The organism is Blautia sp. 1033sp1_1033st1_G9_1033SCRN_220408 (genome assembly GCF_040929965.1).
Lineage (GTDB): Bacteria > Bacillota > Clostridia > Lachnospirales > Lachnospiraceae > Blautia_A > Blautia_A ammoniilytica.
Genome location: NZ_JBFKZO010000002.1, coordinates 1 through 57,671, shown reverse-complemented (window position 1 = coordinate 57,671; position 57,671 = coordinate 1). Strand labels below are relative to the sequence as shown.

The following is a 57,671-nucleotide window of genomic DNA, read 5'->3' as shown; positions in this document are numbered from 1 at the left end:
CCAGGCAGCTGGAACTGATCGGCGGGAGAGTCTATATTGCCTCCAGGGATCTGCAGGGATTATCTTATAAGACCTTGTCTACAGAAATGGCAGTGGTACTTACTGAAAGGATCCGACCGGAACTGATGACCTGTCATGATATTGTTGCTACAGGGCGTTATCCTTATACAGGAAGACTTGGCGTGCTTTCAAGAGAAGATGAAGACAAAGTAGATCAGGCGATGAAAGCTGTCCATGCAGTGGAGCTAGGCGGCAGGGATTTTAATGCCATCAGTGACGGTCAGAGACAGAGAGTGCTGCTTGCAAGGGCAATTTGTCAGGAACCAGATATGATCATTCTGGATGAGCCTACCTCATTTCTGGATATCCGTCATAAGCTGGATCTTTTATCCATTCTTCGTTCTATGGCAAAGGAAAAAGGGATCACAGTGGTTATGTCCCTTCATGAGATCGATCTTGCCCAGAAGATTGCAGATAAGATCATCTGCGTAAAGGGAGAGCAGATTTCCCATTACGGGGTTCCGGAGGAGATTTTTAAAGAAGAGATCATCAGGGATTTGTATGAGATTAACAATGGTTTTTATGATCCTGTTTTTGGAAGTATTGAACTTCCAAGACCGGAAGGGGAGCCAAAGGTGTTTGTGATCTCAGGGGCAGGAAGCGGGATTCCGGTTTACCGTTCCCTTCAAAAAGAGGGGATACCATTTGCAGCAGGCATCCTTTATACCAATGATATTGATTATCGATTAGCCAAAGAATTGGCCGCACAAACAGTTACAGAGCAGCCTTTTTCTGACATATCTAAGGAAACCTATGAGCAGGCACTGGCTCTAATGAAGAAATGCCAGCGTGTGATCGTTACAGATGTGCCGGAAGGAACTTGTAACCATCGTCTGTTTGACTTGATCAAAGAAGCAAGAAGACTGGGGATGGCTTAAAGGTCAGAGGGAACAAACATTTGATCACAAAAGAAGATCCTGTATCAATTCGCAGAAATGATAAGCTGCGGAGTTGGTACAGGATCTTTTTGATCTGATACTTCATATGTGATGCTTATGCCTGCTTACGGATTTCTTGTAAATGCAGGATCCGCTGGTTGCTGCTGCCTCGGAAAGCAAGGGAAATGTCTTTCAAAGCTTCTACAAATTCACCATCTACAAGAACATCTATACAGGAAAGCATTTCTTCTGTAAATGGGGTATAGACCTTACCTCCCGGGATCAGATCCACATCGTAGAGATAACCGGTGTAGCACCAGATGGTTTTGTCCGGATAGGTCTTGCGGATATCCTTCAGAAGACCTGCAAGAACCTGCTGGTTCTCAGGCTCGAAAGGCTCACCGCCAAGAAGAGAGAAGCCTTCTATATACGAAGGCTTCATAAACTCTATGATGGATCTGTGTGTTGCTTCTGTAAAGGGCTGTCCATAATCAAAGTTCCAGGTTTCGGAATTGAAGCAGCCTTTACAATGATGACGGCAGCCAGAAACAAACAGGCTTACACGAACGCCGGTGCCATTGGCAATGTCATATGGCTTAATAGTACCATAATGCATGATAATATAATCTCCTTTGGAACAGATAATCAGTTTTACAGATGAAGCACACGATCCTTGATCTCCTGGGTACGACCCTGATTCCAGAACTGGGTGCCAATGTATCCGCAGGTCCTGCGGGCAACACTCATTTTATTCTGGTCACGGTTACCGCATTTAGGACATTCCCAGATCAGCTTGCCATTATCATCCTCTTTGATCAGGATCTCTCCGTCATAACCGCAGATGTCACAGTAATCGCTTTTTGTATTTAACTCTGCGTACATAATGTTGTCATAAATGAATTTCATAACAGATAAAACAGCAGGGATGTTATTCTGCATATTTGGAACTTCTACATAACTGATGGCACCGCCAGGAGATAACTTCTGGAATGCGGACTCGAACTTCAGCTTGGTGAAAGCGTCTATTTCCTCTGTTACATGCACATGATAACTGTTGGTAATATAATTACGGTCTGTTACGCCTGGGATGATACCAAAGCGTTTCTGCAGGCATTTAGCAAAACGGTAAGTGGTAGATTCCATAGGAGTACCATATACGGAATAACTGATATTCTCAGCTGCTTTCCACTGGGCACATTTGTCATTTAAACGCTGCATAACCTGAAGGGCAAAGGGGCGGGCTTCCGGATCCGTATGGGATTTGCCTGTCATTCGTACACACATTTCGTGGATACCTGCATATCCAAGTGAAATAGTGGAGTAGCCGCCATATAAAAGCTTGTCAATGGTTTCACCCTTCTGAAGTCTGGCAAGTGCACCATACTGCCACAGGATAGGTGCTACATCCGAAACAGTACCAAGAAGGCGTTCATGTCTGCAGCGGAGTGCACGGTGGCAAAGTTCCAGACGTTCATCCAGGATCTGCCAGAAACGGTCCATATTGCCTTCGGAAGAGCAGGCTACATCTACCAGATTGATGGTAACAACACCCTGATTAAAACGGCCATAGAACTTGTAAGAACCATCTGCATTACGCTGAGAGTCCTCTACTGTCAGGAAAGAGCGGCAGCCCATGCATGGGTAAACATTGCCTCCTTTCAGTTCCCGCATGATCTTGGCGGAAATATAATCCGGAACCATACGTTTGGCAGTACATTTGGCAGCTAATTCTGTAAGATACCAGTATCTGGAATCTTCTGTAATATTATCTTCATCCAACACATAGATCAGTTTAGGGAATGCAGGAGTGATCCAGGCACCACGCTCATTCTTAACACCCTGCATACGCTGTGCCATAACTTCCTCAATGATCATGGCAAGGTCATCTCTGGTGCGGCCTTCCGGCACTTCATCCAAATACATGAAGATGGTAACAAATGGAGCCTGTCCATTACAGGTCATCAGTGTGATCAGCTGATACTGGATCGTCTGGATACCGCTCTGGATCTCGTCTTTCAGTCTGCGCTCTGTGATCTTGTCAATGATCTCTTCATCCATGGACTCTCCACAGGCGATACGTTCCGCTACAACTTTCTTGCGAAGCTTCTGACGACTAATATCTACAAATGGAGCCAGATGAGCCAGAGTAAAGGACTGACCGCCATACTGGTTGCTGGCTACCTGTGCAACGATCTGGGTGGTAACATTACATGCTGTGAAAAAACTGTGTGGCTTCTCGATCATGGTCTGGCTGATCACAGTACCGTTTTGAAGCATATCCTGAAGATTGATCAGATCGCAGTTGTGTTCCCTCTGGGCATAATAATCTGAATCATGGAAATGGATAATCCCTTCTTCATGTGCACGTACAATATCTTCGGGAAGCAACACACGCATAGTAAGATCCTTGCTTACTTCACCTGCCATATAATCACGCTGGGTGGAGTTGATAGTAGGATTCTTATTGGAGTTCTCCTGCTTGGCGTTTTCATTGATCTGATCCAGCAGGGAGAGGATATTATCATCTGTAGTATTGGATTTGCGGGTAAGTTCTCTTTTGTAACGATAGCGTACATATTTCTGTGCTACTTCGTAACCACGCATCTCCATAATGCCAGTCTCTACCATATCCTGGATATCTTCTACATTGACTGCATGAGAGGCAGCCAGGGCTCTGGAAGCCACAGTCTCGGCAACTGCCATGATCTGGAATTCGCTGAGCTGATGGATCTTCGGAACCTCTTCATTGGCTTTCTTGATCGCATTTATGATTTTGCTCTTGTCGAAGATCACTTCTTCGCCATTTCGCTTGATAACATTTGTTCTGATCTCTGTTTCCATGCTTTCCCTTCCTTTCTTTTATATACCTATATATTGTGTATAATTGTCTGATTGGCAACTAAATATAGTGCAAATGTTGCAATATCTATATTACAGGTTTTCAGAGAAAAGTCAAGCCTAAATCGCAAAGAATCCTTTACGAAAATTCAGGTGAGAATATGGCAATACTCACAAAAAACATTGGAGCTTATACAGCGGGCATTGACAGTTCATCAAAAATAAGGTACATTTTTACTGATCCATTGATTTGCTGTAACTATTCAGAAGGTAATTGTAAGGGTAATGGACCGTTACGATTCGTCTTTGGGTGCAGTGATGCACCTGTTTTTTAGATTTACATGATGAAATCAATGGCAAAGGAAGGGAGATATGACTATGACTTACAAAGAAAAAAAGCGCTCCTTGTTGTTTTTGGGCTTACCATGGACTTTTACTTCTTATACTGTAACAGATGAGATCATAACTGTAGATTCAGGTTTATTAAAAAAAGAAGAGAATGACTGTTATTTATATAAGGTGATCGATGTTCGTCTTGAGACCCGCCTGTTTGAGCGGATGCTTGGGCTTGGCACCATTCATTGCTTTACCGGAGATGTAACAGATCCGGATCTTAAACTGCTGCATATCAGGCACGCAAAAGAAATCAAAGATTACATCCTTAAACAGTCTGAGCAGGAGAGACTGAAAAGAAAAACATTGAATACACAGCATCTTGACGGCAATCCGGGCATCAGCAAAATGGCCCAGACAGATAGCTGCAGATAGGATTGGCAGACAGCAGTTCCAGGAAGCATATGGTATCTGGGATGGCATGTGAAACACGGAGGATGAATATGGACATTTTAGTTGTGATCGATATGCAGAATGATTTTATTGACGGAGCCCTAGGCACACCAGAAGCGGAAGCAATCGTGCCTAATGTGGTGGACAAGATAAAGAATTTCAACGGCCTAGTGCTGGCTACCAGAGATACTCACAGCGGTGATTATCTTCAGACCCAGGAGGGAAGAATGCTTCCTGTGGAGCACTGCATCCGTGGGACATACGGCTGGGAGATCAGGGATGAGATCGCAAAGCTTCTGGAATCCGGTCCTATTGATAAGCCAACTTTTGGAAGCGAAACCTTAGGAAAGGTTCTAAAGGAATTTCATAAATCCCAGACTATCCACAGTATTACCCTGGTTGGTCTTTGTACAGATATCTGTGTGATCTCCAATGCTATGCTGCTGAAAGCATTTTTGCCGGAGGTGCCAATTATTGTGGATTCCCTCTGCTGCGCAGGCGTAACGCCCAAGAGCCATGAGCAGGCGCTGGAGGCTATGAAGGTTTGTCAGATAAAAGTAATATAATATGAGAGAATTGGAAGGCCGCTGTAAAAACACAGCGGCTCTTTTTATGTCAGACACAAAAAGCCGGTTGATCAGAAATATTTTTATTAGGCAAACCATATATATTTGTCTGGCTTTTTGACAAAACAGGGGGATTGTTTGTTGTTGTTAAGAGAAAGCCTAAGATATAATCAAGAAAAATATAGACAAATATAAAAGGAAGTGAAAATTTTATGATGGTAAAATTGGGGAAGAAAATAGTGAAATTCAGGGTGACCATCTTGATTCTTAGTATTGTATTGCTTCTTGTAACAGAAAGTCATTGGTGGCGATGAATAAGAACGTTCTGTATTTAACTTTTTGTTTTTCTATGGATTAAGTCATATCCAGTATTACAAAGTCTTGTCTGAAAAAGCAGTAACTGATATAGTATATAACAAGTACTTTACTTGAAGATATGAGACGAGGTGAAAAGATGTTGAATTTTTTTGGAGCAAGATTTCCAAGATAACCATGTATTTACCGGAAACGATGGCTTACGTTGTGTGAAAAGGAGAGAACGAGTATGCTTGAAAAATTAAAAGAAGAAGTTTACAGAGCAAATATGGATCTTCCCAGATATGGATTGGTCACTTTTACCTGGGGTAATGTTAGTGGTATTGATCGTGAAAAAGGACTTTTTGTAATCAAGCCCAGTGGTGTAGAGTATGATAAGCTAAGGCCAGAAGACATGGTAGTAGTTGACCTTGATGGAAATAAAGTAGAAGGTGAATATAATCCCTCTTCTGATACTCCTACACATGTGGTTTTGTATAATGAATTCCCGAATATCGGAGGAATCGTGCACACACATTCTGAGTGGGCAACCAGCTGGGCTCAGGCCGGCAGATCCATTCCATGCTATGGTACAACACATGCAGATTATATTTATGGAGAGGTTCCATGTGTGCGTAACCTGACAAAAGAGGAAATCGATGAAGCTTATGAAAAAAATACAGGTGTTCTGATCGCAGAGCATTTCAAACAACTTGATTATGAAGCTGTACCTGCTGTGCTCTGCAAGAATCACGGACCTTTTACCTGGGGTAAGGATGCTCATGAAGCCGTGCATAATGCTGTTGTGCTTGAGGAAGTTGCTAAGATGGCGTGTCGTTGTGAGCTGATCAATCCGCATGTAAAACCGGCACCCCAGGAACTGCAGGATAAGCATTATTACAGGAAGCATGGCAATAATGCCTATTATGGACAGATTAAGAGATAAGTGAAATATTTTTTCTTTTTACATAACAACCTCTAAAAAACATTTTTCCAACTAGCAGAGCTAATGCTATAATTAGAGTAGACAAAAAAGTATAGCTATGAATGAAAGAAAGAATGGTGGCTGGTTATGAAAAATGAAAAAAGAAAGAAGGGAAAGGTCCGGTGTTTGTCTGTTTTGCTCACAGGCTGCCTGTTGTTGTCTGTGATGCCTGCAACAGCATTTGCAACTGAGGATACTACGGTTGCTGCGGAAGATAAGGATACCATAGCAGAAAAGACTCAGATGTCAGAGCAGGAAAGTACACCGGGAGAAAACAGAACCGAAGAGAGTGTAACAGACGAAAGTAAAGCAGACGAAAGCAAAGCAGACGAAAGCATAAAAGACGAAAGCAAAACAGGAGAATGCAGTACAGAAGAAAGTAGTGCAGAAGAGGGTAATTCAGGAGAAAGTAAAACAGAAGAAGATATAACAGACGAAATGCAACATATGAAGCGACCTGGAAGCGTAAACCTGCGCCGACCATAACCCCCAGCGAAAACAAGCCGAATACAGAAGAAACGGAAAAACCAATAACAAGTGAAACGAAAGGTCCTAAAACAAGCGATACAGCAAGCTCCAAAGCAGAAAAAACCACAATTCCCCAAACAGGTGATACCAGTAATGTGCCTTTATGGTTTGCTATGTTGATTGCCAGTGCCGGTGTAGCCATCAGCACAGCAATTGTAAGCAAAAAGAAAAGATATAACAGATAACAGAATTATTGCTTTCCCTTGAAACACAGGAGAAAACTCACCAAATACAGGGTAGTTACACATATTTTGTATAACTGCTCTGTATTTTTCTGAATCATACTTAAGTATGTTAGAAAATGATGTCTTGGGCAAAAGCCCGAGGCTATGATACCTACGGATTGTTTTGTGCGATGCACTCCCACAATCCTGGTATCACAAAAATAAGAGCATGAATTTGTGTAGAATACACAAAATATCAGTTTCTTTTAAAATTGAATTGACATTTCTGATAAGAAGTGGTATTACTAAAGCATAGCTAATGCAAGCGCTTTCATAACGAAGGCGCATATAATTAACCAAGCTATGCAACCGCTTGCATAACAAAAAGATGAAAGGAGGTATTGCAAAATATATTTTTTTACCATGGAATGCAACCGCTTGCACAATGCTGGATATAAGGTTATAATAACGATAAAACAACAGGGTTAATTCAATAATATGATTTTGGTGTCAAAACACCAAAATCATGATTACATAAAGATCAGAAGAATAATCTTATATCAGGGAGGATGCATATGAGGGCAACATTAAATGATATCGCAAAAAAAGTGGGAGTTTCTCAATCAACTGTATCAAGAGTGATTAATGGAACAGCACCTATTTCAGATGAGATGAAAAATAAAGTTTATAAAGCAATGAAAGAGCTTAATTATCATCCCAACAGCCTTGCACGAAACCTTGCGAAAGGAAAATCTCTTACGATTGGATTAGTTGTAGATGCTGACAATGAGAATGCATTTGCCAATACCTTTTTCACACGAAGTGTTTATGCAATGGAAAAAGTAGCACAGAGAAACGGTTACAGTCTTTTGATCACAAATGATGTGGAAGAAAAAAGTTCTCCGGCATGTGAACTGATTTTTGGACACAGAGTGGATGGGTTAATTCTGACTGCTTCAGAATTGAACCAGAATATTTTATCAGCCCTGAAAAATGAAAATATTCCATGGATAGTAATGGGAGAAAAACCGGAAAAAAATGAAACTATGAACTGGGTAGATATGGACAATTTCCAGGGAAGCGTAAAAGCAGTTGAGCATTTGATTAACTGTGGCTATAAAAAGATTGCTTATGCAGCAGATGATCTGGATGCCATGTTTACTAAACGAAGAATCCAGGGTTATGAGAAAACTTTGGATAAAAAAGATACCTGTATTATTTTCAAGGAGAAGAATAAGGAAGAACTGGAAAGAAAAATTATAAAAGCAACAGAACAGGAAAATGTAGACGCGTTTTTATGTTCTAACAATATAATTGCTTTTCACGTACTGCAGGCTATGAAGAAAATTGGAAAACAGGTACCCAAGGAAATTGGAATCGTAACTTTTGATAATTATCCCTTTGCTGAATATATGGATCCGCCACTTACCGTAGTGGATATCGATACCTACAAGCTTGGGGAAATGGCAGCAGAGGTTTTGATCAATAAAATAAAAGATCAAGATTATATACAAAGAGAGAACCTGATTTCTACAGAGTTAATTGTAAGAGCTTCTACTCAAAATGTATAATAACGAAAGTATATCAAAACCAATGCAGAATTGGAGAAAAAATGAATATACCGGCAGTACAACATCACGCAGGCTATCCAGATGTGTATCTTGCCAGCAGAAAGAGATTAGTGGTGACGATACATGCCGCGGCTGGTGATATCAAAACCTGTGAATTGCTGGTTTTCCCAAGAACTGCACCGGAGAAAATCAGCAGTTATCCTATGAAGCGTGTGATCAGAGATGAAGTGAGAGACCATTTTACAGCTGAAGTGATTACAACAGATACGTTAAGATATTTGAAATATTATTTCAGGTTGATTGACAGCACAGGAAAGCTTTATTTTCAGAATGCATGGGACACCAGTGAAAATGAACCCAGAGATGGTTTTTATGAATTTCTCTATGCAAATGAAACTAATGTTTTAAAAATTCCTGAATGGGCGAAAGGTGTGATTTACTATCAGATTTTCCCGGAACGCTTTGCTGACGGAAATCCTTCTAATAATCCTCCCGGATGCCAGGAATGGGGAACTGCTCCTAATAGAGAGAATTATATGGGCGGAGATTTGGCAGGAATCTTGGAAAAATTGGAATACCTGGATTCTCTTGGAGTAGAATGCCTGTATCTGACTCCTATATTTAAAGGGGATTTTAATCACAAATATGCTACAACGGATTATCTGGAGATCGATCCTTCGTTTGGATCAAAGGAAACATTCCGGGAACTGGTTGAGACCTGTCATAAATATGGGTTAAAAATCATTCTTGACGGAGTATTCAATCACTGTAGCATTCATTTTGCTCCGTTTCAGGATGTAATTGAAAAACAGGAATTATCACGGTATTGTAACTGGTTTTATATCAAGAGATTTCCTGTAGAAGTATCTGAAACCGATGCGGATTATGAATGTGTTGGAGATTATGGATACATGCCCAAATTGAATACAGCAAATCCGGAAGTGCAATCATATATTTACAATGTGATGGCCTTTTGGCTGAACGAATATCATATTGATGGATGGCGCCTGGATGTAGCTGATGAAATTGATCCCTCTTTGTGGGCCAGAATTAGATACAGAATTAAATCAGCGCATCCGGATTGTCTCCTTTTGGGAGAAACATGGGGAGACGGGTTTTCATTGCTAGATGGAAAATCCGTAGATAGTATCATGAATTATGTATTTCGGGATAGTGTGAGAGATTTTTTTGCCAGGGGCAGTATTGACGCAAAAATGTTTAATCACAGGATTTGCCAGATGCGTTCTCATTATCCGGAAGAAATCAGACAAGCACTTTTCCAGCCATTAGACAGCCATGATACGGAACGGTTTTTATGGAACTGTAAAGGTGATATTCGCCGATTGAAGCTGGCCGCTTTGTTCCAGATGTGTTTTCCAGGAGCTCCAAGCATCTATTATGGTGATGAAATTGGCTTAAATGGTGATAATGATCCTGATTGTAGAAGATGCATGGAATGGGAAAAAGAAAAACAAAACACGGAAGTATTATCTTTTTATAAAAAAATAATTAGTATCCGAAAATCATATTCCTGTCTACGAACAGGAAACATTATACCACTTGTATGTAAAAAAATGATATATGGGTATTTATGTCAGTCAGAAAATCAGCAGATTTACGTTCTTATGAATGGGACAGAAGAGGAATATGAGGTGCGGCTTCCTGTTCTGGAAATTGCCAGGTATAAGAATCTTTTGACTGGCGAAAGTTATGAGGCAGAAAAGCTGGTAAACACAAAATATTTTAATGAAGACATGATTCCCTGCCGGGGAAGTATAAAATTATCTTTGAAAGCATTTGAAGGTATCGTATTGAAAACAGGAGGAATGAAAGATGAGAAAAAGCAGTAAATTATTCGCTATTTTATCAACAGCAATGTTTGTGACAGCATTGGGCACAGCACCCTGTTATGCAGAAGAGGTTACCATTAATTTCTGGCATCATTATAGTGAGCAGTCTGCTGAAAACGAGACATTGAATAATGTTTTGATTCCTGAGTTTGAAAAAGAAAATCCTGATATTAAGGTAAATGCAGTTTCCCATGAATGGTCAGACCTTCATGAAAAGATTCTGATTAGTGCCAAATCTGAAACACTTCCCGATGTAGCACGCCTTGACAGTGCCTGGGTGCCTGAGTTTGAAAAAATGGGAATTTTAGTACCGCTAAACCAGGAAATGGATGATTATCAGGAAGTTGCAGACGGTCTTCTGGAAAGTGCCATGAGTACTGCGCAAATTGGGCAGGATACATATGGACTTGCGTTAAATACAAATACGAAAATATTATTTTATAATGTAAAAGCTTTTGAAGATGCCGGTCTTTTGGCACCAACCACTATGGATGAATTTATAGAAGATTGCAAGAAGCTGGCAGGCGAAAATGAAAACGGTCAGCAAATTTGGGGCTATGATGAACCTGCTTTGGCTGGATGGAATTTATGCCCATTTATCTGGAGCATGGGTGGTTCCATAACCAATGAAGACCAGACTAAAGCCACAGGATATTTAAACAGCACAGAAACCGTCAACGCAATCCAGACACTGGCTGATCTGTATAAAGAGGGTGCTATCACTGGATGGAACAGTGGCGATATTCCAATGACTGACGGTTTTGGAACTGGAAGATATGCTATGATCATGGATGGTCCATGGAAAATCTCCGAAATGGAAGGCTCTTATCCGGGTTTTGAATATGCTACAGCCCCAATGCCAAAAGGAGAGGGCGGTTCTCATTCCGTTCTTGGAGGCGAGGATATTTCCATGTTTAATACTGCAAACAAAGATGCTGCATGGAAATTCATGAAATTTATGACTGGGGAGTTTGCTCAGGAAGAAATGGCAAAATGCAGCCAGATTCCGGTAAATAAAGCTACTCTCGAAAGTGATACCGTAAAGAATGCAGATTTTGCACCATTTATCGAAGCCATTAAATCTGCGGAATCCAGACCTACTGTATCCTGCTGGTCTGAAATCGACAGTGAACTTGCAACTGCTGTAAGTGCTGTTATGAACGAAGAGAAGAGCGCACAGGATGCCATGGATGAACTGGCAGAAAAAGTAGACGATTTATTAGCAGAAGAATAAAAGAACAGACTCTTAAGTTAACGGGAGGGATCGTATGAAAACAAAGAAAAGCCAGAATATCCAGATTGGATTTCTTCTCCTTCCAGGTATTTTGATTTTTGGATTCTTTACCATTTATCCAATCGTAAAGTTATTTATCACCAGCTTTTTCAAATGGGATTTTGGCTCTATGTTTGATCAGGAGTTCATCGGATTTGCCAATTATAAAGAGGTATTAACAGATTCATATTTTCACCTGGCATTTTCCAATTCTATTGTGTATACGCTGATAACAGTACCTGCACAAATGATACTGGGACTTCTGGTCGCCATGCTCATAAACAATATTAATAAATTTTCTATTAGTTATCGAGTGGCATATTACCTTCCCGTTATCACCTCCTGGGTAATTGCATCCTTAGTGTTTAAATATGTTTTTAACACCGAAGGACTGTTAAACTATTTTCTCACCAAAGTAATACATCTGACCAGCGGAAACATCCATTGGCTGGACAGTCGATGGGGGGGAATGAGTGTTGCAATGCTATTGGGAACCTGGAAAGGAATTGGCTGGAATATGGTAGTATTTTTAGCTGCTTTGCAGACGGTTCCAAGGGACTTATATGAATCTGCAGCATTAGATGGTGCAGGAAGCATTGCTAAATTTTTCTATGTAACGATTCCGTCCATAAAAGGAACGATTCTGTTTGCACTTGTAATGCTCACCATTGGTGGCTTTAATGTATTTACATCTATCAAAATGATTACAGATGGAAATCCAGGGCATAAGACAGAAAGTGTATTAACCTGGATGTACTATAAAGCTTTCAGCACAGGTGAATTTGGTTACTCCGCAGCGCTTTCCTTTATTATTGCAGTAGTATTGGGAATATTGGCAATTGTTCAATTTCGGATGATGGACCACAGTAAACTTGATTAGGGGGTGTGGGAGTTTGAAAATATCCAAGAAAGCGGCTTATAAAGGAATCATATACCTGATTCTCACTCTGGGACTTATCATTGTTGTTCTTCCAATGATTTATATGCTGAGTACTGCGTTGAAGCCAAATGGCGCATTATATGAATATCCTCCCAGATTTTTTCCAAAAATAAAAGAAATTACTTTGGAAAATTTCCAGTACATTTTACGACAGAAAAAATTTGGAAACAATTTTATTAACAGTATTTTTGTTTCCACTGTAACAGTTGCCATAGCGGCCGTCGTTGCCGCAGCAATGGCATTCTGTATTGCCAGGTTTAGATTTCCGGGACGTAAATTTTTATTCACATTCATCATGTTAACCATGATCATACCTGGAACTACTTTAATCGTTCCTCAGTATGAGTTAGCCGTTAAATTGAAGGTGATCAATAAGTTATCTGGATTGATTCCGTTTTATGTCGCATGGGTTATTCCATATTCTACATTTATGATAAAAGGATTTGTAGAGAATATTCCCAGAGAGTTAGACGAGGCAACCTATATAGACGGAGGAAGCGTATTTACTGTTTTTTTTCAGATTATTCTTCCATTAACCAAACCAGGAATTGCTTCCGTATCCATTTTTAATTTTCTTACCGCATGGGAAGAGTTTCCCTGGGCCAATACGGTCATCAATGATGACCTGAAAAGGACCTTACCCATTGCTATTTCAGGATTTTTCGGACAGCATCAGTTTACACAGTGGGGATATGTTTTTGCTCTTTCTGTGCTGAGTCTAATTCCAATACTTGTAGTTTTTATTTCCTGTCAGAGATTCTTCATTGAAGGATTGACTGCAGGAAGTGTAAAAGGTTAATATACATACTTACAGGAAAATCGGGTAGAAAGCCATTAACAGCAGACTTTCTGCTCGATTTTTATCTATTCTTTGTGCCCGTGGTGGAATTGGAAGTTTCCTATATTGTACATGACAGTTTATAAATGATAAAATATAAGAAAAACTATATTCATTCTGCAACAGCCGGGACACAAATGGTTTCCGAAGCGAAGCGATGTCCGATTATACCAGCGGTTCTTGGTATTATGACCCTTTCAGGCACCAGGTATGTAAAATAAGACCCTGGTAGTCCTGTCAGATGAAGAATTTAATTACTTATCTGACAGCATATGGTATTTGACTACAGAATATGTTATATTCAAACATAGGCTTTTCTGTAAAAACAGACAATCTTCCAGAAATATCACATATTATAAAATATATTATAAATAAGATCGTTCAAAGGAGGACGGTTTTACAGAAAAAAGCAAATATTATGAGTAAGAGGAGGAGAAGCAGTGTTTTTGGAAAAACTTATAGGAAGCATTATCGCTTTATGGGGAATCGTTGTTTTGTATGGTGCATTTAAAAAAGCAACGATATGTAAAAAGGGACAGATAGCTTCAGGGATAGTGATAACTGTGGGAGGGATAGCAGTCCTTCTTTCAGAGATCATGAATGCCCCATCCAAGCCTAATTACGGTATAGTTAAAACTGCATCTAATAGTAATTCCTTATTCAAACCTGCATTTATTATAGTTGGAATCGGAGTGGTAATTTATATTTTTAATCTGATCTGCAAAAATAAGATAATAACAGTAGAGACACAGGAAAAAAATAAAAAAGAAGAGTTTTACAAAGAGTGCCTTAAAGCTGATATCAAAGAGTGTAAAAATGAAAAAGAAGTACAGAAAGCTAACTTGATAGCCGAAAAACATGGGATTAAATATTCGGATATATCAGATCTGTATTCCGAAGCAGAAGAATTGGTTAAAAAGAAAGAGCAAAAAGAGCTGGATGATTCTTTAAAAGTAAAAAGGGAAGAAGAAAGAGAAGAGCAGAAAACTCTTGTGAAATATGAGGGCATGACTGGAAGAGAAAAGCGGATTGCCATGCTTACTGCTGAAAGGGCTGCACTTTTGCAAACAGCAGATACCCTTAAAAGTGGAGCAAAAGCTGTGATGAATGCTTCGCAACAAAAAGAAAAAGATTGGGCAATTCATGGAGGCATTGCAAATGGAATAGCCGGTCCTGCTGCCGGAGCAGCAACGGCACTTAATATCCAGGCGCAAAATGCACAGATAAGGGCTCAGAATAAGGCAAACCTGCAGGCTTTTTCCCCACTAATCACGAATTCTTATATGGGAGCCGTTTCTTATGAAAGCCAGGCGAGAGGAGTTGCAGCATCTATTGATAGTGCCAAGACAAAACTGCTGGCGAAAGACGATGTGCAGACCTGTTTGAAAAGACTTGCTTTTACAGAGACTAAAGTTGAAGTATCGGAAACTGGAACCTGTACCGTGACTACGAAAGTTGCTCTTACTGAACCCTTTACAATATTTGAGGATGTAAAAGCGGTTATCGATGGAACAATAATAGCAAAGATCTATGATGGAGAAACGCTGGTTGGAACTGCTGCTCTTGTACTACCTTCCAAAGGAATCGGTTATTACCATGATCCTTACCCGTTAAAGGGAATGTGCCTTTATTGCGGAAAAAAAGACAGAGACTACCGGGTAGAATTTGCAGCTGTTGATTTATGGGCTATGGAGATATGATTATGAAAAGAAATAAGAAGTGTAATATAGCAGGGATTTTGTTTACGCTGCTTTTAATATATGAGACATATAGTTATGTGATGTTTCTAAAAGTGCTATTTAAATATGATATAGAGACGGCATGGAGGCTGCTATACTTCCGTTCTTATGCAGACGGGGGTGAATGGGTGATGCTTATAGGGAAACCAGTTGCAATATGTTCGCTAGTAATCATGATCACTTCTTCATTCAGATTGACCAAGGCAGGAATCGGGATACGAAAGAAAACAGCAATCGTATATTTTTTTGCACAGTTCAGCATGTGGTCAGTTACTTTTAGCCTTAATACATATCATGCTATCTTAAATAGTTGGTCTATGAGAACTTTCCTGTATAACGTGTGGAACTTTGGAATGATCTATATTTGTGTGATTGTATATCTGATTGCATATTGTTTATACCGGAGTGGAAAAGCAAAACAGAAAGAAATCGTTCCGGATACGTGTAGCGAGGAACGGAAAATAAGCTATTATAAAAATCTGCTGGATCATAAAGTAATAACGCAAAAAGAATATCAGTCCATGATAGAGAAGATTAAGATTGGACAACTAATGTAACAAGGAGCCGCCGGAAGAATCCGGCGGTTTTTTGTGATCATTAGCGGAATAGTGCAGTGGTGGTCATGACAGTGCCCATCTAATTAAGGTACGCCGAAAGTCTGTATTTTCTGTGTTGATATCAGATTATAAAATCATAGCTTGAAACTCTTTTTTTGGCATGTTATTATACTGTCGTGCTGTGTTTTAGAAAAAAACATGAGAAAAGGAATATGCAAAGTTCTCAGAAAACTATACAGAAGAAAGAGGAAATTAAATTGCCAACAGAAAAACCAACCCAGAATACCAGTTCGAATACAGATATGGGTAATATATGGGTCAAAACGGCCTCAGCGAAGCCTGAAACCCGCATAAACACAGGGGATTTGGTCGATATTCCCAAGTTATCACCGATGATGCGTGAATATAATTTTGCAAATTCTGTTGATTTCCGCATAAACACTGGGGTTACAACTTATCTTTAATAGGCAGAGGAAAAACATCAAAATGCCATCTAATGCTATTGAAAAGTAATGAGTAATCTCAAACGGAAATTAAAACGTGGTACAGATATGGGTCAAAAAACAACATTTTAAAAAGATGAAAAAACACGGCTCAAATATAATAATAATTTTAAATACATAAGTACATGATTTCTATTACATATCAGCGTCAAATGGTATCAACCGATACCGAATATTCGTAAAATGTGGTCAAGACATGATCCTGAAAACAACCTTTTCATTTTGTAAAAAAATCCATTTTTCTCATATATTATGACGTCAGAAGCTTTATATAAGCTTCTTTTTTTTGTACCTTTTTTAAAATACATATTAAAGATGACACAATTATTATGATGAAAGGAGATTAGAACGATAAAAGAGAAGGAATTTTATATGATTAAAAAGGATCTATTCCAATTTTAGTTTAAGGAGAAAAATTATGGTTACAGTAAGAGGTATTTACAAAAAAAAGATCTATTTCAATTCTGAAAAAGGGCAATCAGCCTTTTTATTAAAACCTGCGGAGGGTACTATTCCTAAATATCTTACTGAAAATGGTTACATCAAAGCTACAGGACGTTTTTGCCTGCAGCAGAAAAACATGCCTTTAGCAATTGATGGAGACTGGAAAGATTCCGAATATGGGAAAGAACTACATATCCGGAATATCGTTGAAACTTCCTGCTCTAATGAAGAAACGGTTGACTTTATAGAAAGTCTTGGAACTGTAGTTTCAACAAGAGATGTCAGGAGGATAGCAAGGGCTGTTAACGGAGATATCTTTTCCGCAGCAAATAATGATACAGCTGAAACGGATATCTCTGAAAAGACTCACGCAGATTTTACATCAGTATCAGAAGTATTTAAAAAGGTACGAGCCTTGAAAACAGAATTGGACCTGTTTAAATTTTTAAGTGAATATAACGGGACGTATGAACAGTCTTTAAGACTTATCAAAAAATATCCTGATAATGCACTTGAAATGCTACTAAATCACCCTTACCAGGTTGCAAAAGAAGTAAATATACCGTTTCGTATGCTGGATCAAATTGCTCTTGACAGGGGGATCGATGTCTTTGACGAAGAAAGAATCGATGCGATTTTATACTGGTGTATGAAAAGAGAATCCAGTTCAGGAAATGTGTATATTACTTTCGATCAGCTTTTTAAGTCGGTATCCAGACAGTATAAGGATATTCCAAAAGAAGTGGTGGAAAAATCTTTACAGGATCATCAATATATAAAGAGCGATCCTGATTATCCGGATTCTTACTATGAAGCAGAAATGCTTAATGACGAGATAAAAGCTTCTCTAAATTTTGCCCGTCTTCTCCGTACCAGAAAAAAGCTTCCTTTCCATCCAGAACTTATAGATAAGATTGAAAAGGAAAGGGGTTTTGCTTTTGGTAACCAGCAGAGACAGGCTTTTCAGCTTTTACATTCGACAGGTGTAATGCTTCTCACAGGTGATCCTGGAACCGGAAAAACAACAACTGTTAACGGGCTTCTTAAGTATCTGGAAATGCTTTGGCCGGAACTTTACGGTAAGCTTCCGACTTTTGCTTTATGTGCTCCAGCTGGACGTGCCGCCCAAAGAATGAAGGAAACTACAAACAGGAATGCTCAGACTATCCACAAACTGATAGAGTATCAGCCTTATGATGGAAAGGAGTATTATAAGGATGCCTTTGACCCCATCAAAGCAGATGTTATTGTTGTAGATGAGGTTTCCATGCTCGGACTATCAACTTTCAGCAAACTGATAGCGGCTATTGAAGATGGGGCTCTGGTTATGCTTGTAGGTGATACAAACCAGCTTCAAAGCGTAGAACCAGGGAATGTCCTTCAGGATATCATAGATTCCGGGTGTGTTGACAGATGCCATCTGTCAGAAGTTTTCCGTCAGGCAGAAGAATCTCTTATTAATCGGAATGCAAAAAAAATCATCCACGGTGAAGAAGATCTTTTAACTGGCCCTGGTTTTAAAATCATTCAATGTACACCGGATGAGACTCAGGATATTTTAAGGGAAACTGTACAGGATATGATTGAGACATATGGCGACATCAATAAGATACAGGTGCTTTCTCCGGTAAGAAAAGGAACCTGTGGTGTTAAAGATGGAAATGTCCTGCTACAAAATATCTTTAATCCTGGAAAAGGAGGAATCTGGCATGGCTATCGTAACTATAAATTGAATGATAGGGTTATGATGATGTCCAACAATTATTCACTTCAGTATTATAATGGAGATGTTGGATACATTAAGAAGATCACAGATTCTTCCATGGATATTGTTATCGGTGAAGAAAAGATAACCCTTCCCAGAGAGCAATATAGCGATATGGATCTCGCTTATAACTGCACGGTCCATAAATCGCAGGGGTCTGAATATGACGACCTGGTAATCGTTCTTCAGGAAGCAGCAGCTGGTATGTTGGACCAAAACCTCCTGTATACTGCTGTAACCAGAGGCAAAAAAGAAGTTCGCATTATTTATGAGAACGATTCCCTTAAGAAGGCAATCCGTACAGCACGTAAAGGCGGACGTAACAGTCATATGGTACAGAGGATTTACAAAGAATTGAACATTATCATTTGAAAAAAGCCCTTCGGGGCTTTTTTTCTTGAGAAAGTTTTTATCTTACATATTAAAGGTGATACTAATAAATTATGAAGACCGGAGTGAATTAAATATCCGGCGAAAGGAGAAAACTTTATGAATATTGGGATTCTTTCAGGACACTTAACTGCAGATGCAACTTTTACACCAGGAACTGATCAGAGTAAAAACCGGGCGAAATTTAAGTTAGCCGTATCGGATTCATATGATAAAAATCTGGTCTCTTTCTATACCTGTATTGCATTCGGACCCAAAGCCAATTACATAGGAAATGGGCTTCAAAAGGGAAGGTTTCTCAAAGGCTGTGAGGCAAGAGTAGAAGGCCGCCTAAATGCCAAGGATTTTACGGATGAAAACGGAGTGAAACATACATACCAGGAACTTACTATAAATGAAGTTGAAGGCTCTGTGCATAAAGCTTGGTTCGAGGGTCAGAATCAGCAAAATGTTCCGAGCTCTGGTAATAACCAAAGACCGCAGTCTTATATTGGTTCTGCAGCCCATGCAGGAAGACCACAGGGAGATCAGGAATATTATGGTACTCCTCGGGGAAACAGACAGAGCCAGCCCCCATATAACGGTTCCACAGCTCCTACTGGAGGTCCACAGGGAGGCCAGGAATATTATGGTACTCCTCAGGGAAACATCCAGAGTCAGCACTCTTATAACGGTTCCGCAGTTCCTGCAGGAAGACCACAGGGAGGCCAGGAATATTATGGTACTCCTCAGGGAAACGTCCAGAGTCAGCGCTCTTATAACGGTTCCGCAGCTCCTGTAGGAAGACCACAGGGAGGTCAGGGATATTACGATACTCATCAGGGGAACGTCCAGAATCAGCGTTTTAATGATCCTCAGAGAGGTCAGGGAAGTCCTTCCAGAGACTTTTCACATACCGGAGAACCAGCACCTCTTCCAGATGCTCTTCCTCCAGCTCCTGATTTTGCTTCAGGAAATGGACAGGGATCAAATGCTGATGGTGGTGGTTTCCATCCTGCAAAATTTGGAAGTTATTAAACCGGATTTTGGAAAAGAGCTTTCGGGCTCTTTTCTTTTTTTGCTATTTTTCTGTAAAAATTACATATTAAAAAGAAAAAAGAAAGGAGTAGTTTGTTTTGTTAAGAAAAAGAATACTGGCAATGACATGTTTTAGCCTTTCCATGGCTTCTGTGTTAACAGGATGTTCCCTAACACCTCAAAAAACACCGAAGACAGAAGCCTCAACAGAAGTAAAACCTGTTGTTCCGCAAACAGAAACTCAATCAGAGACAGCTGTTCAAACCGAAACAAAGGCTCTGAAAGAAGCGTCTTTGAAAGATGTACAGGTTTCTGTTGAAAAAGGAGGACGTAAAGGAAATGTAGAACTTCAAATTGAAGATTCTACAGGATCTAAACAGATTTCTGAAAATTTTGCTTCCTCATCTTCAGCCTTTTCTTCTCAGGATTCAGAAGAAAACGGGGTGTATATGGATTCCGACTCTGTATTATATGCACGTGATGGAAAATGGAAGGAAATACAAGGCGATTATCAGGATATCTTTAACTTGATTTATTCTGATGAATGTGACAAAAAAGAGGATACCGTGATCAATGATAATGCCTGTTATCATCTGTCTTTAGACAGCGATGATAATATAGGAGCACTCCTCGGGTACTGTTATATGAATGGATACTCAGATATTGTCTGCGGAAGTACTCATTTTGACTTCTATATAAACAGAGAAACGAAACAATTTGTGAGAATTGATGTTTCAATGCCATTTTTAGCTACAGCTGGTGATAGTACAGATACTAAAGGGGAAATTTCGGGAAGTATTATAGTTACGGATACAAACGCTGATGCCATAGTAAAACCGGAAACTGAAAAAGAGGATACCAAAACTGCTGCGTCAGATTATAAAACTGGAGAGATTCTTGGAGATAAAAATGCCTACCAGAACCAGCAATTTGGAATTCAGATCCTTGGACAGGATCTATTTACTTTTGATTCTGCTAAAACAGATGAATTAAAAGGCAGTTATATAGATTCTGGAAGCAAATATCAGGAAGAAGCCTATGCATATGGAGATGGAGTAATTCTTAATATTTCATCTATTGAAAGCAACGGTTCTTCTACGGAAGATATTATAAAACAATATCTGTCTGACAGTGCAGCAGAAGAGGTGAACGCTGGGGAGCAGATTAAACTTGCAGGAAACAATTATGCAACTGCGACTTCTATAATTAATCAGACACAGACCAAGACTTATGGAACCGGTGTTGACGGGCAGGTTCTTATCTTTACATTGTATTATACGGATGTTGCAACGATTGATTCTTTCGAAAAGAAGAATATCTTCAGTACATCAGAAAACCCGTACTGGGAAGCCGAATGCTGGACCTTGGAAGGAAAATATCAGGTAACAACGCCTAAAGGCTATTCTATTGTTAAAGGAGAAAGTGGAGATCTCTATGTAGATATGAAGTCTTCGTTTGATGAATTAAATGTTTTTGCTATCGAGAACAGCAGTATTGATACTGAAATTGTGAATGAAACGGTTACAGAAGGAAATACCACAAGAGAAGTCAAGGGTCAGGAAGATGTTACATTGGCAGATGGTTCTGTCATGAAATATCTTATGGTGTTCAATACTGAACCCAATCTGACATATTACACTTATGTCGGATTAATACAAAAAGATACGGCTGTCATTAAGATTTATGCTGTAAGTAGTGCTGATAATGCAGATTTCAAAGCAACTTACACTGATGTCGCAAATAGCATTTTCATACCAGAACAAGACACCACGGCTGAACAGGAAAATTCAGATGCTCAGACGGATGCTCCGTCTGAAACAGCAGTAATGCAGTGAAAAACAGCTATTTTACTGCTAAAATGACATATTAATTATGGATGTGTTTTACATCAAAAAAATGTAAGAAATCATAATTAGGAGGATTTAATCATGAAAAAAAGAACAGTACAGTTATTGCTTGGTTTCGGGATGAGTCTTGCTGTTATTGGAACAACAGTCCCTTGCTTTGCTGCAGATGAAACAGCAACTGAAAGTGAGACCGCTGCTGAAACTGTTGTAGAAAGCGAAAGTGAGACAGAAACTGAAGCAGAGACGGAAAGTGATTTTGTAGAGGGTTCAGCGCTTCTTTCAGACTATTCTTATGTAAAAGGAGAACTCACCAAAGATGGATGGAAAAGTGATTTCCTTAAAATGGAATATGTTCCAGAAGAGAATGTAACAATTGGAATCGATGAAAATGCTAAAATGGAAGAATACTACGGACGTAATGGCGATGACAAAAAAGTTGCGGACAGTGAAATGGTTGCACTTGACAGTGATGGGGGATATGTCCAGCTGTCAGCAGAAGTAAACCCGAATCACGAAAGCGAAGAGGATATCCTTGAACGTTTCAAAGCAATTGAAAAACTTGATCTTACAGGCAAAAACAAAGAGGTTAAGATTGCTGGTAAAACATTCCTAACTTCTTCGGGCGTCATCAATAAAGAACGTTATATGATTGGAGTTTCTACCGATCAGGATAATATGGTTCTTGCTATCAAAGTTAAATTCAATGACACTGATGCAAAAAAAGTATTATTAAAAGGTTTTTCAGAGCTTAAAGAGGATACAGACACTGAAGAAACAGAGTCTGAAACTGAACTTCCGGAAGAGTTTGCAGAGTCCGAAGAAATCACAGAAGCCGCTACTGAGGATGCAACAGAAGCTGCAAAATAACCATGAGACTTAAGGCTGCAGACAATCCCTGTAGCCTTTTTGCGTGTTAAGGAGGAATCTTTATCCTGGACGCGGAGAATACCCTCGCCTCTAAGCATTAGCGTAGGCGGCGGGTAAGTTCACGAAGCTGTTACGGCAGAAACTAAGGAGGATGAATAATGGCAATGGATTACGCTTTCTACAGTGGAAAGTCCAATGTAGGATTTAATATGAAAGTAAATGAGGATTATATTTTGTTTGACGAACACAGCTTCGGTGATAATCTTTTTTGCTGTATTGCTGATGGTGCAGGCTCTAAAGAAGACAATTTCCGTCCGTCGGCAATAGCTTCCAACCAGGTTCAAAAAGTACTGGCTCGGTTATATAAAAAAAATCCGGAGCTATTTATTAATAATGTACGGATGTTTATGGAAGAAGCTTTTTTATCTTCGAATGATGTTCTTATTGGATTCAAACTTGGAGATGAAACAAACCGATTAAGCTATGCTTCATCTATGACAAGTGCATTCCTTCAAAGAAACGGAATGCTAACATTTGCTCATGCAGGAAATACTAGGCTTTATATTATTCGTGATGAAAAAGTTAAGCAACTTACTAAAGATCACACAGAAGCTCAGAAACTGGTCGATTCCGGGCAGATTAGTGAAGAAAACTACTATACTGCTATAGAAAGGCTGAGTCTCTACAACGGAATCGGAATAACACCTCTTCCTATTATACAGACTGGAGCTTTAAGATTGAAAAAAAATGATATTATTATTATGACTACAGATGGCATTCATTATGCTTATAGAAAAGAAGCGTTGTTTGATATTCTTATGAACACTCAAACCATTGATGAGGCAGCTGAAACTATGGTTGAAACAGCTTTGAAATTACGAGTTTATCCGGATAATATTAGTGCGAATGTTATATGGTATTTGGGAAGATAACCCTGACACAAATCCAGAGACAGCAGTGATATCCTGCTTAGTGAACATTCCCCCGCTTCTAGGTGCAAGCGTAGGCGGGGAAATGTTCACGAAATCTGTCAGCTTTAACCGCACAGAGGATGTGAAGTACCCACGAGTGAAAAGAGGTTATTGACGATAATGATAGGTATTCCTGTCATTTTTTTTTGCTATTTGGATGTCAAATATAACATATTAAAAAAGAAAATATTAAGGAGGTATCATGATTTGTTACGACGTATGAACAAGCTTATTATGTTAGGAGTTTTATCTTGTATGTTTTCAAATACCTTTGTTTTTGCTACAGAAGATAAGATTCAATCAGAAACGCAGGCACCAGAAACCCAGGTATTAGAAACGCAGGCACCAGAAATACAGGTACCGGAAACCCAGGCATCGGAAACCCAGGCACCAGAAACGCAAGTGCCAGAAACACAGGCACCAGAAACACAGGTACCGGAAACACAAACGCCAGAAATACAGGTACCTGAAACCCAGGCACCGGAAACGCAAGTGCCAGAAACGCAGGCACCAGAAACACAGGTACCGGAAACACAAACGTCAGAAATACAGACACCAGAAACACAAGCCCCAGAAACACAGGCATCAGAAATACAGATATTGGAGACACAGGCATCCGAAAAGAAAAGTCTGACCTCACACTCAGGAGACGCTAACATTATTGATAGCCCAGATGAGGCTCGTAAAGCAGCAGAATTGGAAGGCATTAAGCAATCCCCCTATGCCACAAATGAAGAACTTATTGCTCATCAAAATATCATCTCTGTAAAACATGTAACAAATGACTTCCGCTTTACACAGGTTGAGGCAGACAGAGCGATTGTAAAAGCTGGCAGTGTTATATATGAAGAAAAACGTGAAAATTCTAGAATTGTCGGAAAAGCTAAAGTACGTTCTCTAGTATATATTCTTGCAGATGGCGAAGCTGAATGGGTATACATTGAATCGGGTGACTGTAGAGGCTTTGTGAAAAGGCAAGATATGATCACTGGTAATGTTGCGGAGTTTATTTTATCTCGAAACGGAGCCCTTCAGGATATTGATTCAATATTACCATTAAACGATAATGCTGCCACTACTTATACAAATACTTCTGTCTATAAAGTAGTTGTACCTAAAGATTATGCTATTGTAAAGGCTGATTCAGATATTTACGATGGGTTAGATGCAACAAAAGCAGATATTATAGGATCTATTAGAAAAAACGGACTTGTTTATATACTCAAAGATATAAACGAATTCTATTTTGTGGAATCTGGTAATGTCAGGGGTTTTATTGCAAAGAAAAATGTAATCTCTGGCCATTATGCTGATGTTGAAGTATCTAAAAAATCTGAAAGCTCTTTTTCTTTAGCACAAGAAAAAATAGCACCTGAAAATAATAAAGCTTGTTTTTATACTTTGACTTCAATAGAAGAAGCAGACGATATTTCAGCAGTCAGATCATCTGTAGTGGATTTTGCTCTCCAGTTTGTTGGAAATCCTTATGTATGGGGAGGAACTAGCTTAACAAACGGTGCTGATTGTTCTGGATTTGTCCAGAGCATATATGCCAGTTTTGGTTATGACCTTCCGCGAGTTGCATGTGATCAGGCTGGATATGGAACACAGATTCCTATCAGTGATGCAGAACCCGGAGACTTGATTTTCTACGCAAAAAATGGATATGTTTATCATGTATCCATGTATATTGGAAATGGACAAGTTGTTCAGGCTTACAGTACAAAAGCCGGAATTATTACCAGTGATATAGGGCCTAATGCTGTTTGGGCAACTAAAATATTGTCATGAATCTTAGAAAGGAAGACGGTTTGTAGAAATGCAAAAAAATCCCCTGCCTCTAAGCGAAGCGTAGGTAGTGGGATGAATTGTAAAAGAAACTTAATGGCAGCGGTGGGCGGAGAAAGATCGGTATCCCCCCGCTGACATGAGGTTAACCACAGTCAGGATTATCCCGGCGTGTCAGATTCCGTAAATATCGACTGTGGATCGAAACTAGGGAGGATAAAAAATGAAAAAAAAAAATACTAGGAGGACTATGTATAACAACTGCTCTTGTTATAATCGGACTATGTCTAACATATTATGGACCAATTTTTAAAGATTATAAAGAAAGTTCAGATTTCTATAATGGACTTAAAGATGATTACACAAAAACAGGAAAAGATACCCCTGAAATTTCTGCCCTATTGTCTGGAGTCAGTTATGTAAAAGATGAGTATGCACCTCTAGACGTAGACAGTGAGAAGTTATTGGATCAAAATACAGATTATCTTGGTTGGATTTATATTCCTAAGACGGATATTTCGTACCCTGTTGTAAAAAGTGAGGATAATACCGATTATTTGCATAAAGATTTTAATAAACAGTATAGTTTTCCTGGAACTATTTTTATGGACTGCCGCTGTAAATCAGGAGTATTGAATCATCATTCGGTCTTGTACGGACATAATATGAATAACGGTTCTATGTTTGCAGGTTTAAAATCTTTCAGAGATCAGAAATATGCAGATGAACATCCCGTGTTCTGGTTCATTACTCCAAAATATAAACTATTATATAAGGTTTTTTCAGTGTGTAATTCAAATCCATATAATCGTACTCAATATGGAATAGATGGGATTGATTTCAAGAACAATAATGAATTCGGGGACGCTATAGAAACTATGAAAAAAGAATCTGTTGTTAAAATTCAAACGGATCTTTTAAAAGATACTGACTATGTTATGTCTCTTTCCACCTGCACAGGAAACAGTTCTGTTAGATGTATTGTACATGGTGTTTTAGTTGGATCTGTCGAATGCTGACTACATTTTTGAATACAAGATTTGTTTTTTGACTTCTGGAGAGAAAACAGAGGGTGCTTTTGTGCCCTCTGCTTTCGTTGCAGTGCGCCTTGCGGTGCACGTTTCTAACCAGTGCAAGTCCGGATCCAACCGGTGTAGTGGGAAGGATATAGGCTGGAAATCTTGTATGGCAGGAGTTACATACATTCCGGACAGCCAGTTGTCAAACAGTCGGTGGGTGTGATACCTTGTATGACTTGGAAACCTGCCAGAATCTTGTGTCCGGCAGAGCAGTCAGAAGTCAAAGTCAATACTATCATTCGCGCCCTCCAGATTATCTTCATAGATAGGCTGTGAAAGTGAAGGTACTACTTCAAAATCACTCATAACAAGAGCATGCTTTACAAGACGGTCGTTGGTAAGTTCAGTATTGCATGCTGCTGCACTGTGCATTTCAGTAACATATTTTGTTCCCTTTGGAGTGTTCTCTACGGCAAAAGTCATAAACATGGGGATTTTATACTCATCACAGACAAGCCTTATCTTTTTAACATAAGTTTTAATCTTATCGTTATAGACTGTTTTTTTTGAGAAATTTGTTTCCATATACATCAAGTATAATGCTCATAATTTACACAGAACATTATACTTAGCCTCCTTTCTTTTAATAGCCTAATAGTTTTGAAAACATTTCATATGCAGTATTATTGCTATTTTCTTCAGCTTCCATGGAAAGAGAAGATTTTTCGTTTGAAGAATCAGTGTTATGAGATGTATCTTTTATAATAATAACATCATCTTTATCGGAAACAATTTCTGAGTTCGCTGTATTTATTTTATTTGTTTCCGATTCAAATGAATTTTCTTCATCCGGTGTTGGAGCTTTTTTAATTAAAACATTTTTATCCGGCTCTGAAAATTTGATGTCATTTACAATCTCATCTTTTTTTTCTGTTTCTTTCACAGTAACAACATTTTTTTTCTTTACAGCTATTCTTTCAGGAACTGTACCTTTTATGGCCTTAACTTTTTCTATTTCTTTTAAACTTGTTGTTCTAACTGAAGATCTTGCAAGACAAGACTTATCGTTATCAAGAAATAATCCTATAGGAAATAAATCATCTCGATAATTATCAAGACACATCCTAAATAATGCTTTAACAGTATCGCTTCTCACAGATGGTTTCACATTCTGCAAATAAACAATAATTACATCATCTCGTCCTTCTGTTAAGTTTAAATTGACTTTTATCGGTTCTGTTGGAATACGGACATATTTCCGGATATTTTCTGGTATATGATAAATATCTTTTTCAGATAACTCTTTCTCGCTAGAATCCAGCAGTCTGATTAGTTTATCCCTGATCAAACTGGTAAACCGTCTTTTTTCGCGGAGGCGTATGGCAATAAGGTCAGCATCTATGGGATAATATAATCTTAGAGCTAACTGCATCTGTTACACCTCCCTTTATTTTTTAAAACGATGAAGGAGCATGCTGACGAGCGAGAAGTAGTATCCTCTAACATTAGAATAAGTATTGGAAAGCATCTTATCATTTCTGTTTGCACTCAGAATAGTAAGGTTCTCCATGTTGCGGAAATGATCTCTAATCATAGGATACCATGCATTACCGGTTCCGCCTGTTACAATCAGGTAATCATGGTTCTGCATGTAATCATAAAGAGAAACCAGTTTTTGTACCGCTTCCATGCATACTTCTTTTGTATTCTTTTCTAAAAGATCGTCAAAGTGTAACTTTTTGTTAATCATCCTCTTTTTGTCAAGGACAGTAACGTATCCTCTTTTAAGAGCATTCTGCATGCCCAGGACAGTAATATTGGCACCTTTCAGGCCATTTACGGTACGTTCGAAAACTTCATGCATTCCAAGATTGTCGAATGTTGCAGGCTTATTAAATACACTTCCACCAGAAATATCGTAAATGTCCAGGGTTTTAAATCCTGGATCAAGCACAAGAGTTCTTGATTTAAGAACCTGGATTCCGAACTGTCCCTGTACCCCATCATTATCTGTAATAGCGGAGAAGAGTGAACCCATTGGCTGATCCATAATAAAAACGTAGTTTTCACTAATAAAGAATTTATAATGACGGAAAGGATTTTTTCCAATTTTCATGTCGAATTCGTAATTTCCAGCAATTACTTCTTTCAAATCAGCAGAATCCATTTCTTTATATTCCGGTGGAAGTCCTGTCTGGACAAAAATTGGTTCGCCATTATAAGTCTGATAAGCATTAGATTGAATCGCAATCCCAAGTCCAGCTTTCATCAAAGCTCCGAAAGCAGGAGAGAAATAACGGTTGCGTTCATACATCTCAGATTCATAGTTCATAGCGTTTGCAGGAGTGATCATTTCATTCGCTTTCTCTCCAATTATCCAGTATCCTTCTTTATCCTTTAAAAGGATATCATTTACACCAGACTCTAGTAGTGATGAAAAATCATCTACCTTAATTGCACAGTTCGGGTAGCAAAATACTTTGTTTGGAGCAAATCCTTTTACTCCAGAAAAACCGTAATCAATTCCAACTGGCCAAAAACCGTTTACGGTTTTATTCTTTCTTTCCTGGATTTCAGTTTTAGTTGCATAGTCTTTTAAAATAACCATGTTTTCCTCCTTCTTACATGTCATATACGGCATTTTTCAAAAAATAATATGCCGATTTTTTAGTTTCACCATTAATATGTGATTTTTCAAAGAGTCTGGCTGATTCTTATAAGAAAATTTTAAAAATGATATTTTTTTACAAAAATGACATATTAGATAATATAAATGAAAAGGAGGCTTTTTTGTGAAGATTATTTACAGGACGGGGTTTATTATAGGTACTATCCTTATTGCTTATTCTGTTACCGGATGTGAAAAAATTACATCTTCCTCACCAGAAGATGGTTACAACACAGATGTGGCTATGTCAGCTGTTGAATATAGCATATTTTTGACAAAACAAATATCTGTGATTGAAAATGTTCTTACAACAAGAATGGCAATGGCAGAAAGTATTGCCGCAGGAACTGATGAATGCTCTAAAGAAATTCAAAGAACCGAAGATGCTATCTCAAAGGTTTCAGCTGCAAAAGATGAGATTGCTGTTACTATGCCAGCTCAAAGCATGGATACTGACAGACAGAATATTCTTGACATCACAGAAGATGCCTTAAATGTCCTTAACACATATTTGGATAATCTAAAAAATAGTGATGCAACAGCAGCCAAGGAATCTTCCATAGAAATGAAAAACTGCATAATCGCGCTTACTGGTGAGGCAAACGCTTATTATCAATAATATAGAAAGGATACAAGTTATTTGGAAAAGGTATAATCTATGGCTATACAGAATCAAATTATATTAAACGGTCAGATTACAACACTTAGAAAAGTTATTGGAGAAGAAAAAAATGTTGTACAGATAACATTATCTCTGCTTGTAGTCAGCAGGCCTCAGATTGCTGATGGAAATAAGCGTGGGGATATAAAAACTAATGATGTGCTTGTAATCGCAAGGGATAAAAAGATCATCGATTATCTGTTAGATAAAAAAGCAGCTATTGGTGATATGTTAGAAGTTTCAGGGGTGTTCTGTACTTTAAGGGCAAAAAAACATTTTATCTGTCCAAATTGTAATGAACGGAACACTTATGAAGGAACAATTTCTTTTGTTCATCCTCTTTGTGTACGATTGTCGGAATTAACACCTAAACATATGGAGATTATCAACATAACAGAAGAAGAAAGACATAAATCTGTTCAAGATATTCTCGCAATTCTGAATGAAAGGAAAACTTTTGAAGGCAAGATTCTTAATATAAAAGATCTTGGTTTTAAAAATGGACTTTATCACATTCAGACTTTAATACAGGAAGAACCCCAGAAAGCAATTGTGAAAAAATGGCTTCTTTGGATGGCAGAGATAAGTAATAGGATATTTCTCATTGGAAATCTCTGTAATGATCCTGCATATAATCCTATAGATAACGGGGGACGGGTATGTACTTATCAGCTCGGTATTAATCGAAAAGTTTTTATTAGAGATGACGATCCAAGTGTAAGAGCTGATTTTCCATGGATTAAGTCACTTGGAGTACAAGCTGACAAAGACTATGAGGCATTGAAAAAAGGATCGCTTGTTTACATAGACGGAGCTGTTCAGGCAAGAAAAGATTTTATTGTGATGAAAACATGTGAATATTGTGGAAGTCTATGTGAGAAGAAAGATTCTTCTATGGAAATTGTTCCGTATTCAGTTGAGTACCTCAAAAACTGTATTACAATCGAAACTGAAGATGACAGGGATGAAATCCCGGAGTTCCTTGATATGGAAAATGAGGATTGCGAAAAATCCGATATTACAGATGAAGAGAAAGAAGAGCAAGATCCAAATTCGGAAGATATTTCCGAAAACTGGGTGGAACCAGATGATAATTTTGTACCAGATGATAGATCCGACTCATGGTATCCGGAAGACGATGAATATGGAGATGAATTCAATTATAAGGATTACCTTGGAAATGGCGGATTTGATGGCTTTTCAGGTGCTTTTGGAGAGGATGGTGATGTCTGATGCCAGGAATTCTCCAGGAAAGAATCGCTCAAAAAGAAGAAACACATAGTAATGATATATTAAATGAAGCTAAAAAACCGTCAGTTGAAAGCCAAAGGCATTATGAAACAGAAGAGAATAAAACGGAAACATTAGATCACCTTACAGAAGAAGATATTTTGCAGCTAGACCAGCTAGATAAAATGATGTCGGAAGAAAATTTTGTTTGTGAAAAAAGACGTAAAAAAATGTTCCGCAGAATTTCCATGATCTTTTTAACAGTGGCATGCAGTTATTTAATTGTACTCATTTATGGTTCTTTTATTACGGAATTCTATTACAATGATAAAGGAGAGGTTGCTCCCGTCATTATGTCCGTTTCGAATATTTCAGATAAAAATGAATACAATTCCATTGTAGGAATGTATCTGCAGACTAGAAATTTATATGAAACGCTTCTTACTCTTGATTATCGCATGGCCGCCGGTACAGAAGATACAATGTCTATTGCTCCTGAATATGAAACAACACTTGATACTGTTTCCTCACTTACAACACAGATTGATGCTGCTGTTATCAATTCAAAATATACACAGATAAAAAATATGCTCCTAACGTGGGTGCAGACTCATGCGGCTGCATATTGTCAATATATGAGTGCTGCTATTACTCAAAATGATGGTAATGCTGCAAATGAGGCTATTGCTGCCCGGCAGGTATTAAATGATAATTTTCAGCTTATTACTCAGAACATTGTTACTCTCGGTGGTGAAATAAAAGGGTATGATCTGACTGATATTGAAAACTGGTCTCCGGATGGTTTTGTTCAGCAAACTATAGAAGGGATCTCTTCTGATACTTCTTCTAAGGAAACAGAACAACAGGAAGTATCTTCACTTGAAGAGTCTGAAACAATGCAAGCGGAAGAAGGCGCTAACGACACAAAAAGTCAGACAGAAACTGAAGAAACAGAATCTGAAAATATACAATCCGGAATTACATTACAAACAGATGCGGGAGGTGGTCAAAATGGCTGAATCTTATCAGGTGCTTAAAGGGAAATATGCCATGGCCCTTTCATCTATCAGAGAACTGGAACAAGAACGTGATGAGGCAAATGCAAAAATTGAAACTATGATGGAGGAAAGAGTTCAGCTTGAAAAAAGTACAAAGTATTTATGCGAAACAATCCTAAAAAAAGAAAGAGAAAAAGAAGGGGAAATTCCTTGGTTCAAGCTTCCTCTTCCTCAAATGATCAGTCAGGCACAGGCAAGTCTTGAGGATTATTTTCCATCAATAAAAAAAATATATAAAAGATTGATGGATATTAATGGTGAAAGAACAAAAACAATTGCACAGCTTAACCTCCAGATTGATAAAATGAAAGAATCTCATAAAAAGGAAATGTCTGAGCAGGCTGCTTACAAAGATGAAATAATTAAAAGCCTGAAGGAAAAATTGAAAACAGGTAAATTAGATGATGAGGATATTGAAAAGGTCATTTCTTCCGTATCTTCATCTGTATCTGATAGTGATTTAGCAAACATTGATATGGATACTTCAGATATGTCTTTTGAAGAAGAAGATTCAGACAGTCTTGCCTCTGTTGTTATTGAATCTGCCAATCCTTTCCATGAGAATCATGAATTTAGAACAAATATAAATGCATCTATACCGGTTAAGAATACTCTTAATACAAAGAAAGAAACAACTAAAATTGTAAAAAAAGTATTAGAAAATCAGATAGATGCAACGTCTAGGGTGGTAAAAAAATTAACTGATTCACAGAAAATCACCATAAGATTTTTAGGTGAAACAGGAGCTTCCTCTTTGCCAGATTTAATTAATTTTGCAGAACAAAAGTATCCAATGGATCCTGTTAAAAGCCGTTTGGGAACTGGAATGCAGGCACTTACTAAAAAAGATAAATTTGGAGAAGGGCAATGGCCTGGGGAGCTAGTTGAATCAGTCAAATGTCCTGTACCTGGAAGTCCAAACTTTTCTTTGTATCGGCTTACAGCTCTAGGTAGAGATGTTTATATTTATTTATTTGAAAAAAACCCCGCAGAACCTGAAATGAATGCAATTATTCGAAACCATGGGACTCTTGAACATGGTTACGGCATTAAGAAAACTGCAGAAATGATGAAAGAAGCTCAATATGTAAAAAAAGTAGATGCAAAAGTTATCTACATGACACGTGTTAAGGAGTATACAGTCAAAACAGGAGAAAAGTCTTCTTATATTCCGGACATTGTTCTTGTGTATATTGGGAAAAATGGAAAAGAAATCCGTGAGTATTATGAATACGAAACAGCAAAGTGTAATGAAACGGATTTTTTTGCTAAATGCAATAAAATAGTTTCTTTCACCAGATTGATTAATATTATTGTACCTGGTAAGCCAGAAAAAGAAATTGTAATGAAAGAACTGGAAAATTGGAAAAAGTCCTGCCTGGAAGCTAAAGAATTTCCTTTTAAGTGGGAACGCCCTGTAGAAGGAAGAGTTCTTACATATAATGAATTAAAAGGACAGAGCAATATTGAAGATACTCGTCAATTGGATTGGACCAGAATCACGATTTCACGACCAAGAAAGGAGAGAAAATAATGACATACTCACAGATTATGCAGTCTTTTTTAGCATTTAATATAAATGCATTTAACAATCTTTTGTATATAACAAAGACAAACCTTTGGATTATTCTGACGATTATTGGAGCTATTGCGATTGTTGTTATGAACGTGATGGAAGAAGTGGAAGATTATGTAACAGAAGAACAGAATATCATATAAGGAGGAGCAATATGCAGGATCGTAAAAATTTTACTTATGTCAAAAAGGCCAGCGGTAAGGAAAGGAATAAGCTTGTATGGGCAGTTGTGTTTCCTGTAGCAGTGTTCTTCTTTTCGATTGCTGGTATCAGCATCTTCAAGAATTTTGGACGTATACTCATGGCACCCCTTATCGGGGCTATGTGGATCATAGGAGCTGCTTGTGCCATTTATATGCCTTCGCATAGAAAAGATATCATTAAAGAAACTTTAACCACGATAGCTTCTTATAATGCAACTCTTCTGGGCTTAAGAGAACTGATTGCCATTACCGCTGGTGTTTCTTCACAGATGCTTATGGCAACTTTTGGTCAGCCTCTGGCTACTGCTTCGGCCAATACAATTCCTGGGTATTTGCAGACAATGCTCTATATTTCAGCAGCTATGATTCCATTTGGTTACATTGGAATGCAGGGAAAGCGTATCCTGCAGTTCAGAAAATCAAACAGTAAGCAGCGGACAATGGAACAGTTGAGATCTATTAGAAATGCAAAATAGGCATCCGGAGCATCCGGAACAGAAAATATTTTTAGGGCTCAAAACGTCGTTTTTTCTTTTGCCAGAAAATTAAATACAATTTAAAAATAGGAGAACTCGCGGCACTAAATGCTGAAAGTTCTCCTTTTTTAATTAAATAATATATTTCTATTTTTTCTTGCACATTTCGGACAGCCGGAACGATGTAGGGGGATACTGGGCATCCTTCAGCAGTTGACAATGTGGTAACTTCCATTGTACAAAGCAGAGAAGTTCTTTACCTGTAAGATCCAGAGGCACATGTCGGTAACTGGTTCGTTTTTTCTTATAAAAACTGCTATTTTTCAAAAATTCATACATATTAACAGTACCATTATTAAGGGGGCTGTTTTTTATGAGAAATACGAATGCTTATCAAAATGCTGTAGAAATAAACAAAATATCTTCTGAACAGGCTAAAAAAGAAATTATCTTAAAAGGAAGAGATACTTCTGAAAAAGAAGGCAGTCAGAAGCTATCATTTCTTATGTTAAAGGAAATGGGAATTGCCGGAGTGTCCAAAATGGAAATGAATTTTTTGATCTATTTAGCTTCTGTACAGGATTTGAACGGAATTGCCGTTACGAACGTACATATGATGTGTAATGAAATCGGATGTGCATATTCTTCTTTTACGGAATTACTTCATAAGCTTGAGAAAAAGAAGATTATTCGAGCAACGAGAAGCAAGGACTGGAAAGTGTGTAAAGACGGTATATATTATATAGATCTTGTATATAATCATTATAGTAAAGAATTCAAAGATACTCCTTATATAAGGCTTAACCACGGAATTTTCCGTACAAAAAAATTTTACAGTCTTGCACCAGCTGCTAAATATATTATTTTAAAAGCAATGTTTGAACTTAATGATTCTGCTAAAAACGAAATGAAAGACTGGATTAATATCCCGATTTTTCTTGAACATAACCTACTGAAACAGGAAACTATGAATTGGAATGGCTGTGCCTCCCGAACCTTTGATTATGCTGTTCACTCTGTTATGTCAAATTATAATGGTGACATAGAAGTATGGGGGAAGAGTAAACATAGAAGGTCGAATAAGGGAATTGTTCTTAGATTTACAGAGGAAGATATTGTTTTTGCTTCCAGCGATAATTTTTCCAGAGTGTCCAATATCATTTCGGCTTCATGCGAAGAAGAAGGCATCCATCTATGCAAAGAGGTACATGATTCGAAACAGCTTGCAGAACTCATGTTCCGTAACAAGAAAAAAGCAGAAGTGTTGGTAGAAGAAGCAAAACAAAATTACCAAACAGCGATATCAATTATTCATGATTCTATGCCAAAAAGAAAAGAAGAGTGGGACAAAGTAAAAGAGCTTTCAGAAGAATACTATTCAATCATCAAAGCTACAAACGAATGCCAGGAAAAGTTTGCCTATTCTAAAGGAAAATTCTGTATATGGGGGAATAAACGCTTCAAGGGTAGCCTCATAAAGGATAAAAATATTCCATTATGGCTACGCTACATTATAGGGAAAACTATAACAGCATATAAAGCAGTGAAGAACTCAATTATAGGTAGAAAGTGGTCTTTGACTAATTTTAACCAACTTCCAATTATTGAGGAATTTCTTCATGCATTTCTTTCTAAGAAGAAATTAACTTCGAATAATATTACTAAAATTCTGCTTCAAAATAAAGTCACAGAAGCTTAGTGCCATTAGGAAATGGTCTGACTTGGTATTACAATTTCACGATGCAGGACAGTCATAAGGCCGAAATAGATCTGGTTACATCAGGTCTTTTTTGAGTATCAAAAATTCTATTTAGTGTTCAGCTAATTCATCTCAACTTAATTTTGCTTTGTAAAATACAATTAAATCATAATAATCACTCTTGTATTATAAAATAAGGATGATTTATTTTAATTGCGGTAAAGGAAAATCACTATTTATAATCTGAAATTTTGCAAATTGCATCCTTATGGTCGCGATATTTCCTCCATAATAATTCCTCAATAGGAATTAGTTGAACTGTATTCTAGCATTTACAAAGTAGTAGTTCTCCGAAATTCTGCTGGATATATAGAGTTCCTTCTATAATACATTTAAGTATATTAAAATATATTAATGTATTTAGTTTTTAAACCATGGGGCTCTGCCCCAAACCCTGGCAGGATGTAACGACACCCTGCACCCCGTATCCTGGGGCTCTGCCCCAGACCCCGCCCTTCGCCAGGGAGTCAGAAGCCGTCCGTCAAATTGACGCCCGGCTTTTTTTACAGCATATTAAGGTCTCCATTTCGTCAAGGTCATCCATTGCGCTATCCCTCCCAAGGCTTTGCCTTGTGAGCATATGCTCATTTCTTCCCCTGACTTCATTCCGGCCTTCGTGAACATTCCCGCCACCTACGCTGATGCTTAGATGCGAGGATATTCTCCGCGACCAGGATAAAAATGTTGTTTTCTGGGACAAATGACATATTATTGATGACAAGTTTTTTTTGAAGAAAGGAGAATATATATGCAATTATCAAAACCTCAGGAAAAGGCTGTTACAACAACGGAGGGACAGGTGATCCTTATCAGTTGCCCAGGAAGTGGAAAAACATCTACAGTTGTAAGAAGAGTTCAATACATGGTTGAACACGGTATTCCTGCTCAGCAGATCCTGGTATTGACTTTTTCCAGAGCTGCTGCATCTGAAATGAAGGAGCGTTTTTTGAAACTTTCACATAAAGACAAGCAGGGAGAAGAGGTTTGGTTTGCCACGATCCATTCTTTCTGCTTTAATATCATCTCAGCCGCTTATAAGTTAAAGACTGATAATATTCTTGGTGAAAGTGAAGGATGGATGATTGTCCGGAAAGGTCTTGACGCTTTGAAGAAGAAACAAGTCCTGAAAATGGATATACGTGATTATGCAGACTTTACGTCTTCCTGCCTCCGGGAGATTTCTGTCATTAACAATAATGGAGTTGATTGGAAGACCTATAAAGCCCAAACGTGTCCAACATCAGAATTTAAAACAATTTATGAGCTGTATGAAGAACAAAAACGGTACATCGGAAAAATCGACTACGATGATATGCTCAAAATATGTTATCAGCTGTTGTCGGAAAGAGAAGATTATCTCTCGTATTATAAAAAACGTTTCCGTTACATCATTGTAGACGAGTATCAGGATACAAATCTCCTGCAGAAAGATATCCTGTATCTTCTGGCCGGTTCACCTGAAGAAGCAAATCTTTGCGTTGTAGGAGACGATGATCAGTCTATCTATAAGTTCAGAGGGGCAAAACCTGAGATCATGCTCAGTTTTGCGAAAACATACCCTTCGTGTAAACAAATATACATGGACGTGAATTACCGTTCAGAACCTTGTATCGTGCAGCATGCCAAAAATCTTATTGAAAATAATAAAACACGTTTTAACAAGGATATCAAGGCTTTCAAAACTGGGGAAGGGATCATAGAAGAGATGCCGGCTAAGACTTCTGATATGGAGGTTCGAAATATCGTTAGTGCCATAAAAAAAATCCACAGTGAAAAGAAGAAGGATTATGAAGATATGGCTGTTTTGTTCAGAAATAATAAACAGGCAAGTTTTCTTTCTCTAGTTCTTATGAGGAAAAATATACCATTTCATAGTAATGATGTTATAGTTAGTCCTTATAAGCATTGGATATTCAATGATCTTATGGCTTATTATCGTTTGGCCGAACATACGGGGAATGGTCATGATCTTGTGCAGGTGATCAATAAACCCAATCGGTTCATTCCCCTCAAAAATCTTTACAAAGTTGAGCCGGATGAAAATGAAGTAGCCCGGATCGTGTACAAAAATATTTGGGAACCTTGGAAACGTAACCGTGCAATTGAAGAAGTACATGATTTCTTCCAGAACCTTAGGCTTTTGAAAAAAAATAATCCTGTCGATTTTATCCGCATGGTAAGGTCTATGGCTGGATATGATGCCTATCTTAAAAACTATGCAGCATACCGTAACATGGATCTGACGGAATTGACCTGCATGTTGGATTCTTATCTGACAGATATCAAGGATAATGCTCTGACGACCATGGAAGCTTGGTTTCAATATGCGAGTGAAGTAAACGCAAAGATTGATCAGATGAATAAGAATCGAAGCAGGAGAGGCGTTTCCATTTCGACTATGCATAAGGCAAAAGGTCTGGAATGGGATACCGTTTTTATCCTTGGGGCTGACGATGGAACGATACCATCAAAAAGATCCATTGATCAGGGCAATCTTGAAGAAGAACGCCGACTTTTTTACGTTGCTGTAACTAGAGCGAAAAAAGAACTTTATCTTTCACATACAGAAAATGAGTCTACTCATAAATCTCGTTTTGTTTCCGAAATGTTTGGAGCGAAAGAAAAAAAGGATGAAGATAAAAAAGAACCGAGGTTTAAGAAGGGGCAGCGGGTATGTCACAAAGATTATGGAAAGGGGACTATTATTCAGATTATCCCGGGAGCGGTAGCTGTCAAATTTGATAACTCCGTTATCATCTGTAAATTCCAGAAAAACCAACTATACCAGCTGAAACCAGCATGAGAAAGCAGTTTTTTGTGACTGCTTTTTTTCTTGCTAAATTTTTAAAATAACATATTAAATGTGAAGCACATTTTTGAATATTGGATCATATATCCACCAACAGTAAATGAAGGGAGAGATGTACGATGGAAAACAGAAGACATAAAGGAGTCATTGAGCCGGGGACTTGTTATGGAAATATCTGGGATTTGTGCGTCAATAAAAATGCAATGGATTCTGTAGAGTTATCAGAAAAACTGCTTTTTGCATGACGGCAGAAAATCAAGCTCCTTAGTTCTAATCTGCTTTTCCTGATATCATTTTTCGTTGATCAGACCATAACTCATTATTTTCCTCTCTTTTTATCTTGCTGTAAAAATCAGCCTGAGGTATTTGTGAATGGCTTCCGGAAAAAGCCTGTGCAAATCCAAGGCGGTGGCTGGGTGGGATGAGTAGCCTGATATATAAGCAGCTTCAATCAGCTATCCAGAGAATCCGGATATGTTCTTAGAACTCTGGTTATCTTGTGGAATTGATATGGAAACTGTTTCCGGCAGTGCCCCTGGATACGATATAAGGTAATGCTGATGCTTATGTAAAGGGATTATCTATGGTGGATATGGAAAAGGCGGAATGATATGTCCGCCTTTTCTTCGTAAAAATGACAGAAATCTAAAAATCTGACATATTAAAATAAAAAGTTTGAGGTGAGAAAATTGGATGATTTACTAAGAAACAGAGCAAGAGCAGTGGAAGATGCAAAAAGTCATAAAAAACGTGAAAAAATTAAAATGACAGTTATCTATGCAGTTGATGGAAAAGCGGTAAAGGAAAAATTGACCAAAAGAAAAAAGACAGGACTTATTACTGCGGGTGTATTAGGAGCCCTTGTTCTTGCTATCTATGTGCCACCTCTTTTTTATCATACCAGTACAGATAATACTGTTCCGATTACTCCTGATGTTTCCGCTATAAAGACCTATCAGACATACTTAAAAGATCATCCGGATGCAGATTTTGATAAAGACGGATTAAGTAATGCTTTAGAAGCAGAAAACGGCACTAATCCGTGGAAAAGCGATACTGATAACGATGGAATTACAGATTATGCTGAACTGTATGTCACAGAAACCTCACCTGTCAATGCAAGCTCAGCATTGGTAAAACAAGTTGCGAATGATGACAAGAAGAACGATACATCACTCAGTACGCCCTATAAGATTGATGATATTATCTTCTGGCCGGATGATTACAAATCCAAGACTTTTGGAGGGGTCGTTCGGACCATGTGGGGATACCGTTTTTGTAATTATACAGGATGGGTACGTTTCCCTGAAAAAGTGTACGCTTACGGATACAAAAATGGTAAACATTATGAACTGCAGCATCGTGAAAATGAAGACGCCTGGTACATTGGCTCTTCTGACGAAATACGCCTGTACAATGAACAGATTTCTTTTGTACACTGTCTAAAAATTCCTTTTATTAATACGATATACTTTGATGATAATGGGTTTGGACGGTTTTTGACAAAGATTTTGCCTGACAAAAGAGGAATCCTTACCTGCTATAAGGCATCTACCCTTGATACACAGACTGAAACAGAGGATAACGTAATGGCCACTCTTAGATGTCCATTCATTAATCGGGATGATCCTTCACGTTTTGGTCAGAATATGAATACCTTAAAAGACCTTTCTTGGGTAAGAAAGCTGATAGAGGCTGACCAGTGTGTTGCGGTTTCCCTTTATTCCTCAAATGCAGGAGAATCTATAGGCATTGTTTATGGATATACAAAAGATGGAAATCTTCTTGTTGCAGATGAATCTTTGAATCCGGTAGGGGAATTATCAATCGTTGAGGAATGTGCTCGCCGCATGGACAAGGATGAAAAGATCGCACAGGATTCTTGGTTTGAATTCAGTGGATTGGGGTTTGATTCTGTTAAATACGGAGATCGCATATCCTTCTTTTCTTCCACAATCACTGAGAGCGATTCTGAGGTATCTTCAGTTGCACCTTCTGCAGTGGAAGCAGCTGCAGAATCCGAAACAGAAATTCAGGCTTCTGAAGTATATAGGGAAACAGAGATTCAAACAGAGGCGGAAACGGAAGAAGAGACAGAGACGGAATCTGAAACGGAAACTCAGGCAGCGGTTGCAACTTTTGGATTTTCTGAAGAAGGGGATGAGTGAAAAAGCGGCTTTAGCTGCTTTTTTGTGTGTTGTTGATGAATAATACATATTAAAGATGAAGTGAAATTTATGAATAAAGGAGTTTTTTATAAAACGCCCTATAAGGAGGAACTTTTATGAGATCAGAAAAAGAAGTGTTGGATATTTTTTCAAATGAGCTGAATTCTTTTGAAACCGTTGGTACGAAAATCAGAGAATTCACACTGGAAATTATGCAATACATGCCGGATTATTTTCTTGAAAGGATAAACGGCCTGGACAATAAAATCGTGATCCATACGAAGAGCTGTATGGTGATAGCAAATGAACTTTTCAGGTTGGAGTGTTTCAGGGAAAAGTTTACTGCATCAGAACGTGACTGTATCCGTTCTGCGCTACTCCTACATGATGCAATGGTATTTGGAAACGGTCAAAAGGAGGAGTTTACCCATCCGGAATATGTTGCTACTTATCTATCAAGTGATAAATGGGAAGAGAAACTTCCTGATTTTATCCGAAAAGATATTGCAGGAATGATAGCTTCCCATTCTGGTCAGTGGAATGTTGGAGATGATAATTTTCATTTAAGGAAGCCGGAAACAGAATGTCAGGTTTTTGTTCATATGATTGTGCATATCGTAGAGTCTGATGAATGCACAACCTCTTTACCTGTTGTAGCGACGGCTTATGAGAGATTGTATAACTTAAAATATTCCGGGGAGGTTTAAAAGGTGGCTAAGGCTGCCTTTTTTGTTATTTTAAAATAAAAATGACATATTAAGAATGATATGAGATTCCATCATAAAATTTTTTAGAGAGGAGAATATGAAAATGGTAAAAAAATTTTTTAGACCATTTATTTGTGCAGCTTGCGCAGCTATGTCTGTAATATGCGGTACTGTTCCGATGTTCAATGTTTATGCGGATAATGAAACTGTAATGGCAGATACTGAGGCTGAAGTTCATTCTGAAACCCAAAGTTCAGAAACACAGGCATCGGAAACCCAGACCATGGAAACCCAAGGATCAGAAACGCAGACCCCAGAAACCCAGGCATCAGGAACTCAGACCCCAGAAACCCAGGCACCAGGAACTCAGACCCCAGAAACCCAGGCACCAGGAACTCAGACTCCGGAAACTCAGGCACCAGAAACTCAGACTCCGGAAACCCAGGCACCAGAAACCCAGGCTCCGGAAACCCAGACACCGGAAACACAGGCACCGGAAACCCAGGCACCAGAAACGGAATGCGACATCAGAAATTCGGTCATTTTACAGATGAAGCAGGAAAATGATGAAGTTGCTCCTACTGATGATTTTGTACAGGAGGTTTCTGTTTCATATTTGGATGTTGTTGATTCAAAAATAACATACACATTAGATCCTTCTTTAAATGTAAAAAGAATCGATGTGGGATCAAATACCTATCTTGAAGGTGGACAAGCAGTGATTTCATGCAGTGATGGCGAAAAGGAAGTTCCTATTACAGCTTCCATTGATCTTTCTGGATATACAAATGTTACAAAAATTGTTTTTATTCCTAAGATCAGCTCTTACCCTGGTATGGAAGCTAATTTTTCCGTAGTACTGAAATTAAATGAAGAATCTGCTGGTAAAGGGGTTAGCGAAGTTTCTTGTAAAACATTGGTAAACGTCACAAAGGACCAAAATACAGCAGATTTTGAAAGCGGCCTTTCCACAAAATTTAAAACTGCTTCTATTGGAAAACCGGCGCTTTCTTTAACTTATGAAGGCAAAGAATACAAGGAGAACGGTTCTGATGCCATTGAGTTCGATAAAGAATTTGCACTTAATTTTGACTCTATCAATATGACTGCATATGGACAGACCAGCAGCTTGTTTTACAGCATTACAACACCAACTTTCGTTACTCTTAAAGAGATTACAATTCCAGATTTTATTGGAACGTCAAATATTAAGGTGACAGCAACGGTTGATGGAAAAGAGGTATTTCTTGGAGAATCTAAACCAGGAAGCAAGATTGAAGTTGGAAAAAACAAGGTTTCTGAGGTAAAGCTTGAAATTATTCCAGATGGAAGTGAGATTGCTACAAAAACAGCCGGAAAACTTGTTTTTGCAAATGACAATAAAAAGAATAAGAAAACAAATAATGCAGCTTTTGCATCTAATCTGAGTGCGGAAATTGGTGGTACAGATTCTTCTGTAAGTTCCAATATCATTTCGGTGAATGTAAAAAGCCGACAAATTGATACCCCTGAAACTCAGCCTCCTCAGACAAATAACAATTTTAGTGGAAACACTAGCGGTAATATTAGCGGAAACGCTGGAGTAGATATTGGAGATAATCCTGGTAATCAGGAACAGACAGAACCTGAGACTGAAAACCCTAATGATGTGGCTCGAAAAAAGGGAGAAACTGAACGTAAAGAAAAAATTAAGAAAGAAGCTATTCAAAATGAAAAAAGAATGAAGAGCAAGCAGAGCAGTATCCTTGCTGAAAGATTGAGTAAAATTCAAGCACAGTCTAGTGTTCCGGGAAGCACATCTGTTTTTACGGCCAAAAAGAAAGAACCACAGAAGGCAGATGAAAAATATGCAGATTGGAAGGTGAAACCAATTAACGAATCTATCATCAAAGATTTGGTCCCGAAAGAAATTATGCCCATCTCTGAAAATCTAGCAGTGCATTCCCACGTGTCGAACAGACAGATTTACGAAACAAACTAGCTGCATGCTGTTGGCTTCAGCTGTTCAGAGTAGTCAGACAAATTTCTAAAAGATAAGAAATCTGTATCCAAATGAGCAATAGGCAGGTATCGGAAACGGTGCCTGCTTATTTTCCGTGAACTTACCCGCTGCCTGCGTTGCGTTTAAAGGCTGGAGTATTCTCCTGTTTTCTTATAAAAAGCAGATGATATTCATAAAAAATGACATATTGTAAATGAAATATAAACTGGATGACGATGTCTGTGGTAGAAAGGAGCTTTATACTATGCAAAAAATAACTGTTTCATATCAAGAATATGATCAGCTGTGTCAAAAAGTTTCTGAACTCAAATGCAGGTTATCAAGACTGCCTACAAAAAAAGAAATTGAGGAGATATCTTCTTATATGACCGGATATTTTTTTTCTATTTTGACGTGGCTTGTTGAAAATGAGAATGGTATTCCAGAAACAGAGGAGGGGGATGCATTAAGGGAGTATGTAAATGACAGAATCGATGAGGGTATTGAACATTATATGTCTTTTCAGAATGATATAGAAAATCCAATTGAAAAATGGAAAATCAACTTAAATGATTACTTAAAAGCGTATGAAATAGCTGAAAAGCTTGATTTTCTTGAGATAAAGGATTTTCCAAATGTAAAACAGGCAAATGAATGTATTAAACCTTTGGTGAAATATCATTTTGGCTTCATCCTTGTCCTGTTGTTGAGACATAAAGACATTGAAAACTCAGTGGAATATCAGAACTTAAAGCAACTCCTGGAAGATAATTTTGAACTGGTATCAGATAAGAAGAGAATTAAGATGTCTATGGAAGAGTATGAGCAATTATGCCAGTCTGTTGAAAACTGTTACGTTAAAAGGAAAAGATGGTGGCCGACTGAGGAAGAAATTAACGACATTATCATTCCAAACCTTGAACTGTGCTATGACTTTGTCGTATGGATCCTTGAAACGGGTCCTGATCCAGTAAAACCTAAAGAAAAAAAATCAATGAAAATCCTTCAGGAAATCATCCGTGAAAATACAGATTTTTCAGAGGAAAAGAAGATTCCGTGGATTTCAAATTTGTGAAAAGAGGTTCTTATGAAGTACTTATATATAGCAGAAAAACTATCTTCCATGCAGGCTGCCCAAGGTGCTTATGAGGCAGCAGGCTGTCCTCTCGGGCAGATTGATTTTGTTGGGCTCGCAGGACATGTATGTGGTCTTATGGAACCAAAAGAATATTCACAGTGGCAGAAAAAGTGGAGAGATCTTACACTTCCTATGGTTCCAGATGATTTTCTTGTAAAACCATTAAAGAAAGATATTGTAAAAAAGATTCGTGATATGCTGAAAAATGGAAATTACGATGCGATCATTGTAGGTACCGACAGTGATGTGGAAGGAAATGGAATTTACGCCCTCCTTGAAAAATATCTGCACCTTGAGAACTTTAGGGTATTTCGTTTTTTTGAAAAGGACTTGACAAGTAAAGAAATCATGAAATCATTTGCAAACCTTACAGATTTTCATACAAACCCACGTGATGTAGGTATGACACAGGCGTATTGGATAAGAGCAATGTTCGACTGGCTTATTGGATTCAACCTGTCTGTAGCATATACAGTCAAAACAAACATGAATATGAGAGTTGGGAGGGTTAAAGCCCCCACTTTAAAGCTCGTATATGATAACTGCCGTGCGATTGATAATTTTGTAAAAAAAAGTTCTTATCTTCCGACAATCATTACTGCAGATCCGGTAATTACAGCGACCTTGATTGATGAAGAAGGAAAGGATTTTGCATATCCGGAAAGAACAGATGCGGAATTATTTCTTAAGAGTCTTGGTGATACTGCCATTGTAAAAAAAGTCGAGAAAAAAAATGAAAAAAAACCGCCACAGCAGCTTTACAAGCTCACTGATGTCCAGTATGAAGCTGGACAAAAGTATGGATATTCTCCTGAGCAGGTGCTGAATTTCATCCAGTCTCTTTATGAGAAAAAAGTCGTATCGTACCCAAGAACAGAGGGTAAATACGTTTCTTCTGAAAAAGCAAAGGAATTTCCTGTACTTTTAAAGGCTGTTGCAGCCGTTCCTGGGCTTTCAGAGGTTGTAGAAAATATTACCCCGGCAGATATTCGGAAAGCTTCCAGTAGTAAGCGCTTTGTTAATGACACGGAAGTAAATAAAACATCCCATGATGCACTGATCCCCACTGGCAAGAAACCAGATTATACAGAGATGTCCAAAGGGGAGAAAGATATCTGCACAATGATCTATAAACGTTTTCTTGCAATATTTCTTCCAGATCTTATAGAAGAAAAAAGAAAATATTATCTTGAGGTGGATGGTAACCCTTTCATATGTAAAGGTTCTACTGTTGTAGACAAAGGATTTACGGCTATCTTTGATACTAAGCCAAAAGAAAACCTTCTTCCTGATGTAAAAGAAGGGCAGAAACTGGATATTGATAAAAAAGATGTCCATGAAGTAGTATCCAAACCTCCAGCCCGTTTTACACAGGGAACTCTGTTGAAAGAAATGGAGAACATCCAAAAATATATGCCGGAATCTGAATTTAAAACAATTATGAAAGAGGTGGAAGGTATCGGAATGCCGTCTTCCAGAGCAAAGATTATTTCAGACCTGTTATCTACCGGCTATATGATGGAAAAAGGAAAAGGCCTTTACATGACGCCTATGGGAATTTCCTATATCCAGTATCTGGATGGCCAGAGTATCACGGATCCAGTTCTATCTGCACAATGGGAACTCCACATGAAACATGTCCGTGAAGGGTCTGAGTGTTTTGATAAAGTTCAGGAACAAATATTGGATTATGTAAAAGGAGCTGTGAAAGAGACTATGGACCATGAATTTAAACAGTTTGAAGATCCGGTAAAGAAAAATACTGAAACAGAGCTTATGTGCCCGGTGTGTGGTCACCCACTTAGAAAGATGAACTGGGGATATGGATGTTCGGAATATCAGAACGGCTGTAAATTTGCCATTGGTAAAATCTGCGGAAAGATGCTTACAGAAAGCCAGGTAAAAAAACTTCTTAACAAAGGGGAAATTGGTCCTCTTACAGGCTTTACCAAAAAGGATGGATCCAAATTTGAAGCAACTCTTGTTCTGGAAGAAGAAAAAACTGCAGATGGTTCTTTTTATAAAGTTGGGTTTAAACGATTTGCATCCAAAGAAGCGGAAATGCCTGATTTATATGCAAGGTGTCCGAAATGCGGAGGGAAGATCATCAAAGGCCCATACGGATGGATATGTGAAAAAGGATGTAAGCCTATTGTAAGCTATGAGATATGCCATAGAAGAATGGAACAGGATATGGCAGAAGCATTATTTACAGCAGGGCAGACTCCGGTATTGGAAGGTTTTTTTAGTGATAAAAAACAGAAATATTTCCAGGCAGGTCTTAAAATAGACGGAGACAAAGTCTCTTTCTATTTTCCACCTCGTAACTAACAGGAATGAGCCACAGAAATGTGGCTTTTTTCTTTGTAAATCATCTGGAATTACATATTAAATGTGAAATATATTTTATGAAGAAAGGAGATCTCAACATGAAGATCAAAAATTTGAAAGTAGAAAACTTTAAATCTTGTCCGGATGGTGTATATGAATTGTCTAAAATTAATGTTTTAATTGGGAAAAATGGAAAAGGAAAAAGTTCCCTGCAGCAGGCACTCAGATATCTTTTAAATGGATCTCTGCCAGATGATCCTATTCGCCATGGAAAAGATCATCTAGCCGTGTTTGCTGTTGTTGATGATGGACAGGATACAGAAATTGGAAGAGAGTATTATCTTCCTGATACATACCGTATTAACGGAGAAAATGTGAGGGAAAAAATATTTGTCCAGAATGTTCAGAAAAGGAAAGCTGAATGCGAATATGGAAATATTCAGATTGCACCTTCTGGGATCAGCAATCCCGCTTTTGTCGGAATGGAACAGAATACATTATGGGAGTTTTTTATTACTGGTAAAACGGATGGATATCGTATTTCTGGAATAAAAGAACTAGAAGTTGCTTTTGCAGATGGAACAACTTTTTATGCAAGGAAATCTAAACCTTCCAAGTGTACTGTTAATGGGAAAAAAGTTACTGCAAAAGTTTTAACAGAACTTCTTGAAGACCGTCTGCAGGGATCTGTAAAGGCTTTGGACATTACAACATCATCCGAAGTCTTAATTGGTATGGAGATGCCTGATTTTGCAAAATACCTGATTTCAGTCGTTCCTGTTACGATGGATTTTGAAAAACTGAGAGAGCTTGCAGGGCTGACTGCTGAAGAAACGGAAATCCTTCGGCCTTTGTTCCCTAAGGCCCCTGCTCCAATCACGATTGCAGATGTTACGAACGTATATAAGACTCTGTTTGAAATCAGGGCAGTCCTGAACAGACAGAAAAATGAATGGCTGCAAAGAGGAACCTATGAAGGAACACTGCCACTTCCTGATAATAATACAGTCTTGGACCGACTGTATACCGTTAACCAGGAACTCGGAGCTATTAAGGAATTGGAAAAATCCTGGGTTGTCTATAAAAAAAGAGTCGATGAACGAAACCGTGCTATCCAGACGTATACAGCCTGGGTCAAAGAGTATAACAGTATGGGACAGGTCTCTTATTATGACGCCAATGCATTGCGGGAAATTCAGAATTCTGAAAATATAACAAGGCAGAGTATAGAACAGTGTGTCCGGAATATATCCAGTTTAAGACAGTCCTGCAATCCTCTTTATAAGATGGTAAGGAATCTGGATTCTAAGATTTGTCCTTTATGTGACCGTTTGACCTGTAATACTGATAAAACCGGATGCAAGATGGATATCGAAAATAATATCAGGGATATTGAAAACAATATTAAACAGACGGAAGAACAGCAGAAGATCATGGAACGGCAGCTTTCTGAAATATTGGAGAGAAGAGACCGGATGAATGAAGAAGTCAAGAAATATGAAAACAGGCGTAATCTTTATCTCCGTATTCAGGAACTTAAAAAATCTATTCCGGAAGCTCCTGTTGAACCAAAACCTGTTCCCTCTGCAGAACATCTTTTGAATGAATCCAAAAGATACAGTATGTATGCACAGCAGATTTCTGTTTTTAATGAATGTTGTAAAGCAATGGATAAGTATCACGTTCTGAAAAAAATGTATGAACTGTATTGTGGTCTTGTATTGAAAGCAGAACCTAAGAAGGGACTTCTTACCAATACGATTCTGGATTTTCTTCTGCAGCCTTTCCGTGACCATGCAAACGGATTTATTAAGACTGTGTTCCATGATACGGAAATCCGTTTTGAAATGGGTGATAACGGCCTTGAGGTAAAATGCCGTCCACACGGAAGAACTTGTTTCCTTCCTTTGAAAGCTCTGTCTGATGGTGAAAAACAGCTTGCAGTTCTCACTTTGATGGATATGATTTCTACCATTTCAGGGACAAGAATCCTGGTATTTGACCGTATGGAATCAATGGACAAAGATGCTATCAATTCCTTATTCAGAACGCTTCTGACTGAAGAGGTTATGGAACGTTATGATCATATACTTTTAGCTTCTGTTGATCATGAAGAGATTGTAACTTCCGTAGATAAGTACAAGTTTCATAAAATTCATTTTTGATTGATTCTATCGCCTAGCTTATGACTTAAGTTGTGAGTTAGGCGTTTTTTTATCCTGGCCGCGGAGAATACCCTCGCATCTAAGCGTCAGCGTACAATGCGTGAATTCACTGGAATAATTAGACAGACTCAAATTGTATAAAAGCATTTCTTTTAAGAAAAAATATAATTATCTGGATTCACCTAGCACATTTTTGACATTATCTGACAGAATGAATGAAATAATAATCTGGAGGAGATTTTATGAAATTGAAAAATGTTAATATTTTAAAAGGCTGTATACTTTCAGACGATTTGGAATTATCAGCATATGCTAGGGAAAAACTGGAAGAAAATGGAATTATGTTTGAAAAAAGTTACTGCACCAAGACAAAAAGGTTAACAGACCATCAGTTGTATGAACTGTATCATAGTGATGATAACTTCTTATCTAAGAAATCTAAGGATCTGGTAATTAGGTATTATAATAATTACATTTACTCGCTTATACATGATTATTTTAATTCATACAGGCTAGATTATCTGGAAGATCTTTATCAGTGTGGAGTGGTTGGCTTGTTAAAATCGCTTGCATATTATGATGGATCATATACAATTACAACATATAGCCGAATGTATATTCTGCATGAAATGACAGGGTACGTTTATTACTTAAAAAATATACCTTCTACTCATTACGCAAAAGTTAGGCGTATAGTTATGAATGCAGAAGAAAGAATGGAAAAAGAAGGGATATTGGCTACAGATGAAGATATCGTAAAAGAAACAGGCCTCAGTATGAAAATTGTTAAAAGAGAGCGTCAGTTATTAAATAAAGCAGGTATGGTATATTTGGATTCATATTCAACGGAAAGTTTGGATTCTTATTTTAATACCTATGAAATTGACAGTATGGTTGAAGAAGCTGTTTTTAACAAAATTAAATTTGAGCAAATGATAGAAATTTTGAAAAAACTGCCGGAATATCAAAAAAGTATTATATATCTAAGAATATTTAAAGGTAAATCTTTTAGTGAGATTGCAAAAGAATTGGGGATTGATAAAGAAAAGATACGTACAAGATATTACCATACACTGTCTAATGTTCGAAAAAAGATGAACTGAAAATTTCTTATAAAAATATCTTCCAATATGTCTAATATGACATATTAAAAGAAATTTCAGTTCCGGAGGCAAGTATGCTCATTTCAGAATTAGATGGCATAAATAAAAAAACAGTTAATTTATTAAAAAAATTGAAGATAGAGACCACAGATGATCTTTTAAAACATTATCCGAGAAGGTATGAAGAACATCCATTTCCTATATGGATAGCTGATATGAAGGCTGGCGAAAAATGTTCTATATATTGCAGAATTAACCATAGGGCATATGAAGGAAAAAAAGGTCTTATGACTTTGAATATAGAAGACCAATCAGGGAAAACATCCTGCAAATGGTTCCATGCGCCTTATATCAGCAAAATCCTTGAATACGGTTCATATTATGTTTTCTCTGGAACCGTAAATGAATATTTAGGAAGAAAATACCTTATGCAGCCTACATTCATGAAAGCAGAGGAATATCAGAAGATTATGAATTCCCTGACACCTGTTTATCCTCTTACAAAAGGGCTTACAAATGAAACTCTGTTTAAGCTTGTAAAGAAATATCTGATCGAGATGGAAGATCCAGAAGAAACCCTGGATGCAGAGATCCTAAAACGGTATCAGCTGATATCTAAAGGGGATGCAATCCGTTGCATTCATTACCCAGCAGACGCAATGTGTCAGAGATTAGCACGCCGAAGACTGGTGTTTGAGGAATTTTATAACCTGATTTTTGCACTAAAGGATAAAGCAGAACACAGGGGACTTAATTATTACCGTATTCATGATTCGCCAACCATGGATAAAATCCTGGATGAACTTCCGTATGACCTCACAGGATCACAGAAAGAGGCAGTTTCAGATATCCGTAAGGATTTTGAAAAGGAACTGGTCGCAGCAAGGCTTGTTCAGGGAGATGTTGGAAGTGGAAAGACACTGGTTGCGTTACTGTCTATGGTAATCATGGCAGATAACCACTTTCAGTCTGCATTGATGGCGCCGACAGAAGTACTCGCAGCACAGCACTACCGTGAACTCTGTGGGCTTCTTGAAAAAACAGGTAAGATGGAAAAATTTCATCCTGTGTTATTAACTGGTTCCCTGCAGGAAAAGGAAAAAAGTAAGATACGGGAAAAAATAGCTTCCGGTGAAAGCCTGATCATTATTGGAACCCATGCGATTATACAGGATAAAGTTACATACAAGGATCTTGCCCTTGCGGTTATTGATGAGCAGCATAGGTTCGGGGTTGAACAAAGGGATGCCCTGTCAAAGAAAGGCAGCCGCCCTGTCCATACCATTATCATGACTGCAACACCGATTCCCCGGACTACTGGAAATATTATCTTTGGTGCGATGGATATTTCTATTATGAGGGATAAACCGGCAGGAAGGAGCCCGATCATTAATTATGCAATGGATGAAAATAACAGGGAAGAATCATATAATCTCCTGCGAAAGGAACTTTGGGCAGGGCATCAGGCATATATAATCTGTCCTATGGTATCAGGGGATGATGATGGGAAAAAGAGTGTGGAAGAAACAGCGAAAAAGTTCAGGATGTGTTATCCGGGTATCGAAGTTGGGGAGGTGCATGGAAAACTTGACCCGGTGAAGAAGAATGAAGTGATGTCAGATTTTGCTTCTGGGAAAATAAAGATCCTGGTTGCAACCACGGTTGTGGAAGTCGGGGTCAATGTACCAAATGCAACAGTGATCATCATTGAAGGCGCAAATAATTTTGGTATGCTTCAGCTGCATCAGCTACGGGGCAGGGTAGGAAGAGGAAAAGACCAGTCTTATTGTATCTTTATCAATACTTCTGATAAACCGTGTGAAAAATTGGAAGTACTGGAAAAGACAAATGATGGGTTTGAAATTGCAGAAGCAGATTACAATCTGAGGAAAGCAGGTAATCTGCTCGGTACACAGCAAAGCGGTGATATGGGATTTTTACTTGCGGACATCGTACAAGATGAAGAAATCTTAAAAGAAGCGGAAGAAGCTGTATATTTTGCTGAAGAAAAAGGCAGGGTCTGAATGTCCCTTGTCTTTTTTTTCTTTTGAGTAAAAAATAACATATTAAAATAAAAAGGAGGATCCTTATGCATTACAAATTAAAATCACTGACAGCAATGGCTGTAACCGCTGTAATGCTGTTTTCTACGAATGCTAACGCTGCATCATCTTTAGACCACGATATTTATGTGGGTGACGTTGTCAGTATCTCAGCAGCGGATCTCCGGGTTCAAAACGATTATAGGTCCATGGATGAGGTGACGAAAGAATACACCCAGGACAAGGAAAAAATATCTTCCAATGGAACTTTGATTGATTCAGGGGATGGAAAGCTGAACGATGGAACTTCAATCATTTCGGGCCTGGTATCAGATAAAGATCTTTTAGGAAAACTGCCAAGCAGGAAAAAAGAAACATTATCCTACGAAGAATTTATAAAATTAATTGGTTCACAGAACTCAGAGATTCAGAAAAAGTTTGAAAATGAAAAGAAAAATGCCCAGGAGCAGCAGAAAAAAGCAAATAAATCAGCTGCTGAGATGCTGAGGAAAGCTTTAGAAGAAGCTTTAAAAGGAAAAAACCCTGTTACAGGGGAAATAGGTACGGGGGATGATTTCTATGAGGAAATGCGTAAAGCTGGGGAAGCCTTTCTAAACTGGGTCAGAAGCAGTTCTAAAGAAAATGCAGACAATATTGCCGGAAAAGATATGGGGGAAACTGGGTATGGAAGTTCTTTCTATGACGGAATACTGAAACATGTACAAGATGAATACCGGATGAATGCAGCAAAAGGTGACCAGAGTAAAATTAAAGACCTGGAGCGTCTGGATAAAGAAGATTTTCTTAAGGATACACTTCTCTATAGTGTTGATAAAGAGAATTATCAGGATATCAAATATGTCTGTTCAAAATGTGGAAAGGTTTATGGATTTAATGATTTTTGCGATTGCGGTAAGATCATTGGGAATAATCTGCAAAAATTCTGCTATGAAAATAAAAGTATGACGCAGATGGCTTTCGGCTCTTTCATAGAAGAAAAACAGAAAGATATGTCTGGAATAGAAAAATTCTTTGATAATCTTTCCCACAGTGAAATAACATGTGGAATATGCGGGAAAAGTTTTGACAGTAAAGTTGCAATGCCAGAGTATATGTATACCGAAGAGTATGGATGCCACTTATATTCTTCTGGAAATGTGATCTGTAATAAATGCTACAACCAGTATAAGCCCCAAAATGACGGCACAGAGTACAAAGACCCTTCTAAATGGGCAACAGCCCCAGATATCTGGGATTCACTTTTGGGAAGCCAGGATAAAAATACTTATGTAGATGATTTTATTATTCCGTGTATCAGTGAGACAATGGCAAAGAAAAAAGCAGATGAGGATGTAATCAATGAATATCTTGATATGCTTACAGAGGATGAGAAAAACGCATTCAATAAGGTAGAGGAAGCTAGGAAAAATAATAAATCCTTTGCTCAGAAACAGAAGGAAGAACTTGACAAGTTCATGGAGGACTATTATGACTGGATTAAAGGTGAAATGGACCTGGCAGGCGACGAAATGCCGGATGGCAGTTCCCGTACATGGACGGAAGAAGAAATAGAAAATATACGAAAGGCGATCCAGCAGCTTGAAGCTGGTGGAATCCCTGGGACTGATTCCAGTGAGATAAAGATTATGGATTCGGATGCTTATAATGAAGATATCAATAAGATTTTCATGAACTGGGATGTGGACAGATCAAAATGGACAACGGCTCAGAAAGATTTATATGATAAAATGTACAATATGTGGAAAAATGATACAGGTATACAGAATACTTTAAAAGACATGATCGATAAGGGAATTATTGATAAAAGTAAAACACCTGATCAGATATTAAAAGGAGTGGATGATTATATTGCAGGTTTTACAGCAATTAATGAGGGGGTCACTGTCAATGTAACAATTGATTCTGTTGATGCAGAAAACCATTCGAATTTGAAAAAGTATACAGTACAAGGAGATATCCTTCTTTCAGTTCTAAGTCCATCTGGAAATGCTTTAGTATCAGAGTATCCAATTACAGACAGCCTTGCATATAGATTTTGTCCAGAACTGCCGGGTAAATATTCATTGAAACGAAAGGTCCGGATCTATGATATTGAATGGCAGATTGTTTACCAGAACTATGATGTAAAAGTAGAAGTGGAGATGCCAGATGGGACATCAGAACTGCTGATTGAAAAACAGATTATCCGTGTAAAAGAAGATAAGAGTGGACTCAAGTCTTCCAATATGCGTGAAATTGCAGCTCCGGACATTACGGTCCATGTAAAACCAAGAACCCTGGATATTGACAAAAAAGATTTTTATGACACAGAAAGGATTTCATGACATGACTTGGGAATTATTTAGAATTTCATTTTTTTCAAACCGGTTCCAGCTATTGATGGTATTTGTAATATTTTTTATTGTTGGATGTATTCTGTCACTTGCGACTTGCAAGATTAATAAAGAAAAAAAGAAGAAAGGTTTTAAAGATGGACGGATCCATGGCCCTGTCGAAAAAATAGACCAGCAGCTGTATGATAATTTTAAAGAACTGGACCCATCCCAAAGATCTTTGTATTTAAAAGATGACGTAGAACATCATGCAAGTAAGAAGTATAAATGAGAAACAGGCTCCAAGAAAAAGACTCCTCAATCCGAGGAGCCTTTTTCAATTTCGCTTGAGATTTCTTTTATATTATCTGTACTGAACTCACTTAAGATCGTAGATGATACAATGTACATCATAACAACAAAACCTACATAATAGGCACTGAACCCACGGTTATCTGAATGCATTCTTACGATCTCCAGTATTCGCAGGATTGTTTTTTTAGCAGACATGGCTATGTTATTATGAATTCTGTAATTTTTATTATATATTCTGACAATCATTCTAAATCTCCTTCCAGCTTGTAGTTATATTGATTTTTTTGTTTCCTGCCATTTGGTGCAATCATTTCACGCCCAAATTTAAAACGGTAATAATTGTAATAAAAATTGTTTTTCTGGTGATCTGGAAGCGCAAAGTGAAGGAAATCTACAGGTGTTTCAAAGGTTTCACGGCAAGTGGTAAGAAGTTTATATTTCTTTAATAAAGAATATCCTTCTTCTGAGGCAAAAATACTGTAAAGTTCATTGATGGATGAAAATGATACAAAATGTGTGACCATATATTGTAAGCAGATACCTGCTCTGACATAGCCATCGCTTCCAGAAAAATAGTCTTTAGGATATTTTGAAATTTTGCCATCAATAATCTGTTCATAAATATGAATAGTCTTATCTCTTAAAGAAAGACTCTGGGGGGTAAAGATTAAATTGGCTAAGTAAAAATAATCTTTTTCCCTACTATATTCAATTGGGAAATTGACATATTTCATAAGATCCTGCAGGTGCAGTTTTTCCATGAGTTCTGGTGTCATTCTTTCACTAACGGCTTCTTTGGACCAGCGAAGGTATTTTGTGATTGAATACCTAATAACCGTTAGTGCATTTTTTGAATTTTGCCGATTCTCTTTGTTAAAATACATTTCTGAAAAGTTATCACGTTTACCAATTATAATGTCATCATATTCAACTAATAGTTCATTCATCATAAATACCTTCTTTCTAGAAAGTGTTTGGAGTGCCGGCCTGAAGCAAGGCTCCTTTGTTGTGGTTCTACGGCGTTTCTCAATTTATTATCTTGTTTTTGGCATGCGGAACCTCCTTTCCTGTTTCTTATTTAATATGTCATTTTATGGAAAACTTGGCTGCTTTTTATAAGAAAATTAAAAGACACTTTCATCTCAGCAATTGACTTCTCAAAGATTCCCGCTTGGCTCTCCAAAAGTGTACAGGGTACCAATGCCTGAACCGGCTGTTAAGCAGTCTGGTACAGAAATTAGCTATTTCTTTTTGAAAATGACATATTAGGAATATATGAAAGGAGGATAGTTTTGCAGAAAAGCAAGAAATCTCCTACCTCTAAGACAATAGCCCACAATTGAAAATTTCAGCTGCGCATTCTCGTGACTTTAGTCGTGAGTTAGCGGCTTCTTTAGATTCGCTGTTCCAGTAAGATTTCTTATAAAAAACAGTTGTTTCGTGGAATGTCTTACATATTAAAGATAAGAAATTCGAAAGGAGGAACCTTTATGGATATCTTCACTACCTACAGTGTGAGGATCGACTGTTTTACCCGTATCTTCCAGGATACGGTGAACTTGTACCGCCGGTCTGTAGACTTCTTCATAGGGGTCATCCTTCTGGAGAATGAAGAACTGTTCCGGCTGAGGACACAGACAGAACGGGTCAATGCAGTAGAAAGGACCACGGTCATTACGTCTGGCCGCCCGGAAGTAAAGTATGACTTCGGGAAGGAGTTTTACAAGTTCCCAAGTTACTACCGCCGGGCTGCCATTGCAGAAGCCCTTGGTTCTGTATCTTCTTATCTTTCCCGCCTTGAGTCCTGGAAAAAGGAAAACCCAGAGACCAGAGGCAGGAAACCAGGTTTTCCCAAAGCCGGTTTTACCTGTCCTGCCTTATATAAGATAGGCTGCTACGTTCGCATTTCCGACTATACCGCAAAGGTAAAAGTCTGGGTCCGTAATACCTGGGACTGGGTAACGGTAAACTTAAGAAAGTCAGATGCGGATTATATCTTCCGTTACTGCCGGGACCGGAAAGAATGTGTCCCGGTATTACGGAAGAGGGGAAAGAAGTGGTATCTGGACTTTTCCTTCCAGGAAAAAGTAAAACTGGAAGAAAAGGAGATCTGGAACACCCGGATCCTTGCCGTGGACCTTGGGATCAACAATGCCTGTACCTGCTGTGTCATGGAAGCAGACGGCACGGTCGCAGGAAGGGAGTTTCTTTCCCTTCCTGCAGAAAACGACTGTCTGGACCATGCAGCGGGACGGCTTAAGAAAGCCCAGAGGAACGGAGCAAAGAGAATGCCGCGCCTGTGGGCTGCGGTAAACGGCATCAATGACAATATCGCGGTAAAGACAGCGTCCTTTATCGTGGAACAGGCAGTAAAGTATAACGTGGATACGGTCGTCTTCGAACACCTGGATACTTCCGGAAAGAAGAAAGGGTCTAAGAAACAGAGGCTCCATTTCTGGAAGGCCCAGTA

49 protein-coding genes (1 of these 49 running past the window's edge) are annotated in these 57,671 nt (G+C 38.2%); 41 read left to right on the top strand and 8 right to left on the bottom strand.

All coding sequences use genetic code 11. The annotated features are described in order from the left end of the window. Positions 1–938, top strand: partial view of an ABC transporter ATP-binding protein gene (locus tag AB5916_RS02085; protein WP_368189196.1) — the 3' portion only. The gene continues 154 nt to the left of window position 1, outside the view; only the last 938 of its 1,092 coding nucleotides appear in the window; the start codon falls outside the window, past its left edge; it ends in the stop codon at positions 936–938. Positions 939–1,053: 115 nt separating this feature from the next. On the opposite strand, the gene nrdG is transcribed toward AB5916_RS02085, so the two are convergent. Together nrdG and nrdD are read right to left on the bottom strand one after the other, a co-directional pair. Next, positions 1,054–1,554 carry an anaerobic ribonucleoside-triphosphate reductase activating protein gene (gene nrdG, locus AB5916_RS02080; RefSeq protein WP_158420393.1) on the bottom strand — a complete coding sequence of 167 codons (501 nt, stop codon included), beginning with the start codon at positions 1,552–1,554 and terminating at the stop codon, positions 1,054–1,056. A gap of 35 nt (positions 1,555–1,589) precedes the next feature. Continuing rightward, on the bottom strand, positions 1,590–3,779 hold the full coding sequence (gene nrdD, locus AB5916_RS02075) for an anaerobic ribonucleoside-triphosphate reductase (protein ID WP_368189067.1): 2,190 nt from the start codon (positions 3,777–3,779) through the stop codon (positions 1,590–1,592). A 375-nt stretch (positions 3,780–4,154) separates the two neighbouring features. Here nrdD and AB5916_RS02070 point away from each other — a divergent pair, with 375 nt between their 5' ends. From AB5916_RS02070 to AB5916_RS01975, 20 genes are all read left to right on the top strand, one after another. After that, positions 4,155–4,544, top strand: a complete 390-nt coding sequence (locus AB5916_RS02070; RefSeq protein ID WP_173727322.1) for a PH domain-containing protein — start codon at positions 4,155–4,157, stop codon at positions 4,542–4,544. Between the two features lie 68 nt (positions 4,545–4,612). Then, positions 4,613–5,128 carry a cysteine hydrolase family protein gene (locus AB5916_RS02065; RefSeq protein WP_368189066.1) on the top strand — a complete coding sequence of 172 codons (516 nt, stop codon included), beginning with the start codon at positions 4,613–4,615 and terminating at the stop codon, positions 5,126–5,128. 544 nt (positions 5,129–5,672) lie between these two features. After that, complete coding sequence (locus AB5916_RS02060) at positions 5,673–6,368, top strand: L-ribulose-5-phosphate 4-epimerase (protein ID WP_158420389.1); 696 nt, start codon at positions 5,673–5,675, stop codon at positions 6,366–6,368. Between the two features lie 126 nt (positions 6,369–6,494). Beyond that, entirely contained in the window at positions 6,495–6,893 is a 399-nt protein-coding gene (locus AB5916_RS02055) for a hypothetical protein (protein ID WP_368189065.1), read from the top strand. A 781-nt stretch (positions 6,894–7,674) separates the two neighbouring features. Then, positions 7,675–8,670: a LacI family DNA-binding transcriptional regulator gene (locus tag AB5916_RS02050; protein WP_173727326.1), complete on the top strand. Its 996-nt coding sequence runs from the start codon at positions 7,675–7,677 to the stop codon at positions 8,668–8,670. Positions 8,671–8,711: 41 nt separating this feature from the next. Then, positions 8,712–10,520 (top strand): glycoside hydrolase family 13 protein, encoded by a 1,809-nt coding sequence (locus AB5916_RS02045; protein ID WP_368189064.1) that lies wholly within the window; start codon positions 8,712–8,714, stop codon positions 10,518–10,520. Then, the gene (locus AB5916_RS02040) at positions 10,504–11,754 is read left to right on the top strand and encodes an extracellular solute-binding protein (protein ID WP_368189063.1); all 1,251 of its coding nucleotides are present in this window, start codon (positions 10,504–10,506) and stop codon (positions 11,752–11,754) included. The genes AB5916_RS02045 and AB5916_RS02040 overlap by 17 nt, the downstream gene beginning before the upstream one ends. Positions 11,755–11,788: 34 nt before the next feature. After that, positions 11,789–12,673: a carbohydrate ABC transporter permease gene (locus AB5916_RS02035; RefSeq protein ID WP_368189062.1), complete on the top strand. Its 885-nt coding sequence runs from the start codon at positions 11,789–11,791 to the stop codon at positions 12,671–12,673. A gap of 13 nt (positions 12,674–12,686) precedes the next feature. Next, a complete protein-coding gene (locus AB5916_RS02030; RefSeq protein ID WP_158420383.1) occupies positions 12,687–13,532 on the top strand; it encodes a carbohydrate ABC transporter permease in 846 nt (281 codons plus the stop codon). A gap of 485 nt (positions 13,533–14,017) precedes the next feature. Further along, positions 14,018–15,271, top strand: a complete 1,254-nt coding sequence (locus tag AB5916_RS02025; RefSeq protein ID WP_368189061.1) for a hypothetical protein — start codon at positions 14,018–14,020, stop codon at positions 15,269–15,271. 2 nt (positions 15,272–15,273) lie between these two features. Next, on the top strand, positions 15,274–15,867 hold the full coding sequence (locus AB5916_RS02020; protein ID WP_368189060.1) for a hypothetical protein: 594 nt from the start codon (positions 15,274–15,276) through the stop codon (positions 15,865–15,867). A 212-nt stretch (positions 15,868–16,079) separates the two neighbouring features. Next, entirely contained in the window at positions 16,080–16,331 is a 252-nt protein-coding gene (locus AB5916_RS02015) for a hypothetical protein (protein ID WP_368189059.1), read from the top strand. Positions 16,332–16,788: 457 nt separating this feature from the next. Next, positions 16,789–18,951, top strand: a complete 2,163-nt coding sequence (locus tag AB5916_RS02010) for an AAA family ATPase (protein WP_368189058.1) — start codon at positions 16,789–16,791, stop codon at positions 18,949–18,951. 117 nt (positions 18,952–19,068) lie between these two features. Then, positions 19,069–19,986 (top strand): single-stranded DNA-binding protein, encoded by a 918-nt coding sequence (locus AB5916_RS02005; protein WP_368189057.1) that lies wholly within the window; start codon positions 19,069–19,071, stop codon positions 19,984–19,986. A gap of 143 nt (positions 19,987–20,129) precedes the next feature. After that, entirely contained in the window at positions 20,130–21,821 is a 1,692-nt protein-coding gene (locus tag AB5916_RS02000) for a hypothetical protein (RefSeq protein ID WP_368189055.1), read from the top strand. Between the two features lie 93 nt (positions 21,822–21,914). Continuing rightward, a complete protein-coding gene (locus AB5916_RS01995) occupies positions 21,915–22,700 on the top strand; it encodes a hypothetical protein (protein ID WP_368189054.1) in 786 nt (261 codons plus the stop codon). A gap of 158 nt (positions 22,701–22,858) precedes the next feature. Continuing rightward, positions 22,859–23,632: a PP2C family serine/threonine-protein phosphatase gene (locus AB5916_RS01990; protein ID WP_368189053.1), complete on the top strand. Its 774-nt coding sequence runs from the start codon at positions 22,859–22,861 to the stop codon at positions 23,630–23,632. Between the two features lie 338 nt (positions 23,633–23,970). Continuing rightward, positions 23,971–24,141 (top strand): hypothetical protein, encoded by a 171-nt coding sequence (locus AB5916_RS01985; protein ID WP_368189195.1) that lies wholly within the window; start codon positions 23,971–23,973, stop codon positions 24,139–24,141. A gap of 511 nt (positions 24,142–24,652) precedes the next feature. After that, on the top strand, positions 24,653–25,462 hold the full coding sequence (locus AB5916_RS01980; RefSeq protein ID WP_368189194.1) for a C40 family peptidase: 810 nt from the start codon (positions 24,653–24,655) through the stop codon (positions 25,460–25,462). 398 nt (positions 25,463–25,860) lie between these two features. Next, complete coding sequence (locus AB5916_RS01975) at positions 25,861–26,478, top strand: class B sortase (protein WP_368189052.1); 618 nt, start codon at positions 25,861–25,863, stop codon at positions 26,476–26,478. 273 nt (positions 26,479–26,751) lie between these two features. On the opposite strand, the gene AB5916_RS01970 is transcribed toward AB5916_RS01975, so the two are convergent. The 3 genes from AB5916_RS01970 to AB5916_RS01960 all read right to left on the bottom strand — a co-directional run bounded on the left by AB5916_RS01970 (position 26,752) and on the right by AB5916_RS01960 (position 29,086). Then, a complete protein-coding gene (locus AB5916_RS01970) occupies positions 26,752–26,967 on the bottom strand; it encodes a hypothetical protein (protein WP_368189051.1) in 216 nt (71 codons plus the stop codon). A 154-nt stretch (positions 26,968–27,121) separates the two neighbouring features. Next, entirely contained in the window at positions 27,122–27,910 is a 789-nt protein-coding gene (locus AB5916_RS01965) for a hypothetical protein (RefSeq protein WP_368189050.1), read from the bottom strand. A 15-nt stretch (positions 27,911–27,925) separates the two neighbouring features. Next, positions 27,926–29,086 (bottom strand): hypothetical protein, encoded by a 1,161-nt coding sequence (locus AB5916_RS01960; protein ID WP_368189049.1) that lies wholly within the window; start codon positions 29,084–29,086, stop codon positions 27,926–27,928. A gap of 184 nt (positions 29,087–29,270) precedes the next feature. Between AB5916_RS01960 and AB5916_RS01955 the strand changes: the two genes are divergently transcribed. Genes AB5916_RS01955 through AB5916_RS01930 form a run of 6 tightly spaced genes read left to right on the top strand, consistent with a single transcriptional unit; the run spans position 29,271 to position 34,350 of the window. Beyond that, the gene (locus AB5916_RS01955; protein WP_368189048.1) at positions 29,271–29,765 is read left to right on the top strand and encodes a hypothetical protein; all 495 of its coding nucleotides are present in this window, start codon (positions 29,271–29,273) and stop codon (positions 29,763–29,765) included. A gap of 39 nt (positions 29,766–29,804) precedes the next feature. Continuing rightward, positions 29,805–31,040: a single-stranded DNA-binding protein gene (locus AB5916_RS01950; RefSeq protein ID WP_368189047.1), complete on the top strand. Its 1,236-nt coding sequence runs from the start codon at positions 29,805–29,807 to the stop codon at positions 31,038–31,040. Continuing rightward, the gene (locus AB5916_RS01945) at positions 31,040–32,056 is read left to right on the top strand and encodes a hypothetical protein (protein WP_368189046.1); all 1,017 of its coding nucleotides are present in this window, start codon (positions 31,040–31,042) and stop codon (positions 32,054–32,056) included. Before AB5916_RS01950 ends, AB5916_RS01945 begins: the two co-directional genes overlap by 1 nt. Next, the gene (locus AB5916_RS01940) at positions 32,049–33,629 is read left to right on the top strand and encodes a hypothetical protein (RefSeq protein ID WP_368189045.1); all 1,581 of its coding nucleotides are present in this window, start codon (positions 32,049–32,051) and stop codon (positions 33,627–33,629) included. Before AB5916_RS01945 ends, AB5916_RS01940 begins: the two co-directional genes overlap by 8 nt. 17 nt (positions 33,630–33,646) lie before the next feature. Continuing rightward, a complete protein-coding gene (locus AB5916_RS01935) occupies positions 33,647–33,814 on the top strand; it encodes a hypothetical protein (RefSeq protein WP_368189044.1) in 168 nt (55 codons plus the stop codon). An 11-nt stretch (positions 33,815–33,825) separates the two neighbouring features. Next, on the top strand, positions 33,826–34,350 hold the full coding sequence (locus tag AB5916_RS01930; protein ID WP_368189043.1) for a hypothetical protein: 525 nt from the start codon (positions 33,826–33,828) through the stop codon (positions 34,348–34,350). Between the two features lie 31 nt (positions 34,351–34,381). Here the strand turns inward: AB5916_RS01930 and AB5916_RS01925 are convergent, their stop codons facing one another. Next, on the bottom strand, positions 34,382–34,585 hold the full coding sequence (locus tag AB5916_RS01925) for a hypothetical protein (RefSeq protein WP_368189041.1): 204 nt from the start codon (positions 34,583–34,585) through the stop codon (positions 34,382–34,384). Positions 34,586–34,723: 138 nt separating this feature from the next. On the opposite strand from AB5916_RS01925, the gene AB5916_RS01920 reads away from it, so the two are divergent. The 13 genes from AB5916_RS01920 (at position 34,724) to AB5916_RS01860 (ending at position 55,178) form a co-directional block, all read left to right on the top strand. Beyond that, positions 34,724–36,049, top strand: a complete 1,326-nt coding sequence (locus AB5916_RS01920; protein ID WP_368189040.1) for a hypothetical protein — start codon at positions 34,724–34,726, stop codon at positions 36,047–36,049. Positions 36,050–36,857: 808 nt separating this feature from the next. After that, a complete protein-coding gene (locus tag AB5916_RS01915; RefSeq protein WP_368189039.1) occupies positions 36,858–38,912 on the top strand; it encodes an ATP-dependent helicase in 2,055 nt (684 codons plus the stop codon). A 125-nt stretch (positions 38,913–39,037) separates the two neighbouring features. After that, the gene (locus AB5916_RS01910; protein ID WP_368189038.1) at positions 39,038–39,163 is read left to right on the top strand and encodes a hypothetical protein; all 126 of its coding nucleotides are present in this window, start codon (positions 39,038–39,040) and stop codon (positions 39,161–39,163) included. Between the two features lie 444 nt (positions 39,164–39,607). Then, positions 39,608–41,086: a hypothetical protein gene (locus tag AB5916_RS01905; protein WP_368189037.1), complete on the top strand. Its 1,479-nt coding sequence runs from the start codon at positions 39,608–39,610 to the stop codon at positions 41,084–41,086. Positions 41,087–41,202: 116 nt separating this feature from the next. Further along, positions 41,203–41,793: a hypothetical protein gene (locus tag AB5916_RS01900; RefSeq protein WP_368189036.1), complete on the top strand. Its 591-nt coding sequence runs from the start codon at positions 41,203–41,205 to the stop codon at positions 41,791–41,793. A 550-nt stretch (positions 41,794–42,343) separates the two neighbouring features. Next, positions 42,344–43,774 carry a hypothetical protein gene (locus AB5916_RS01895; RefSeq protein ID WP_368189035.1) on the top strand — a complete coding sequence of 477 codons (1,431 nt, stop codon included), beginning with the start codon at positions 42,344–42,346 and terminating at the stop codon, positions 43,772–43,774. Between the two features lie 214 nt (positions 43,775–43,988). Continuing rightward, positions 43,989–44,849 carry a hypothetical protein gene (locus AB5916_RS01890; protein WP_368189034.1) on the top strand — a complete coding sequence of 287 codons (861 nt, stop codon included), beginning with the start codon at positions 43,989–43,991 and terminating at the stop codon, positions 44,847–44,849. Positions 44,850–44,861: 12 nt separating this feature from the next. Further along, positions 44,862–47,243, top strand: a complete 2,382-nt coding sequence (locus tag AB5916_RS01885; protein ID WP_368189033.1) for a DNA topoisomerase — start codon at positions 44,862–44,864, stop codon at positions 47,241–47,243. 98 nt (positions 47,244–47,341) lie between these two features. After that, positions 47,342–49,408: an AAA family ATPase gene (locus tag AB5916_RS01880; protein WP_368189032.1), complete on the top strand. Its 2,067-nt coding sequence runs from the start codon at positions 47,342–47,344 to the stop codon at positions 49,406–49,408. Positions 49,409–49,650: 242 nt separating this feature from the next. Further along, positions 49,651–50,511 (top strand): sigma-70 family RNA polymerase sigma factor, encoded by an 861-nt coding sequence (locus AB5916_RS01875; RefSeq protein ID WP_368189031.1) that lies wholly within the window; start codon positions 49,651–49,653, stop codon positions 50,509–50,511. A gap of 74 nt (positions 50,512–50,585) precedes the next feature. Then, positions 50,586–52,535: an ATP-dependent DNA helicase RecG gene (locus tag AB5916_RS01870; RefSeq protein WP_368189030.1), complete on the top strand. Its 1,950-nt coding sequence runs from the start codon at positions 50,586–50,588 to the stop codon at positions 52,533–52,535. Positions 52,536–52,600: 65 nt separating this feature from the next. Continuing rightward, positions 52,601–54,898, top strand: a complete 2,298-nt coding sequence (locus tag AB5916_RS01865; RefSeq protein ID WP_368189029.1) for a hypothetical protein — start codon at positions 52,601–52,603, stop codon at positions 54,896–54,898. Position 54,899: 1 nt separating this feature from the next. Further along, positions 54,900–55,178 carry a hypothetical protein gene (locus tag AB5916_RS01860; protein WP_368189028.1) on the top strand — a complete coding sequence of 93 codons (279 nt, stop codon included), beginning with the start codon at positions 54,900–54,902 and terminating at the stop codon, positions 55,176–55,178. Positions 55,179–55,204: 26 nt separating this feature from the next. Here the strand turns inward: AB5916_RS01860 and AB5916_RS01855 are convergent, their stop codons facing one another. After that, a complete protein-coding gene (locus AB5916_RS01855; RefSeq protein ID WP_368189027.1) occupies positions 55,205–55,447 on the bottom strand; it encodes a hypothetical protein in 243 nt (80 codons plus the stop codon). Beyond that, entirely contained in the window at positions 55,444–56,151 is a 708-nt protein-coding gene (locus AB5916_RS01850; RefSeq protein WP_368189026.1) for a hypothetical protein, read from the bottom strand. Before AB5916_RS01850 ends, AB5916_RS01855 begins: the two co-directional genes overlap by 4 nt. Positions 56,152–56,691: 540 nt before the next feature. Here AB5916_RS01850 and AB5916_RS01845 point away from each other — a divergent pair. After that, a partial coding sequence (locus AB5916_RS01845) for an IS200/IS605 family accessory protein TnpB-related protein (RefSeq protein ID WP_368189025.1) occupies positions 56,692–57,671 on the top strand: 980 nt, incomplete at its 3' end.

Bases quoted from the DNA above. Each gene is read 5' to 3' on its own strand.
- nrdG (WP_158420393.1), bottom strand. From the start codon at position 1,554: ATGCATTATGGTACTATTAAGCCATATGACATTGCCAATGGCACCGGC.
- nrdD (WP_368189067.1), bottom strand. From the start codon at position 3,779: ATGGAAACAGAGATCAGAACAAATGTTATCAAGCGAAATGGCGAAGAA.
- AB5916_RS02070 (WP_173727322.1), top strand. From the start codon at position 4,155: ATGACTTACAAAGAAAAAAAGCGCTCCTTGTTGTTTTTGGGCTTACCA.
- AB5916_RS02065 (WP_368189066.1), top strand. From the start codon at position 4,613: ATGGACATTTTAGTTGTGATCGATATGCAGAATGATTTTATTGACGGA.
- AB5916_RS02060 (WP_158420389.1), top strand. From the start codon at position 5,673: ATGCTTGAAAAATTAAAAGAAGAAGTTTACAGAGCAAATATGGATCTT.
- AB5916_RS02055 (WP_368189065.1), top strand. From the start codon at position 6,495: ATGAAAAATGAAAAAAGAAAGAAGGGAAAGGTCCGGTGTTTGTCTGTT.
- AB5916_RS02050 (WP_173727326.1), top strand. From the start codon at position 7,675: ATGAGGGCAACATTAAATGATATCGCAAAAAAAGTGGGAGTTTCTCAA.
- AB5916_RS02045 (WP_368189064.1), top strand. From the start codon at position 8,712: ATGAATATACCGGCAGTACAACATCACGCAGGCTATCCAGATGTGTAT.
- AB5916_RS02040 (WP_368189063.1), top strand. From the start codon at position 10,504: ATGAGAAAAAGCAGTAAATTATTCGCTATTTTATCAACAGCAATGTTT.
- AB5916_RS02035 (WP_368189062.1), top strand. From the start codon at position 11,789: ATGAAAACAAAGAAAAGCCAGAATATCCAGATTGGATTTCTTCTCCTT.
- AB5916_RS02020 (WP_368189060.1), top strand. From the start codon at position 15,274: ATGAAAAGAAATAAGAAGTGTAATATAGCAGGGATTTTGTTTACGCTG.
- AB5916_RS02015 (WP_368189059.1), top strand. From the start codon at position 16,080: ATGCAAAGTTCTCAGAAAACTATACAGAAGAAAGAGGAAATTAAATTG.
- AB5916_RS02010 (WP_368189058.1), top strand. From the start codon at position 16,789: ATGGTTACAGTAAGAGGTATTTACAAAAAAAAGATCTATTTCAATTCT.
- AB5916_RS02005 (WP_368189057.1), top strand. From the start codon at position 19,069: ATGAATATTGGGATTCTTTCAGGACACTTAACTGCAGATGCAACTTTT.
- AB5916_RS02000 (WP_368189055.1), top strand. From the start codon at position 20,130: ATGGCTTCTGTGTTAACAGGATGTTCCCTAACACCTCAAAAAACACCG.
- AB5916_RS01995 (WP_368189054.1), top strand. From the start codon at position 21,915: ATGAAAAAAAGAACAGTACAGTTATTGCTTGGTTTCGGGATGAGTCTT.
- AB5916_RS01990 (WP_368189053.1), top strand. From the start codon at position 22,859: ATGGCAATGGATTACGCTTTCTACAGTGGAAAGTCCAATGTAGGATTT.
- AB5916_RS01980 (WP_368189194.1), top strand. From the start codon at position 24,653: ATGATCACTGGTAATGTTGCGGAGTTTATTTTATCTCGAAACGGAGCC.
- AB5916_RS01970 (WP_368189051.1), bottom strand. From the start codon at position 26,967: ATGTTTATGACTTTTGCCGTAGAGAACACTCCAAAGGGAACAAAATAT.
- AB5916_RS01965 (WP_368189050.1), bottom strand. From the start codon at position 27,910: ATGCAGTTAGCTCTAAGATTATATTATCCCATAGATGCTGACCTTATT.
- AB5916_RS01960 (WP_368189049.1), bottom strand. From the start codon at position 29,086: ATGGTTATTTTAAAAGACTATGCAACTAAAACTGAAATCCAGGAAAGA.
- AB5916_RS01950 (WP_368189047.1), top strand. From the start codon at position 29,805: ATGGCTATACAGAATCAAATTATATTAAACGGTCAGATTACAACACTT.
- AB5916_RS01945 (WP_368189046.1), top strand. From the start codon at position 31,040: ATGCCAGGAATTCTCCAGGAAAGAATCGCTCAAAAAGAAGAAACACAT.
- AB5916_RS01940 (WP_368189045.1), top strand. From the start codon at position 32,049: ATGGCTGAATCTTATCAGGTGCTTAAAGGGAAATATGCCATGGCCCTT.
- AB5916_RS01935 (WP_368189044.1), top strand. From the start codon at position 33,647: ATGCAGTCTTTTTTAGCATTTAATATAAATGCATTTAACAATCTTTTG.
- AB5916_RS01930 (WP_368189043.1), top strand. From the start codon at position 33,826: ATGCAGGATCGTAAAAATTTTACTTATGTCAAAAAGGCCAGCGGTAAG.
- AB5916_RS01925 (WP_368189041.1), bottom strand. From the start codon at position 34,585: ATGGAAGTTACCACATTGTCAACTGCTGAAGGATGCCCAGTATCCCCC.
- AB5916_RS01920 (WP_368189040.1), top strand. From the start codon at position 34,724: ATGAGAAATACGAATGCTTATCAAAATGCTGTAGAAATAAACAAAATA.
- AB5916_RS01915 (WP_368189039.1), top strand. From the start codon at position 36,858: ATGCAATTATCAAAACCTCAGGAAAAGGCTGTTACAACAACGGAGGGA.
- AB5916_RS01910 (WP_368189038.1), top strand. From the start codon at position 39,038: ATGGAAAACAGAAGACATAAAGGAGTCATTGAGCCGGGGACTTGTTAT.
- AB5916_RS01900 (WP_368189036.1), top strand. From the start codon at position 41,203: ATGAGATCAGAAAAAGAAGTGTTGGATATTTTTTCAAATGAGCTGAAT.
- AB5916_RS01895 (WP_368189035.1), top strand. From the start codon at position 42,344: ATGAAGCAGGAAAATGATGAAGTTGCTCCTACTGATGATTTTGTACAG.
- AB5916_RS01890 (WP_368189034.1), top strand. From the start codon at position 43,989: ATGAAATATAAACTGGATGACGATGTCTGTGGTAGAAAGGAGCTTTAT.
- AB5916_RS01885 (WP_368189033.1), top strand. From the start codon at position 44,862: ATGAAGTACTTATATATAGCAGAAAAACTATCTTCCATGCAGGCTGCC.
- AB5916_RS01880 (WP_368189032.1), top strand. From the start codon at position 47,342: ATGAAGATCAAAAATTTGAAAGTAGAAAACTTTAAATCTTGTCCGGAT.
- AB5916_RS01875 (WP_368189031.1), top strand. From the start codon at position 49,651: ATGAAATTGAAAAATGTTAATATTTTAAAAGGCTGTATACTTTCAGAC.
- AB5916_RS01870 (WP_368189030.1), top strand. From the start codon at position 50,586: ATGCTCATTTCAGAATTAGATGGCATAAATAAAAAAACAGTTAATTTA.
- AB5916_RS01865 (WP_368189029.1), top strand. From the start codon at position 52,601: ATGCATTACAAATTAAAATCACTGACAGCAATGGCTGTAACCGCTGTA.
- AB5916_RS01860 (WP_368189028.1), top strand. From the start codon at position 54,900: ATGACTTGGGAATTATTTAGAATTTCATTTTTTTCAAACCGGTTCCAG.
- AB5916_RS01855 (WP_368189027.1), bottom strand. From the start codon at position 55,447: ATGATTGTCAGAATATATAATAAAAATTACAGAATTCATAATAACATA.
- AB5916_RS01850 (WP_368189026.1), bottom strand. From the start codon at position 56,151: ATGATGAATGAACTATTAGTTGAATATGATGACATTATAATTGGTAAA.